The organism is Klebsiella planticola, from assembly GCF_000783935.2.
Taxonomy (GTDB): Bacteria; Pseudomonadota; Gammaproteobacteria; order Enterobacterales; family Enterobacteriaceae; genus Klebsiella; species Klebsiella planticola.
On sequence record NZ_CP026047.1, the window covers coordinates 1,494,787 to 1,552,457 of the forward strand.

A 57,671-nucleotide genomic window follows, 5' to 3' on the forward strand; every position below is an offset into this window, starting at 1 on the left:
CAGAGAAATTTATGCTAGCGGCGAGCGGGCAGCATAAATGTCTTAATACTTCGTAACAGCCAGTGATAAGCAATTCTGGTAAATGGTGAAAATTTATTACGATATGGCCAATATGTGAGCGATTAATAGCGCGAACGTTAAAACGCACAGCGGAAAATGCTGCAGTTATCCATAAGCTTCGCGAAAAAAGAGCCTTAGATATATAAAAAAATACAATGGAAGATGTCACAAAATAGTTAACAGGCAACATGAAACAAGGATTCGTGCTTTTTTTGTGACTTTGGTTGACTATCACACTCCGACATCGTGGCGCCCGGCCCGCAGCCCAACGCCATTGATGCAAAGGATTTCATTTTACGGTGGCCTGGACGAGGCCTGTTTTTGCTGTCAGCAGGGGGAGACAGGCCAATACACCAGGGCGGTGTTAAGCCGGCTAAAAATTGCTGAGGTACAAATGAGCGCTCTGGGCCGCCAGCATAGCCGAACCTCGCCCCCGGAGGTTCTTATCCTCATCGGCTTCGGATGCAAAAAAGCCTGCTCATTGAGCAGGCTTTTAAATTTGGTCGGTGATAGAGGATAACTCGCCACTGCGTGGCTCGCCCTGCGGGCCGTTGCTAAAGCAACGTTCCCTCGCTACGCTCGGGTCGAACCTCTGCCCCCGGAGGTTCTCATCCTCATCAGCTCCGGATGCAAAAAAGCCTGCTCATTGAGCAGGCTTTTAAATTTGGTCGGTGATAGAGGATTCGAACCTCCGACCCCTTCGTCCCGAACGAAGTGCGCTACCAGGCTGCGCCAATCACCGAATGCGGGCGCATCTTACTGCTGAGACTCACACCCGTCAATGCCTTATTTGGAAAAAATAGCTCAAGCGGCGAGAAACTCGCCACTCCCGCTATTTCGCCACGGTTTTCCCCGCATCGGCAACGCGGCACCAGTTGTTATTCTCATTAATCCCACCGTCCGGCGAGGTGTAGCCCAGACAACCCATGATGGTGTCATACAGCTCAACGTGACGACGCGGGACTTTCATCGCCGCCTGCTCTTTAAGGCGGGCAAACGAAGCAGCATGGTCCGGCGCTGCCAGATATTTATCCGACATCCACACCATCATCGGCACACGGAACTGTTCCGGCGGCGCCATCTTACGCGGCGTACCGTGCAGGTGCTCATGCTCGTTGATTGACTCCCCATGATCGGCGGCATAGAACACAATCGCCTTCTTATCACGCAGTTGATCCAGCACGCTCACGATAAAGTGATCGACATAGGTCACGCTATTATCGTAAGAGTTGATCAGCTCCGCTTTCGAGCATTTGCTGTCCACGCCCACGCACTCCGGCTGCCACTGCGCGAAGCTGCGCGGGTAACGCTGGGTATAGTTAAAGTGCGACCCTTTGGTATGCAGAATGATCAGGTGCTTACCCTGGTTATTCTTGGTCAGTGAACGCTTCACTTCATCCACCAGCAGCATATCGTCCACGCTCTTACCGCGGTTACGCGGCTCCGCGCCAATCTGCTCGCGATAGGCAATGCTGTTCGCCATAGTATTGCTGTAGAACCACATCTCGCTCTGCATCGCATACAGGTCGCCGGTAAAGCCGAGCTGGTGCAGGACCGCAAAGACGTTTTGCTCTTTCAGCGTTCGCTGCGGGTTGTCTTCCGCCCCGCCCTCGCGCACAAACATGCAGCGCAAGGAGAGCTTGGTCGCGGTGTCGCACGAATACCCGCGGAAGGCGACCAGGTTTTTCTCCTGGGCCAGCTTTGGCGTGGTATTGCGGCCATAACCCAGGATCCCCATATGATCCCAGCGGGTGGTTTCACCGATAATGAACACCACGTAGGTATCATCCAGGCCCTGCGGCTCCACATAGGTGAATTTTTTGGCAGGGTTTATCAACGACTTGTTATCTGAGGACTCATCCACCTGCGCCCAGGCGTACAGCCCCAGCGCAGAAAGCCAGTTTGACGGCAGATACGAGTTGGCAATTACCCCGCCATAGCTCGGCATATCGACTTCAGAGCTACGCTCCACGTCCTTCTGCCGCAGTTCGAGCAGGCGAATCGGTCCCCAGACCATTAATCCGGCAAGGGCAACGATGGCGATATTTTTTACCCGCTGGCCCGGCGTGCGAATTTGCCGCAGCAGAGTATGTTGACAGCGGTTGCTCCAGATAAGCAGCAGCGGCGGAGCGCTGACCAGCGCCAGCCACAGAATCAAATACCAGCCCACCACCTCCTGAGAGAGGTCGATATCCGTGGTCATAACCGACGCGATGATGCCGTAACCAATCACCACGTTCAGGAAGGTCATGTAATAGCTGGCGGCAGCGGAGAAAATCACCACCAGCGTAGCGAGTATTCGCCAGACGCGCCGACCCAGCAGCGACAGAACACGTAACAGGAAAAACGTCACCAGCACGGTGGCAACCAGTTCCACAATCCCGGAAAGCCCTTTCCAGAGGGTAAATTCCTGCGCATAACCATCAAGGCGACGGAAAAGCACAGCAACGTTCATAAACCAGCCGATGTACAGCGCCAGCCAAAGGCTGACTTTCTGCTGTGTCATCGTTCTAATATAATTCATGCATGAAACCTGGAAAAAGAAGAGATAAAACCACCTGACTTACGCGATATAAGCGGGCAGGTTAATAGGGTGCGTTCAGGTTGATTAACTACTCAAACCCATTCGAGATGCCTTGCGGCGACGGGCTCGTGAATCCTCTGGAGCTTACTCAAGTAAGTGACTGAGGCGAACGAGCGCAGTCAACAATAAGGCAGTTTGAAGGACGGAGAGTATAAGAAACCTCTACAAAGCGCGCTAAGTAGACCACAGAGAAAGGAAAAAGTACCAGGCGGGAGTGTGATCCAACCAAACATTTACAAAACATTTGGTTGGACAAGCACAAATAGCTCAGGAATATCGGTATGACGCCGCGAAGATGGCGTATCAGGCGTGGGCTTCGCTGTAAACTTCACCTTTCGGCTGGCGAATCGTCGTGGAAAGCGCCAGAGAGAGAATCAGCAGGGCAAAGATAACGCAGAAGGTCACGTAGAACCCACCGAACAGCGAGGCAATCAGCGAGCCGCAGATGCTGCCGATACCAAAGCCCAGATAGATGACGCCGTAGTTTTTTGCCAGGTTATTCAGACCGAAAAATTCACTGACCAGCGACGGGAACACGGTAATCGTTCCGCCGAAGTTAAAGGCGACGCAGGCAATCGCGGCAAAGAAGGTTATCGCGTTCAGCGGCGCGAACAGCAGCGCAGCCATGCCGACCAGTGAAACGACCTGGCCGATAGTAATGACGCGGATACGGGAAATTTTATCCGACAGAATCCCCAGCACCAGACGTCCGCTCAGGTTGGCGATAGAGATAACGGTGACCGCATTCGCCGCCGTCGCGACATCCAGATGCACCATCCCTTGAGCGATATCTTTCGCTACGCCAATAACATACAGGCCGCTCATGCAGGCCGTCAGGAACATCACGGCGAGCATCCAGTACTGCGGTTTACGCATCGACTCGGCCAGCGTGAAGTCATTCTCCACCACGCCATTATGCGAGGCGGCGGTATGATTCGGCGCATCTTTCATTAAGGTTGCGCCGAAGACAATCATCACCAGGACAATGGCGCCCCAGATAATAAAGGTTTTCTCCAGCCCGACGGTGGCCAGCAGATGGCTATCAATAAATTTGAACCCGAGGCTACCGAGGCCATAGGAACCAATGGAAAAGGCGGAAATCAGCCCTTTACGCTCCGGGAACCACTTCACGCAGTTGGAGAGCGTCAGCAGATAGCCCGCGCCATCCGCCAGCCCCACCAACAGGCCTGCGCTCAGCCAGAGCATCATCAGGCTGTTGGCGTGGGCGGTAAGGAAAAAGCCGAGCCCCAGCAGAACACCGGACGCCATCGTGACGCGCCTGACGCCAAAGCGTTCCTGCAGTTTACCGGCGACGGAAGAGGATAGCGCCAGACCGAGGCTTAACAGACCGAAGGAGAAAGCCACCTGGCTTACCGGTTCGTCCAGTTTTGCGGAAAGGGAACTGTTGAACAAACTCCATGTATAAACCGATCCCAGCGCGAATTGTGTAACGATCGTGCCGGCCAGCGTAAGCCAGCGGGTATATTGACTGTTTGCAGCGTTCATAGCAGATATCCTGAATAATTAACTGCCGCCACAATAGCGAAGCCGCCTGAACGCCAGGGTAAAAAAGGCATGAAATGCCATCAGCAAGGAATGAAATGCATGTGAGCCGGAATGAATGACATTGAAAAAGGCAGGCGCATGACAGCAGCAGAAATAAGTTAGTGACTACTATCTTACAACAATGCGCCATTACTGTGTTTTTTAAGTAACAAGAACGTTTCACGCATGCTAAATAAAGGCTAAAAGTTAGCGCTCACTCCCATCACATAGAGATAGTTGGCTCCCGTTGGCGTATTCTCCGCCTGCGATAATGCCGCCCAGGCGGCAAGGTGTGAATTGAGAGCCATATCCGCCCCGAAGGTGACATCGCGCCAGGCGCCATCCTGCCCGCGATTAGGGCCAATCAGATCCGAAGAGAGCGGCTGGTTGTAGCTCACCTGCGCCCACGGATGGACGCCCCATAGCGCCTGATAATCCATACGCCAGCCAAGCGTATTCACATAGGGGTTGTCTGACGCGCGGCGCGCGGGGGCGGTCGATATCACCTCGCTACGCAAACTCGCCACCGGGCCGGAAGTGACGCCGTTGGCCAGCGTAAAATTCCATCCCACGCTCATCCCGCGGCCGCCATCCGGCGGCGCCACCGCCTGATTCAGCGCAATACCGGGAAGATCGCCGGACGCATTCATACGCTCCGCCAGAATATCTTCATAGCGGGGTTGGTGATCGCTATCCCACGTATAGCGTTCAGGGGTGTTACTTTTGGTATCGATAGCGATATATTCCTGTTGCCAGGCATTCGCGCCACTGATAAACGAGACCCAGACGACGGCACACGCCGGGAGCATAATCCCCCGAAGGCCATTGCATTTCTTTATTATCATTAATGCGACTCCAGAAAAGAGCCAAACCGGCATTATTGCTGTGTTTTTATGGGACGGGCTTCCCTGAATACCTTGAATAATGTGATTGGGCGAACGAATGCAGCCAATGCACATGCAACCTGAATAATGGCGGGTATATTTGAGAGTGGTATCCCTGTATTAACTATTATCTTTATCTTTCAGCCGTCAAGGCGAACGCGTAAGTTTTATTGCTAAAGGGAGAGAGACATGCAGCGTTGCGGTTGGGTAAGCCAGGACCCGCTTTATATTCAGTACCATGATAACGAGTGGGGCGTTGCGCAAAGAGATGCCCGCAAACTGTTCGAAATGATCTGCCTTGAGGGCCAGCAGGCCGGTCTGTCGTGGATTACGGTGCTGAAAAAGCGGGAAAATTACCGCCAGGCCTTTCATCAGTTCGATCCGGTCCGCGTTGCCGCCATGAATGAGACCGATATTGAACGCCTGCTCCAGGACGCCGGAATTATTCGCCATCGTGGGAAAATTCAGGCCATTATTGGCAACGCCCGCGCCTTCCTGACCATGGAAGAGAGCGGCGAATCGTTTACCGACTTTGTCTGGTCTTTCGTCGACAATCAGCCACAGATTTCCCATGCCGCCACGCTGGCGGAGATCCCCACCACCACACCGGCTTCCGACGCCCTCTCCAGGGCGCTGAAAAAGCGCGGTTTTAAGTTTGTCGGCTCCACCATCTGCTACTCCTTTATGCAGGCCTGCGGACTGGTCAACGATCATGTGACGAGCTGTTTCTGTCACCCGGGAGGCGATGATGATCCGCAAGTGGGACGCTAAAGAGACCCGCCCGCTGCTCACGCTGTGGCTGGAAAGCACGATTCATGCCCATCCCTTTATCGACGAAACATACTGGCACGAGAGTGTCGCCGTCGTACGCGATGTCTACCTGCCTGCCGCCAGCACCTGGGTGTGGGAAGAGAGCGCGACGATCAAGGGTTTTGTCAGCGTGATGGAGTCCCGCTTTATCGGTGCGCTGTTTGTCGCGCCGGACGCTATCCGCCGCGGCATCGGCAGCGCGCTGCTGAACGAGGTCAAACAGCATTACCGCTGGCTCAGTCTCGAGGTTTACCAGAAAAACGTTCAGGCGGTGAATTTCTACCATGCGCAAGGCTTCCGGATAGAAGACTGCGCATGGCAGGACGATACGCTACAACCGACCTGGATTATGCATTGGCCGGCGGATCAAACGCCGTAAGCGTCAGCGCCGGGCCGTCATATTTTTCCAGCCACGCCAGCGCCGTATTCCCGGCGCAGCCGTTGCCCAGCCGCGAGGTCGGAATATCTTTGGTCAGAACATTCACCGCGCCGTTTTTGCAGATACCGGCCTGCGGGTCGATATCAGGCCAGGCCCCTTCGTGTAAACAGATAACCCCTGGACGAATACCTTCCGTCACCACGGCGCCGGCCAGCACCTGGCCGCGCGCGTTCCACACCCGCACGACATCGCCGTCGGCAATATTGCGCGCCTGCGCGTCCAGCGGATGAAGAGTTAATGGCTCACGACCGGCGACAGCGTACTTTTCGCGCAGCGACGTGTGGTTCAGCTGGCTGTGCAGACGATGCGCCGGATGAGCGGACAGCACCTGCAGCTGGCCAGGCCGGGCATTGCCGTGCCACTCGTCCGGTTCCAGCCACATTGGGTGCGGTGGACAGTCGGAGTAGGCAAAACCGGCAATCGTTGGAGAGTGAATTTCAATTTTGCCGCTCGCGGTTTTCAGCGGATTGGCCTGCGGATCGGCACGAAATGCCGCGAAGCGGGCAAAACGGGCATTTTCCGGGTTTTCCGGCATTTCTATCAGCTGGTTAGCCTGCCAGAACTGGTCAAATGGCGGCAGCGTCACCTGCTGGCTCGCCCCGCGTTGCGCGGCAATCTGATAGAAGGACTCCAGCCACTGTAGATCGGTTTTCCCTTCGGTAAAACGCGCGCGCCCTCCCTCTTCCCAGCGCTCGCTGAGATCGGCAAAGACGTCAAAATCATCCCGGGCTTCATCGCGCGGCGCAACCACGCGCTTCATCGGCACCAGGTGCTGGTTACTGTAATCGCCGGTCATGGTCATATCGTGACGTTCAAACGAAGTTGTCGCCGGCAGGACAATATCGGCATGGCGGGCGGCAGCGGTCCAGAAGCACTCCGAAATGACGATAAGCTCCGGCTTCTGCCAGGCCCGAATCAAGCGGTTGGTATCCTGATGATGGGTAAAGTTCGCGCCGCCACACCACCAGACGAAGCGAATATCCGGAAAATGCCGGTCCATTCCGTTGTGTTGATACGGCGCACCGGGATTTTCCAGCGCTTCCACAATGCGCGCCACCGGTATTTTTTCGACCGCCTCGGTACCGCCCGCCACACAGCCTTGCATCGAAGCCAGTACCGCCGCCCGACGGGTCGGGTTACCGCCGTTGGCAAAGTGGTAGGAAAGGCCAAAACCGCCGCCGGGAGTACCAATCTGCCCCAGCATCGCGGCAAGTGTCACCAGCATCCAGTGTTTTTGCTCGCCAAACTGCTGGCGCTGCATCCCCCAACCGGACATCAGCATGGTGGTATTGTCATGGAATAGCGCGGCCAGTTCGCGGATCTTCTCCGCGCTAACGCCGCATATCTCCGCCGCCCACTCTGCGGTTTTCGGCGTGCCATCGCTTTCACCGGTCAGATAGCGGGCAAAAACGTCATAGCCGCTGGTACAGCGGGCGAGAAACGCATCGTCCTGCCAGCCGTTCTCCACCAGCGTATGGGCAATGCCGAGCATCATCGCGACATCCGTACCCATATGCGGAGCGATCCATTCGCCCACCTCACCAAAGAATTCCGCCGTTTCCGATCGCATCGGATCGATACAGATCACCCGCTTCCCACTTTTGCGCAACCGATCGAACCACGGGATCCCCTGCTCATCGGAAGCGTTCCAGGCAATTTTTAGCGTATTCAGCGGGTTGGCGCTCCAGAGCACCACCACATCGCTATGTTCCAGTACCATCGGCCAACTGGTCTGCTGCTGATAAACCTCATTGCCGCCAACCACATAGGGCATGATCGCCTGCGCCGCGCCGGTGGAATAATCCCCCAGATGTCCGGTATATCCGCCTGCGAGGCTCATGTAGCGCTGCAGCAACGTCGCCGCCTTGTGGAGCACGCCGTTAGAGCGCCAGCCGTAGGAACCGGCAAAAATCGCTGCCGGGCCGTGGTTTTCCCGAATCCGCCGATGCTGTGCGTGGATAAGATCCAATGCCTCCTGCCAGCTCACCCGCACAAACTCGTCCTGGCCGCGTACGCCCTGCGGGCTCTCCGGCGAAGCAAGGAAACCTTTACGTACCATCGGATAGCGGACGCGGGTTTTGCTGTGGACCTGCTCACGCACGGCGGTTTGCAAGGAGTTGGCGAAAGAGGTCTCCAGCGCACCGCGGGAAGAGAGGACATTTTCACCATCCGTTTCAACCAGCATAGGCCCCCAGTGAGCCGCGGTTAAGATGGTTTTGGTTGCAGATGAGGTTGGCAAAGCGAGCTCCTGGTCAGCGAATGCAGGTGTTGTGACGGTCTGTGATACTGACCGTTCAATGTTATTTACAAAAAGAGAGCCGGTACGGGGAATTTTCTACGTAATTGGACGTCATAATCAACCGTCACGCGCGCTGTGACAACGAATAAAAAGGATTAAGGAAATAACATGAAAAAACGCGTACTCATGATTGCGGCTGTGGTGAGCGGCACCCTGGCGATTTCTGGCTGTACCACTAACCCGTATACCGGCGAACGCGAAGCGGGGAAATCCGGCATCGGCGCCGGGATCGGTTCGCTGGTCGGCGCGGGCGTCGGCGCACTCTCCTCGTCGAAAAAAGATCGCGGCAAAGGCGCGCTGATTGGCGCAGCGGCCGGGGCGGCGCTGGGCGGCGGCATCGGTTATTACATGGATGTGCAGGAAGCAAAACTGCGCGAGAAAATGCAGGGAACGGGCGTCACCGTGACGCGAAATGGCGATAACATCGTGCTGAATATGCCAAATAACGTCACCTTTGACAGCAGCAGTGCCAACCTGAAACCGGCCGGGGCAAACACCCTCACCGGCGTGGCCATGGTGCTGAAAGAGTATGAGAAAACCGCGGTTAACGTCGTAGGTTACACCGACAGCACCGGCGGTCAGGATCTGAATATGCGCCTGTCGCAGCAGCGCGCCGACAGCGTTGCCAGCGCCCTCATCACCCAGGGCGTGGCGGCAAACCGTATTCGTACCAGCGGCATGGGCCCGGCAAACCCCATCGCCAGCAACACCACGGCGGAAGGGAAAGCGCAAAACCGTCGCGTAGAAATCACCCTCAGCCCGCTCCAGTAAGTCCGGCGGTCGACCCCGACCACCGTATCCTTCGCCCGGTAAGCGCCACTTGCCGGGCAAAATGCTTGATATAGCGGATTTTCGCGCTAAGGTGTTCTCCAGATTTCAGCAAAGGAAGCCATCATGGCGAAAGCGGCGCGAGCAACCATTAGCGATGTGGCGAAAGCCGCAAAGACCGGAAAAACCAGCATTTCACGCTACCTCAATGGCGAAAAGCACCTGCTTTCCGATGACCTGCTGGCGCGCATTGAAAAAGCGATTGCCGAACTTAACTACCGTCCCAGCCTGATGGCCCGTGGCCTGAAACATGGTCGTACCCGGCTGATTGGCCTGATCATCGCCGATATCACCAACCCTTACTCGGTCAATGTCCTCAGCGGCATCGAAGCGGCCTGTCGCGAAAAGGGCTTTACTCTGCTGGTGTGTAATACCAATAACGAGCTCGACCAGGAGCTGCACTATCTCGACCTGCTGCGCAGCTACCAGGTAGAGGGGATCGTGGTCAACGCCGTTGGGATGCGCGAAGAGGGGCTGAATCGCCTGCAGCAGTCGGCGCTACCGATGGTACTCATTGACCGCAAGATTCCGGACTTCGCCTGCGATGTCGTCGGTCTGGACAACACTCAGGCCGCGACGACCGCCACAGAACATCTGGTGGAGAAAGGGTTTGAAGCCCTGCTGTTCCTGAGCGAGCCGCTCGGTTCGGTCAACACCCGTCGCGAACGCCTGAGCGCGTTTCGCGCCACCCTCCAGCGCTACGCCGGCATCGTCGCAGAAAACGCTGAAGTTCCGCTGAACGACGGCGCCATGCTCGATACGGTGCTGCGTCAGTTTCACTCCCGCCATCGCGGCATGCGCAAGGCGCTGATTTCCGCCAACGGCGCCCTGACGCTACAGGTTGCGCGCGCGCTCAAGCGAATCGACCTGGTTTGGGGCAGCGACATCGGCCTGCTCGGCTTCGACGAGCTGGAGTGGGCGGAGCTGGCGGGCGTGGGTATTACCACGCTCAAACAGCCCACGTGGCAGATTGGCTATGCCGCGGTTGAGCAGGTGGTGCGCCGGATTGAAGGCACTAACGACCCCATCTGCGAGCGGGTCTTCTCCGGTGAACTGATCGTGCGGGGATCGACCTCCCGATAGCCCTCCTTCGTGATGGTGATCATAAATTAGACATCCTCTCCTTTCCTTTGGAACCGGTACCATCTAGCGTAATAGAGTGATTTGCTACAGCGCTACCGGGAGTTTGTCAGATGGCCAGAAAAATTATTGTCGTGACCGCCGCCTATGGTCATGATTGCATTAAAGAACTTGGCGGGCAGTCCGCCGTACTGCCGTTTATCGCCGGATCCGGCGCCGACGGCGTGGAAATCCGCCGTGAGTTATTCAGCGCTGACGAGCTCAATCAGCTGCCGGCGCTGGCCGCCACCATTGAACGCCACAACCTGCTGGCCTGCTACTCTGCGCCGGAAGCGCTGTTTGAAGCGAATGGCGCCCTTAACCCGCGTCTGCCGGCGCTGTTACGCGAAGCGCAGACCCTCAACGCCCTGTGGTTAAAACTGTCGCTCGGCCATTTTACCCATAACAACGAACTGGAATCGCTGCGCCGCATCCTGCAGGAGAGCGGCATGGCGCTGGTGGTGGAAAACGACCAGACCGACTGCGGCCAGCTGGCGCCAATGCAGCGCTTTAAAGCCTCCTGTCGGGTGAACCAGCTGCCGGTTACGTTAACCTTCGATATGGGTAACTGGCTGTGGGTCGGCGATTCGCCGGAAGAGGCCGCACGTCATCTGGCCCCCGCCGTCAGCTATATCCATGTCAAAGCCGCAGAGCCGCATCATGCGCACTTTCGCGCCGTCCCGCCAGACGAAGCTCCGGCACGCTGGCTGGCGCTGCTCGACAACCTGCCTGCCGATGCCCCGCGCGGTATCGAATTTCCGCTGGTGGGCCACGATCTGACGGCCGTGACCCGTCGCTATGTGAATTTGTTACGCGAGGAGTAAGCCATGGAAAATGCATTAGATGTCATCACCATCGGAGAGGCGATGGCGATGTTTGTCGCGACGGAAACCGGCGACCTGGCCGAAGTAGAACACTTTATGAAACGGGTAGCCGGCGCAGAGCTGAATGTCGCCACCGGCCTGGCTCGCCTGGGGCTGAAAGTCGGCTGGGTTAGCCGCGTAGGCAAAGACAGCTTCGGCCGTTTTGTGCTTCATTCGCTGGCCAAAGAAGGGATTGATGCGCGCGGCGTCAGCGAAGACAGCCGCTATGCAACCGGCTTCCAGATGAAATCTAAAGTCGAAAATGGAACCGATCCCATTGTGGAGTACTTCCGCAAGGGTTCTGCCGCCAGCCATCTGTCGCCCGAGGACTTTCGCGCCGAATATTTCACCAGCGCTCGCCACCTGCACCTCAGCGGCGTGGCCGCTGCGCTGTCGGAGAGTTCATACGCCCTGCTGGAGCAGGCGGCCACTACGATGAAGGCCCAGGGGAAGACGATCTCGTTCGATCCGAATCTGCGCCCGGTGCTGTGGAAAAGCGAAGCCGAGATGGTGGAAAAACTCAATCAGCTGGCGTTTCAGGCCGACTGGGTTCTGCCGGGTCTCAAAGAAGGCATGATCCTTACCGGCCAACGGACCCCGGAGGGGATTGCCGATTTCTATCTCACGCGCGGCGTTCAGGCCGTGATCATTAAAACCGGCGGCGACGGCGCCTGGTTCAAAACCGCCGCGGGCGAACAGGGCGCAGTCGCCGCCATCAAAGTCGATAACGTCGTGGATACCGTGGGCGCCGGCGATGGTTTTGCAGTCGGCGTGATTAGCGCTCTGCTGGAGGGCAGAACGCTGCAGCAGGCGATAGGCCGCGGCAACAAAATTGGTGCGCTGGCCATTCAGGTCCAGGGCGACAGCGAAGGATTACCCACACGCGAGGCGCTGGGCGAATAGCCCGGACCGGCGTCATAATCACGGCCTCCTCTGTACCCTACATACGGCGGCGGCGTCATGAACCTCAACTTTAGAGGCAAGCCTATGAACAGCTCTACCAATGCAACGAAACGCTGGTGGTACATCATGCCTATCGTGTTTATCACGTATAGCCTGGCGTATCTCGACCGCGCAAACTTCAGCTTTGCTTCGGCAGCGGGCATTACGGAAGATTTAGGCATTACCAAAGGCATCTCGTCGCTTCTTGGCGCACTTTTCTTCCTCGGCTATTTCTTCTTCCAGATCCCGGGGGCGATTTACGCGGAACGCCGTAGCGTACGGAAGCTGATTTTCATCTGTCTGATCCTGTGGGGCGCCTGCGCCTCGCTGACCGGGATGGTGCACAATATTCCAGCGCTGGCGGCGATCCGTTTTATTCTCGGCGTCGTGGAAGCGGCGGTCATGCCGGCGATGCTGATTTACATCAGTAACTGGTTTACCAAATCAGAACGTTCACGCGCCAACACCTTCTTAATCCTCGGCAACCCGGTCACGGTACTGTGGATGTCGGTGGTCTCCGGCTACCTGATTCAGTCCTTCGGCTGGCGTGAAATGTTTATTATTGAAGGCGTCCCGGCCGTCCTCTGGGCCTTCTGCTGGTGGGTGCTGGTCAAAGATAAACCGTCGCAGGTGAACTGGTTGTCGGAAAACGAGAAAGCCGCGCTGCAGGCGCAGCTGGAGAGCGAGCAGCAGGGTATTAAAGCCGTGCGTAACTACGGTGAAGCCTTCCGCTCACGCAACGTCATTCTGCTGTGCATGCAGTATTTTGCCTGGAGTATCGGCGTGTACGGTTTTGTGCTGTGGTTGCCGTCAATTATTCGCAGCGGCGGCGTCAATATGGGGATGGTGGAAGTCGGCTGGCTCTCTTCGGTGCCTTATCTGGCCGCGACTATTGCGATGATCGTCGTCTCCTGGGCTTCCGATAAAATGCAGAACCGTAAACTGTTCGTCTGGCCGCTGCTGCTGATTGGCGGACTGGCTTTTATTGGCTCATGGGCCGTCGGCGCTAACCATTTCTGGGCCTCTTATACCCTGCTGGTGATTGCCGGTGCGGCAATGTACGCCCCTTACGGTCCGTTTTTCGCCATCATTCCGGAAATGCTGCCGCGTAACGTCGCCGGTGGCGCAATGGCGCTCATCAACAGCATGGGGGCCTTAGGTTCATTCTTTGGTTCGTGGTTCGTGGGCTACCTGAACGGCACCACCGGCAGTCCATCAGCCTCATACATTTTCATGGGAGTGGCGCTTTTCGCCTCGGTATGGCTTACTTTAATTGTTAAGCCTGCTAACAATCAAAAGCTCCCCATCGGCGCTCGTCACGCCTGACCTTTACTACTTACGGAGATCCGCATGAAGCCGTCCGTTATTCTCTATAAAACGCTTCCCGACGACCTGCAGCAACGTCTGGAAAAACACTTTACCGTCACTCAGGTGAAAAACCTGAGCCCTGACACCGTCCAGCAGCACGCGGAAGCCTTTGCCCAGGCGGAAGGTCTGCTGGGGTCGAGCGAAAAAGTTGATGCCGCGTTACTGGAGAAAATGCCCAGGCTTCGTGCGACCTCCACGATCTCCGTCGGCTATGACAACTTCGACGTTGAGGCGCTGAATGCGCGCAAGGTGCTGCTGATGCATACGCCGACCGTGCTGACTGAAACCGTTGCCGATACGGTGATGGCGCTGGTGCTCAGCACATCCCGTCGGGTGGTGGAAGTCGCCAACCGGGTGAAAGCCGGGGAGTGGACGAAAAGCATCGGCCCGGACTGGTTCGGCAGCGATGTGCACCATAAAACGCTGGGGATCGTGGGCATGGGCCGTATCGGGATGGCCCTGGCGCAGCGCGCGCACGCCGGTTTTGGCATGCCGATTCTGTATAACGCCCGCAGCCGTCACCCGCAGGCGGAAGAGCGCTTTAACGCGCGTTACTGCGATCTGGATACGCTGCTGCAGGAAGCCGACTTTGTCTGTCTGATCCTGCCGCTGACCGCCGAGACTCATCACCTGTTCAACGCGGAAAAATTCGCGAAAATGAAGCCTTCCGCCATCTTTATTAATGCAGGGCGCGGCCCGGTGGTCGATGAAAAGGCGCTGATCTCAGCCTTGCAGAAGGGCCAAATCCACGCGGCCGGTCTGGACGTTTTCGAGCAGGAGCCACTGGCGAAAGAGTCGCCGCTGCTCACTCTGCCGAACGTCGTCGCGCTGCCGCATATCGGTTCTGCCACTCATGAGACCCGCTACAATATGGCGGCTTGTGCGGTCGATAATTTGATTGATGCACTGAATGGTCAGGTCGAAAAGAACTGCGTCAATCCGCAGGTGAAGTGAAGGTAAGCTGAAGTAACCCGGGTCGAGGTCAACGCCTGACCCGGGTTGACGAACCGGTTAACGCGTTGCGTTAACTGCCGCCGTCCACGCCTGGTTGAAAGCCTGATGCTGGGCAGCCAGCGGGCCAATCAGCGCGTTGTACTGGCTGGCCTGCTGCGAGGTCGGGAACTGAATCCCGTTTGCCACGAAGCTCACCTGAGTATTTTGCTGAGCGATAAAATCACCCACCTGCACCAGTTGCTGAGTAAAGACCTGCGCGGCAGGAATCAGCGGCTGCAGGGCGTTTGCCGGTGCGGTCACGACTTTGTTGTAAACCTGGTCAAAGACCGGTTTCAGATCGTCACTCTGCTTCAGCGCGCTATGTGCGCCATCGGCCTGCATTTTCGCATTTTCCAGCTGCTGGCTCAGCACGCCCAGCGCGCCGTTTGCCTGGCGCAGCGGTTCACGCTGAGTCACATAATCCTGCGGGACGCGAATCGCATTCACGCTGTCTACGACCGGACGCAGACCTGCATCCATCGCCTGACTTACCTGCTGTGAATAGCCGTAAATCACCGCGTAATCGGAAACAAAAGGACCGAACTGTTTTTTCTGATCGGCAGTCAGCGTCGGCAGACGTTCGCCGCTACGCATTGCCGTATTTTGCAGGAAGTCGATAAACGCTTTGCGCTGATCGCCTTCTTTATCAAAACACCCACTCAGGCTAACCACCATTAATAAGGCCGCAATAGCCGCAAACCAGCGAGAGCAGGACTTTCCTGTCGCCATTTTTTTACTCCTTTCAGCCAAAAAAAGCGCACACAGACACACACGTGCCAGACGCTGACAAGGATAGTCCAGGTCGGCCTTGCAGGATACTCTTTCCTGACAATCTTACGCAGGAAAAACACCGTTGGCGGCGTTTGACGGGCGACCGCGAGCGTCTGTTAAGCCCATCACAATTAACGCCATAACCCGGCCGAGAAAAATGACCAATAACAATTTGATTTTATTATAAATAAAATCATTATTGTGGGGCAAACCCGTGAAAGCGAACGATAATCGCACGCTTCCTGGGCCGACTGCGTTGCCTGAAGCCAGGTTCAGTGATTTGATAAATGAGCGATTAACGGCGATACGTTCGATTATCGCACAAATCACATTAACGACAGCGAGGGAGGCGGTAATCGCCCGGCTCCGTCCCCCGCTCCGGCTGCCAGGAATGCTGTATGAATAAGACAACTATCGATATTCAGGCTTTTATCAACGAACATCCGTTTACGAAGTACCAGTGGATGATTCTGGCCCTGTGTTTTATCACCGTCGCGATGGACGGGTTTGATACCGCCATCATCGGTTTTATTGCCTCCGACCTGGTGCAGGAATGGGGCGTGGAAAAATCTGCGTTAGGCCCGGTGATGAGCGCTGCGCTCGTCGGTCTGGCGGTAGGTGCGCTGACCGCAGGCCCGTTGGCCGACCGCATTGGGCGAAAAAAAGTTCTGCTGATGTCGATTGTGGTTTTCGGTAGCTTTAGTCTGTTGACCGCCTTCGCCACCAGCCTGAATCAACTGACGCTGCTGCGTTTTCTGACCGGCCTCGGGCTGGGCGCCGCCATGCCAAACGCAGCCACGCTGATGAGCGAGTATGCGCCGGAACGCCGTCGCGCTTTGCTGGTCAATCTGATGTTCGTCGGGTTCCCGATGGGATCTTCGCTGGGTGGCTTCCTCTCGGCCTGGATGATTCCGCATTACGGCTGGCAAAGCGTGCTGATACTGGGCGGCGTGATGCCTCTGCTGCTTGCCGTCGCGCTGGTGTTCTTACTGCCGGAATCGGCGCGCTATCTGGTGGTCAAGCGCCAGCCATCGCAGCGTATTGCCACCATTCTGCGTCGTATTGCCCCGCTGCCTGAACAGGTTGAATTCGAGCTGCGCGAAGCCGGACAGGTGAAAGACAAATCGGCCCTTGCGGTTATTTTCTCCCCCCGTTATCTCGTCGGTACCGTGATGCTGTGCATGACCTACTTTCTGGGGCTGCTGATTTTCTATTTATTGACCAGTTGGCTTCCGCTGCTGATTCGCGAAACCGGCGCGTCAATGAGCCAGGCGTCGATTATCACCGCGCTGTTCCCGCTGGGCGGCGGCATCGGGGTGCTGATCCTCGGCGCCCTGATGGACAAAATTAACCCCAATAAAGTGGTCGCCGTAGGCTGGCTGTTGACCGGCGTGTTCGTCTTTCTGGTCGGCTTCTCAACCAACAACCTGGTGTTAATGGGCGTGATGGTCTTTATTGCCGGCAGCATTATGAACGGCGCGCAATCATCCATGCCGGCCCTGGCGGCCGGATTTTATCCCACCCAGGGCCGGGCGACCGGCGTTGCCTGGATGCTGGGTATCGGCCGGTTTGGCGGGATCCTTGGCGCCTTCAGCGGAGCCTTCCTGATGCAGGCGCAGCTCTCCTTCGTGACCATCTTTACCTTGTTGTCGATCCCGGCGTTTTTATCCGCCATCGCGCTGCTGGTGAAATATAAGACCAGCAAGAGCCAGCCGATATCTGCGCAGACGAAAGCCGACAATATGCAAAAAGCCTGACCCTCAGGCCAGCGGGCAACCGCTGGCCTGGCGGATTTATTCGCCGTTTACAAAAGTTTTCCATTGCGACACGTCTGATGATTAATCATCACCTTATCTGCCGTTTTCACCGCCGAATACCCGTTAAGACGATAGGCTGTCTGCACATAATCACTCCCGTGACTATTCTTTGCATTTTTTCTGACTATTCTTAATAGGCTTCACTAAATATCTCTTTTGCTGTGTGACAGAAGGAGTTCTCTATGGAATATAAAGATCCCGTGTTTGAACTGCTTAGCAGCCTGGAACAAATTGTTTTTAAAGATATTTCTCAAACGATCGCCCAGCCTCGTAAGCAGACCGCATTTAGCGAGTTTGAACAGCTTCGCAAAGGCACTGGCCTGAAAATTGATGATTTTGCCAATGCCATGGGCGTCAGCGTGGCGATGGTACAAGAGTGGGAGTCGAGACGGGTGAAGCCGTCATCCACGGAGCTCAAATTAATGCGCCTGATTCAGGCAAACCCACAGCTTTCAAGGCAGCTTATCGACTAAAGTTCTATAATAAGAATCAGGTCTGGTTACGGTCCTGTATCGGGACCGTTTTTATTTCTGTGAAAAAAGGTTTGCTATCGCACCGCAAAAATGAGTTAATGCTCGCAGGTTTGATGTACAGACCACAGAGCATTAGTATAGAGTAGTCCTTGAGCGGTTATCATAGATACCCCGGTAGTGAACTTTCCCTTTATAGCTTCAAATCTGTAGTCCAGACCGTATCGCCGAAAGGTTCATTTATTATTTAAAGGTATTTCGCTATGTCCGGTAAAATGACTGGTATCGTAAAATGGTTCAACGCTGACAAAGGCTTCGGCTTCATCACTCCTGATGACGGTTCTAAAGATGTATTCGTACACTTTTCCGCTATCATGAACGATGGCTACAAATCTCTGGATGAAGGTCAGAAAGTTTCCTTCACCATCGAAAGCGGCGCTAAAGGCCCGGCAGCTGGCAACGTAACCAGCCTGTAAGCTTAAATTAAGCTCAGAATTTAAGATCCCTGCCTCGCGGCGGGGATTTTTTTTATCTGATAATAAAGAACCGCCGCTCATCAGAGGGCGGTTTTTTGTCTTCAAAGCGCTGAGAAATGCCAGCCATTCTCCTGCCACGTCAGAGAGTGGGTCAGCCGCAGTCCGCGCAGAAAATCCTCATCATGAGAGACGACAATCATCGCGCCAGGAAAGGTGGCTAAAGCCGACTCAATGGCCCGAACGGAAGCCAAATCAAGATGATTTGTCGGCTCATCCAGCAGCAGAAGCTGCGCCGCTTCACGCCGCCACAGCACGCAGGCCAGCGCGGCTTTAAGCCGTTCGCCGCCGCTTAAAGCCGACAGCGGCAGATTAATTTTATCCGCGCCCAGCTGCAGCCGGGCAAGACGGCTGCGTAATACCCCCGCCTCCAGCGGGGTATCATCAAGATTCAGGTGCGCCATGACCGACAGCGACAGGTCCAGCTGCGTGAGATGCTGATCCAGCCAGGCCGCATGCACCGACATCCGACACTCGCCGGATAGCGGCGATTCCAGACCGATCAACGTTTTCAGCAGCGTGGTTTTCCCACAGCCGTTGGGGCCACGCAACGCCACGCGCAGCGGCCCGTCAAGACGCCAGTCGAGTGGCGGCATGGCAGAGAATGCCAGCTGCAAAGCCTCGAGGACCAACACCTGTTTGCCAGCGGCAACCTGGCTTCCCGGCAGAGTGAACATCACCGCAGCGTCCTCCTCCACCCGCTCACGGGCCTGAACCACCGCGGCATTTAGCGCACTATTTTGCTCCCGGTGCTGGCGATGCAGTGCGCCAGGCCGCTCCTTCGCCGCCCCTTTATATTTTACCCGTTCAAAAGAGGCGATATTCAGCGTATCCACCACGCGCAGCGTCTGAGCAGAACGTCTCTGGCTGGCATCGTGTTCTTTTTGCATCCGCGCACGCGTGCGACGACGCTCGGTAGCGGCATGGTCTAACGCCGCGCGCGCCGCCTGCTGCTCCGCATCGCGCTGCTGTTGGTAATCGGCATAGTTACCGCCGTAGCTTCGCAACGCACCGGGCGTCAGTTCGAGTATGCGCGACATGCGGGCCAACAGCGCGCGATCGTGGCTGGCTATCAACGCTCCGCCGGACCAGCATTCAAGCTGGTGATACAGCCAGTCGCGCCCCTGCCTGTCGAGGTGATTGGTTGGCTCATCCAGCAGCAGGTAATCGGCCGCGGAGAGAAAGGCGCCGCACAGCAGAGCCTTCACCCGCTCCCCGCCGCTCAATGATGATGCGGGTCGGTCAGGATCGAAATCCGCTAAACCGGCCTGGCGGAAACCTGCGCTCAGGCGATCCGGGAGATCCCAGAAACCTTCGAGGCAATCGACATCGTCAGCCAGAGCCTCACCGCGCCCGAGGCGCTGCAAGGCAGCAAAGTGTGGTCCGTAGCCCAGCAGTGCGTCCAGCGTGGTCTGCGGGGTTATCGTCTGCTGCTGAGCAACACAGGCCAGAGAAACAGGCCGTTCGATATGGCCACCAGAAGGCGCATCGATACCGGCCAGCAGGCGCAGAAGGCGGGTTTTCCCGACGCCATTCCGTCCGACCAGGCCACAGAGGGAATTTTCCAGCGAGATATTCAACGGGCCAAAAAGCGTTTCTCCCGTCGCAAACTGACAGGTGACCTGATGCAAAATAAAAGAGGGGGATTGGGCACAATGGGCCATAAGCACTCCTGAATGAAATTCATACTTCCCCTACAGACGCAGTGCGCCAGCAAGGACCGAATTCAGCAGGTGTGTTTATCCATTTTCAGTGTGCTCTCTGTGAGACGAGGGATTCGTCGGGGCACAGGATAGCCATACTCACCCCTTCATTTCAAGATTATTTTTTCAGCAAATGCGTTCGGGTTGCGCGGCTCTCCCGCAGCAGGAACGTCAAACGGCCTCGAAATCACCCCGTTTCCCACGCTTAATTTTCATTCTGTTTTTTTGAATGAGATGCGCAAATTGTTCCAATTTTAATCGATCGATAATCGTCCTATTATTTATCACATCAGAGCAACAACGCTCTATACCAAACAAAAACACTTAAGGAATACGACCATGAAATCCATCAAAACTTTCGTTGCAGTTTCTGCCCTTTCTCTGATGTCTTTCGGTGCATTCGCACAGAGCGTCAGCGCCACCGCCTCCACGCTGGATCGCGCTGAAGCAAAAATTGCCGCCCAGGCCGCAGAACAAGGTGCCTCTTATAAAATTACCAGCGCCCAGTTCAACAACCGCGTGCACATGACCGCCGAACTGACCAAATAACGTAATCTGCTCTTGCCGGGCCGCCGGTGGTTAACCAGACAGGCGACAACGACAACACGATGAAAAGGAAGATAAAATGAAAAATCTCAGCGTGATCGCTGCCCTGTTTCTGGCCGCTTCATTGTCATCCGGCGCCATCGCCGCAGAGCAGCGTCCCGCGCAACCAGAAGCCGGTTCCAGTATGGATACCTCAGTGCATCAGAACCGTATTAACGTCAGCCACGCTTTTGATAAAGAGAGTCTGACCGCGGGGAATTTGCAGTAAATCTGGCCGCCGAAAAGCGTCAGGGGGGCGAGAGAGTCGCCTACCGCCATAAAAAAACCTGCCCTGGGGCAGGTTTTTTGTTATGCAAAACAGGCGATTATTGCAGCAGGGAAATATCCGCCACCTGCAGGAACAGGTCACGCAGTTTCGACAGCAGCGTCAGACGGTTGATACGGACTTCTTTATCTTCCGCATTCACCATCACGTTTTCGAAGAACTCATCTACCGGTTCGCGCAGGGAAGCCAGTTCGATCAGCGCTTCCTGATAACGGCCTTCGGCGAAGAACGGCTGCAGTTTGTCGCGCAGCACGACCAGATGGGTCGCCAGCTTGATCTCTGCGGCTTCTTTTAGCACGGAGGCGTGAACGGCATCATTCAACGTCTCTTCGGATTTCGCCAGGATATTAGATACGCGCTTGTTGGCAGCTGCCAGCGCGGCCGCTTCTTCCAGAGTGCGGAAGTGAGACACCGCTTTCATGCGCGCGTCGAAATCCGCCGGACGAGTCGGACGACGTGCCAGTACCGCCTGGATGGTGTCGACCGTGTAGCCTTCATCCTGATACCAGGCGCGGAAGCGACCAAGCATGAAGTCAATGACGTCATCAACTACGTTGGCGTTAGTCAGCTTATCACCATACAGACGCGCCGCTTCTTCGGTCAGCGTTTGCAGGTCCAGGTTCAGGTTCTTCTCAACGATGATGCGCAGTACGCCGAGCGCGGCACGACGCAGCGCAAACGGGTCTTTATCGCCCTTCGGATGCTGACCGATGCCGAAGATGCCCGCGAGGGTATCCATCTTATCGGCAATCGCTACGGCACAGGCCACCGGGTTGGACGGCAGATCGTCACCGGCAAAGCGCGGCTGATACTGCTCGTTCAGCGCCACCGCAACATCTTCGGCTTCACCATCGTGACGCGCATAGTGCATGCCCATGATGCCCTGGGTGTCGGTAAACTCGAACACCATGTTGGTCATCAGGTCACACTTGGAAAGCAGGCCCGCACGCGTTGCGTGGTTAACGTCAGCGCCAATTTGACCAGCAATCCAGCCCGCCAGCGCCTGAATACGGTCAGTCTTGTCGCGCAGCGTACCCAGCTGCTGCTGGAACAGCACGGTTTGCAGACGCGGCAGATGATCTTCCAGACGCTTTTTACGGTCGGTGTTGAAGAAGAACTCGGCATCCGCCAGACGCGGGCGCACCACTTTTTCGTTCCCGGAGATAATCTGCAGCGGATCTTTCGACTCGATGTTGGTAACGAAAATAAAGTTCGGCAGCAGTTTGCCGTCGTTGCCGTAGACCGGGAAGTACTTCTGGTCACCCTTCATGGTGTAGACCAGCGCTTCTGCCGGCACCGCGAGGAATTTCTCTTCGAATTTCGCGGTCAGCACTACCGGCCATTCAACCAGAGAGGCCACTTCTTCCAGCAGGCTTTCGCTCAGATCGGCGTTGCCGCCAATTTTGCGCGCCGCTTCTTCGGCATCGGCTTTAATTTTGGCTTTACGCTGCTCGTAGTCAGCAATAACTTTGCCGCGCTCCAGCAGAATTTGCGGGTACTGGTCGGCGTTATCGATGGTGAATTCCGGCTCGCCCATAAAGCGATGGCCGCGAATCACGCGATCGGAGGCAATGCCCAGAATGGTTGCCGGGATGACTTTATCGCCAAGCAGCAGGGTCACGGTGTGAACCGGACGCACGAACTGCACGTCGGAGGCGCCCCAGCGCATCAGTTTCGGGATCGGCAGTTTTGCCAGGGACGTGGCCACCATGTTCGGCAACAGCGCTTCTGCGCTTTCGCCTTTGACATGGGCGCGATACAGCAGCCATTCGCCTTTGTCGGTGACCATGCGCTCGGCCTGGTCAACGGTGATGCCGCAGCCGCGCGCCCAGCCTTCGGCCGCTTTGCTCGGTTTGCCTTCCGCGTCGAACGCGGCAGAAACCGCCGGGCCGCGTTTTTCTACTTCGCGATCGGGCTGCGCCGCCGCCAGGTTAGCGACTTTCAGCGCCAGACGGCGCGGAGCAGCGAACCACTCGACGTTGCCGTGAGCGAGGCCAGCGTTATCCAGCTCCGCGGTAAAGTTCGCAGCAAAAGATTCCGCCAGGCTGCGCAGGGCTTTTGGTGGCAGCTCTTCGGTGCCGATTTCCACCAGGAAAGTTTTTTCAGACATGGCCGCCTCTTATTTATTCTTGTTGCACATCGGGAAGCCCAGGGCTTCACGGGAAGCGTAGTACGCTTCTGCCACGGCTTTGGTCAGGGTGCGAATGCGCAGAATGTAGCGCTGACGCTCGGTGACGGAGATGGCTTTACGCGCGTCCAGCAGGTTGAAGCTGTGGGCGGCTTTCAGAATGCGCTCGTAGGCAGGCAGCGGCAGCGGGTTTTCCAGCGCCAGCAGCTGCTGCGCTTCTTTCTCATACTGCTCGAAGCAGGAGAACAGGAAGTCGACGTCTGCGTATTCAAAGTTATAGGTAGACTGCTCCACTTCGTTCTGATGGAACACGTCGCCGTAGGTGGTTTTACCCAGCGGACCGTCGCTCCAGACCAGGTCGTAAACGCTGTCAACGCCCTGAATGTACATCGCCAGTCGTTCCAGACCGTAGGTGATCTCGCCGGTCACCGGCTTACACTCCAGACCGCCGACCTGCTGGAAGTAGGTGAACTGCGTCACTTCCATCCCGTTCAGCCACACTTCCCAGCCCAGACCCCAGGCACCCAGCGTCGGGTTTTCCCAGTTGTCTTCCACGAAGCGGATGTCGTGAATCGTCGGATCCATACCCAGCTCTTTCAAAGACCCGAGGTACAGCTCCTGAATGTTGTCCGGCGATGGCTTAATGACCACCTGGAACTGATAGTAGTGCTGTAAGCGGTTCGGGTTTTCGCCGTAGCGGCCGTCAGTCGGGCGACGGGAAGGCTGAACATAGGCAGTCGCCATCGGCTCAGGCCCCAGCGCACGCAGACAGGTCATTGGATGAGAGGTGCCGGCGCCAACTTCCATGTCCAGTGGTTGAACAATGGTGCAGCCCTGACGAGCCCAGTAATCCTGTAAGGTCAGGATCAGGCCCTGGAAGGTCCTGGTATCAAACTTTTGCATATTATTTCGTGCTGGATACGTGTGGATTTAAAGGAAGGGATCAGTATACCCGCTGGCTGCGAGATATACAGTACGAAACGGCGCTGTTTAAATAAAATTGCCGAAATTAACGCCATCACGCGGCATCAGGGGCCGATTTAGCGCATAGAAAGATGTAAAAACTGACCATCTGGATCGAAAGAACAGATAAAGCGCTCATTCTGCGATGTCAGACCCGACAGCTCGTAGCTCCCCTGGAACTGCTCGAAGTGGCTGACGTCCACCATACGGGGCCCCGTGCTGTAGCGTTTTGCCGCCTGATCCTTGCACAGTTGCTCCATGTTCAGGGTAATTTGCGGCGTAATCCGGGCACGTTGCGCTTTCTGTACCGGCTGAGGCGGCTGTTGGCTGCAGCCCGCCAGCAGGAGCAATAACAGTCCAGAAAAGAAATATTTCATCACTATTTTCCTCAACCGCCTTGTTAGCAAATTGTTATCGTGCAGGTTACGTGAAATTACCGGGGCATTGTGCGAATCTCTCCGCATCTCTACAAGAGCGTCGCGATAAACTCGGAATTTTCCATTGCGATATGGCCGGTCAGGAGGAGTCAGACCCTCTTTAAGAAGGAGCAACTGAGGTATCGATGCAGGAAAAAATAAACTGGATAACAAGTTTGCGCGGCATCGCATGCCTGATGGTGGTGATGATTCACAGCACAACCTGGTATATCACCCACCCTCACTCCATCAGCTTGCTGGACTGGGATATCGCCAACCTGCTTAATTCGGCTTCTCGCGTCAGCGTCCCGCTGTTTTTCATGATGTCCGGCTATCTGTTTTTCGGTGAGCGCAGCGCCCAACCGCGACATTTTCTGCGGATCGTACTGTGCGTGGCGTTTTACAGCGCCCTGTCCCTGCTCTACATCACGCTGTTCACCCATATCAATGTGGTGCTGTCGCTGAAACATTTGCTGCAAAAGCCGGTGTTCTACCATCTGTGGTTTTTCTTCGCGATTATCGTCATTTACCTGCTCTCGCCGTTGCTGCAGGTTAAGCAGGTCAGCGGCAAGATGCTGTTGATTCTGATGCTGGTAATTGGTCTTCTGGCCAACCCCAACATGGTGTCGGTCAAGGCTGGCGGCATCGAATGGCTACCGCTCAATCTCTATATCAACGGCGATACGTTTTACTATGTTCTGTATGGCGTGCTGGGGCGGGCGATCGGCATGATGGATACCGATAAAAAGTGGCTCACGCTGCTGTGCGCCGCGCTTTTCGCTACCGCAGTGTGGATTATTTCCCGCGGGACATTGCACGAGCTGAAGTGGCGCGGCGACTTCGGCGATACCTGGTACTTGTATTGCGGCCCGGCGGTGTTTGTCTGCGCGATAACCCTGCTCACGCTGGTGAAGAATACCCTTAACACACGCCCGGTCCCTGCCCTGACGCTGATTGCGCGCCATTCGCTGGGGATCTACGGATTTCATGCCCTGATTATTCATGCGTTACGGGCCAGCGGGCTGGAGCTGACGCGCTGGCCGCTGCTGGATATCTTCTGGATATTCGGCGCAGCGTTGGGGGGCAGCCTGCTGCTGTCGACGCTGGTGCAGCGCCTGGATAGCCGACGCCTGGTCAGCTAGCGCGGCGTAAAAGTTAACCCGCCCCATTCGGGGCGGATGTTTATGACGACATCAGAGGCAGAAGCTGCTGATAAATCTGGCGGAACGTTTCGCGGCGCGGCGCATAGTGAGCAACACGCCCGGCATCCGGTCGATGGGCCTGTTCCAGCGGCAGCTGCGGCAGCAGATCTGAAAAAGCCGCCTCTTTATGCTGCGCCAGCTGCGCTAACCGGGCGGCCCCAAGCGCAGGCCCAACGTCGCCACCGGTACGGTAATCCAGCTGCTGGCCACTGATATCAGCCAGCATCTGCCGCCACCAGGCGCTGCGCGCGCCGCCGCCAATCAGAGTGATGCTCTCCGGCGTCACGCCGCAGGCATGCACCACATCCATCCCATCGGCTAATGCGTAACCCACCCCTTCCAGTACCGCACGCGCCAGTTCTGCCGGGCCGTGCTGATGCGTCAGGCCAAAAAAGACGCCTTTAGCATGAGGGTTGTTATGCGGCGTGCGCTCGCCGGAAAGATAGGGCAAAAACCAGATGGGATCGGCATTTTCACGCGCCGATTCCGCCGCCGCCAGCAGCGCAGGAACCGTGCCGAGGCCGGTCAGTTTTGCCGCCCAGTCGAGGCAGGAAGCGGCGCTCAACATCACCGACATCAAATGCCAGCGTCCCGGCAGGGCGTGGCAAAAGCTGTGTACAGCGCTTTCCGGTTTGCTGAGAAACCCGTTGCTGACGGCAAAATAGACCCCGGAGGTTCCCAGGGACAGCATCGCCTGCCCGGCATCCGCCATGCCGACGCCTACCGCACCGGCAGCGTTATCGCCGCCGCCAGCGACCACCAGCGCCTGCGGCATATTCCACGCCTGGGCAATAGCGGGACGCAGCGTTCCCGTCACTTCACAGCCTTCAAATAACGCCGGCATGTTATCGCGGCTCAGGCCGCAAGCGGCGAGCAGCTCATCGCTCCAGTCGCGTTTGGCCACATCCAGCCACATCGTCCCGGCGGCGTCCGACATATCGCTGGCAAATTCACCGGTCATGCGCAGGCGGAGATAATCTTTCGGCAACAGCACCTTATCCACCTGGCGGAAGATATCAGGCTCATGGTGCTGGACCCAGAGCAATTTTGGCGCCGTAAACCCCGGCATCATCAGGTTACCGGCAATTTGCCGCGAGCGGCTTACCGCTTTTTCCAGCTGGACACACTCGTCGCCGCTGCGGCCGTCATTCCACAAAATAGCCGGGCGCAGCACGCGTTGTTGTTTATCCAGCAATGTTGCGCCGTGCATCTGCCCGGCGATCCCCACCGCTTTTACATCGCGCAGCGCGTGCTGTTCAGCCAACGCTTTCATTGCGCGGTCCGTCGCCTGCCACCAGTGCTCGGGGTCTTGCTCGGACCATAGCGGGTGTGGGCGCGATACGGTGAGGGGCGCAGTGTGCGAAGCCAGCACCTCACCTTGCTCATTGAGCAAAATGGCCTTGACGCCCGAGGTGCCCAAATCAATCCCGATGTACATACGGTCTCTCCTTAACAGTGCGCCACGGCTAACCGTGGCGCAAGAAAGCGTGCTCTCACTCATACCCGGCGGCGCCGGGTAGCCTTATTACTTATCAAAGAGATAATGGTTAACCAGGTTTTCCAGCTGCTCCTGATGACCGCTCTGATGCTGGGGAGCCAGATTATGCTGCGCCGCGTACTGTGCAATCTCCGTCAGCGTCATCTGCCCTTTCAGGATTTGCTGCCCCAGGTCGCCATTCCAGCCGGCATAGCGCTTCGCGACCCGCTTATCCAGCTCGCCCTCTTCGATCATACGGGCCGCCACTTTCAGCGACAGCGCCATCGTATCCATCGCCCCAATATGACCATAGAACAGATCGTATTTATCGGTGCTCTGACGACGAACTTTGGCATCAAAATTCAGGCCGCCGGTGGTAAAGCCACCTGCTTTAAGAATTTCATACATCACCAGGGCATTCTCTTCCACGCTGTTCGGGAACTGATCGGTATCCCAGCCCAACTGCGGGTCGCCGCGGTTGGCATCCACGGAGCCGAACAGACCCAGCGCAATGGCGGTCGCAATCTCATGGTGGAAAGAGTGTCCGGCCAGGGTCGCATGGTTCGCTTCGATATTCAGTTTGATCTCTTTTTCGAGACCAAACTGCTTGAGGAAACCATAGACGGTAGAGGCGTCATAATCGTACTGATGTTTGGTCGGCTCCTGCGGTTTTGGCTCAATCAGCAGCGTGCCCTGGAAGCCGATTTTATGTTTGTGCTCCACCACCAGCTGCATAAAGCGGCCAATTTGCTCACGCTCCTGGCGCAGATCGGTATTGAGCAGGGTTTCGTAGCCTTCGCGGCCGCCCCACAGGACATAGTTTTCCCCGCCCAGTTTGTGTGTGGCATTCATGGCGGTCACTACCTGAGTCGCCGCCCAGCTGAAAACCTCCGGATCCGGATTGGTCGCCGCCCCTGCGCCGTAACGCGGGTTGGTAAAGCAGTTTGCCGTCCCCCACAGCAGCTTCACGCCGCTCTGTTCTTGCTTCGCCGCCAGTACGTCAACCATCCGGGCAAAATTGTCCAGATACTCCTTCAACGATGCCCCTTCCGGAGAGACATCCACATCATGGAAGCAGTAGTACGGCACATTCAGCTTATGGAAAAACTCAAAGGCGACATCGGCTTTACGTTTCGCCATTTCCAGCGCGTCGCCCGGCTGCTGCCACGGACGATTGAAGGAGCCCACGCCAAACATATCTGCCCCGTTCCAGCAGAAGGTGTGCCAGTAGCAGGCGGCAAACCGCAGATGCTCTTCCATGCGCTTGCCCAGCACCATCTCGTCCGGGTTATAGTGACGGAACGCGAGCGGGTTGGTGGTTTTTGGGCCTTCATAACGTACGCGATCGAGTTGATCGAAATAGGTTTGCATAATGAACTCCATATTCAGGGATGCGGCGGATAACAAGTCATAAGCCAATATAGAATTCATGTTTTGCTTTCCTCAATTACGTTATTTCACACCGCGATTGAGAGAATCCACAAACGTGCGCCAGATCGCACAACTGAATATTATCAACGGCCTCCCCACCTTCGTTTCAATGACATATCAATGATATAGCTATTTTATTTATTTTTAAAAACCAGATCGCGGTCATAAATCAGAAAACAAACTAAATTTCGTAATCCCAAAATAAGCACAGATAATTGCCAGTCTTCCTTTAGCTGTTAAGAATCTACTACGTATCAGGCCGTTTCTTTACCCCGTTCGTCTTATCCTGCACTTTACAAAAAAGGCTGATTATTATGAAGATAAAGAACCTTTGCCTCACGCTCTGTGCTTCGCTCCTGCTGACCAGTATGGCGGGGATGGCGAAAGAAGTTAAGATTGGTATGGCCATTGACGATCTCCGCCTTGAGCGCTGGCAGAAAGACCGTGATATATTTGTCAACAAAGCCGAATCATTAGGTGCCAAAGTATTTGTTCAGTCCGCCAATGGTAATGAAGAAACACAAATGTCGCAAATTGAAAATATGATAAACCGCGGCGTTGATGTTCTGGTTATTATTCCCTACAACGGTCAGGTCTTAAGCAATGTGATTAAAGAAGCCAAACAGGAAGGCATTAAAGTTCTGGCCTATGATCGCATGATCAACAACGCAGATATTGATTTCTATATTTCCTTTGATAATGAAAAAGTGGGCGAAATGCAGGCCCAAAGTCTGGTGGCTAAAACTCCTCAGGGAAATTACTTTCTGATGGGGGGTTCTCCGGTGGATAATAACGCCAAGCTGTTCCGTGCCGGACAAATGAAAGTCCTCAAGCCTTATATCGACGAAGGTAAAATTAAGATCGTTGGCGACCAGTGGGTTGACGGCTGGCTGCCGGAAAATGCATTAAAAATTATGGAGAACGCCCTCACCGCTAACAATAACAAAATCGACGCGGTTGTCGCTTCTAACGATGCCACCGCCGGCGGCGCGATTCAGGCATTAAGCGCGCAGGGTCTGGCGGGGAAAGTCGCCATTTCCGGCCAGGATGCCGACCTTGCTGGCGTCAAGCGCATTATTTCCGGCACGCAGACCATGACCGTCTATAAACCGATTACCACCCTTGCCACTACCGCCGCTGAAATTGCCGTCGAGCTCGGCAATGATAAAGCGCCGCATGCTGATACCACGTTGAATAACGGACTTAAAGATGTCCCGTCCCGCCTGCTCACCCCGATCGAAGTGAATAAAGACAATATTGAACAGACGGTCATCAAAGACGGTTTCCACAAAAAGAGCGAATTATAACTCCTGACGCCCCTCGCCGGGGCGTCATTCTCGTCCAGCCGGATATCGCTTATGCGGAGCATGTATGTCCTGGTTACTAGAAATGAAAAATATCACCAAAACCTTCGGAACCGTGAAGGCGGTAGATAATATCAGCCTGCGACTTAACGCCGGGGAAGTGGTCTCACTTTGCGGCGAAAATGGTTCTGGTAAATCCACGCTCATGAAAGTCCTGTGCGGAATTTATCCGCACGGTAGCTATGACGGTGAGATTATTTTCGCCGGTGAAACGCTTAAGCCCAATCATATTCGCGACACCGAACGCAAGGGTATCGCTATTATTCACCAGGAGCTCGCGCTGGTTAAACACCTGAGCGTTCTGGAGAATATTTTTCTTGGTGCGGAAATCTCCCGCTATGGTCTCCTTGATTATGAAACCATGACTCTGCGCTGCCAGAAGCTGCTGGCGCAGGTGAATTTGACCATTTCACCCGATACCCGCGTCGGCGATCTCGGCCTTGGGCAGCAACAGCTGGTTGAAATTGCCAAAGCGCTCAATAAGCAGGTGCGTTTATTAATACTTGATGAACCCACCGCCTCATTAACCGAGCAAGAAACGGCCATTCTGCTGGATATCATTCGCGATCTGCAGGCCCACGGTATCGCCTGTATTTATATTTCCCACAAATTGAATGAGGTGAAAGCCATCTCTGACACCATTTGCGTCATTCGCGACGGCCAGCATATCGGCACCCGCGACGCCAGCGGCATGAATGAAGATGATGTGATAACCATGATGGTTGGCCGCGAACTCACCGCCCTTTACCCGAACGAGCCGCACGACTGCGGCGATGAAATTCTACGCGTCGAGCATTTAACCGCCTGGCATCCGGTCAACCGGCACATTAAGCGGGTCAACGATATCTCTTTTTCATTGCATCGCGGTGAAATCCTCGGCATTGCCGGGCTGGTCGGCGCCGGGCGTACCGAGGCCGTCCAGTGCCTGTTTGGTGTCTGGCCGGGGCGCTGGGAAGGGAAAGTGTTCATTGACGGTCAACCGGTGGCTATCCACCACTGCCAGCAGGCTATCGCCCACGGTATTGCCATGGTCCCTGAGGACCGCAAAAAAGACGGGATCGTGCCGGTAATGGCGGTGGGTAAGAACATCACTCTGGCGGCGTTAAGTCAGTTTACCGGCCGGCTAAGCAGCCTGGATGACGCCGGGGAGCAGCACTGCATCCAGCAATCCATCCAGCGGCTGAAAATCAAAACGTCATCGCCTGAGCTGGCCATTGGCCGCCTGAGCGGCGGCAATCAGCAGAAAGCGATTCTGGCCCGCTGTCTGTTGCTGAATCCGCGCATCCTGATTCTCGATGAACCCACTCGCGGCATCGATATCGGCGCGAAATACGAAATCTACAAATTGATTAATCAGCTGGTGCAGCAGGGGATCGCCGTCATCGTCATCTCATCAGAACTGCCGGAAGTTCTCGGGTTAAGCGATCGGGTGCTGGTGATGCATGAAGGCAAGCTGAAAGCCAATTTAGTCAATCATCATCTGACCCAGGAACAGGTGATGGAAGCCGCGTTGAGGAGCGAACACCATGTCGAAAAACACGTCGTCTGAGATAAAAATCATCCCGCCCGCCCCTGCCGGTGTGTCTGGATTCAAAGGGCTGAACCTACAGGTTTTCGTGATGATCGCCGCGATTGTGGTGATTATGCTGTTCTTCACCTGGGCTACCGAAGGAGCCTATTTAAGCGCGCGAAACATTTCTAACCTGCTGCGGCAGACGGCGATTACCGGCATCCTGGCGGTCGGGATGGTTTTCGTCATTATTTCCGCCGAGATCGATCTTTCCGTGGGCTCGATGATGGGGCTGCTCGGCGGCGCGGCGGCGATTTTTGACGTCTGGCTCGGCTGGCCGCTGCCGTTGACCATTGCGGTCACGCTGGTGATGGGGCTGGTACTCGGCGCCTGGAACGGCTGGTGGGTCGCCTACCGCAAAGTCCCGTCGTTTATCGTCACCCTCGCCGGGATGCTGGCGTTCCGCGGCATTCTGATCGGTATTACCAACGGCACCACCGTCTCTCCCACCAGCCCGGCCATGTCGCAAATTGGACAAAGCTATCTGCCTGACGGACTCGGTTTCGGCATCGGCGTCATCGGCATGGCGGCCTTTATTGTCTGGCAATGGCGCGGTCGCCTGCGTCGTCAATCCCTGGGATTAACCACACCCGCGCCAACCTCGACGGTGGCACGCCAGAGCATTACTGCGGTTATCGTGCTCGGCGCCATCTGGCTATTAAACGATTATCGCGGCGTCCCCACGCCGGTTCTCATCCTGGCAGCTCTGCTGCTGGCGGGAATGTTTATGGCCACCCGAACAGCCTTTGGCCGGCGAATTTATGCCATTGGCGGTAATCTGGAAGCGGCACGCCTGTCCGGGATTAGCGTTGAACGCACCAAGCTGGCCGTTTTCGCCATCAATGGTCTGATGGTGGCCATCGCCGGTCTGATCCTCAGCTCGCGTCTGGGCGCCGGTTCGCCTTCAGCCGGTAACATTGCCGAGCTGGATGCTATCGCCGCCTGCGTCATCGGCGGCACCAGCCTCGCCGGTGGGGTAGGTAGCGTCGCCGGAGCCGTCATGGGGGCATTTATCATGTCGGCGCTGGATAATGGTATGAGCATGATGGACGTCGCCACCTTCTGGCAGTACATCGTCAAAGGCGCCATTTTACTGCTGGCAGTATGGATGGATTCGGCGACGAAGCGCAGAACATAAGCCAGCTAAAGGGAAGAATGCCCGAATTCTATGCGCTACCACCAGATTTACGCATAAGACGCTTGTCATTATTCGGGCATTGGCCGGTATTGTATGGCCAGAAAGAGAGACCAGGAAAAGAGACTATGTTTGCAAAGCGCCACCGTATTACGCTGCTATTCAATGCCAACAAAGCCTACGACCGGCAGGTGGTCGAGGGGGTAGGAGAATATTTACAGGCATCGCAACAGGAATGGGATATCTTCATTGAAGAGGATTTTCGGGCGCGTATTGAGAATATCAGGGAGTGGCTGGGCGACGGCGTGATTGCTGATTATGACGACCCGGAAATCGAAAGACTGCTGGCCGACGTCGAGGTCCCGATTGTCGGCGTCGGCGGCTCCTACCATCGCCCCGAATGCTATCCCCCGGTGCACTATATTGCGACGGATAACGCCGCGCTGGTCGAAAGCGCCTTCCTGCATCTGAAAGAAAAAGGCGTCCAGCGCTTCGCCTTTTACGGGCTACCCACCTCCAGCGGAAAACGTTGGGCTGTCGAGCGCGAACACGCGTTTTGCCAGCTGGTCGCGAAGGAGAAATATCGCGGCGTGGTTTATCAGGGACTCGAGACCGCACCGGAAAACTGGCAACACGCGCAGAACCGCCTCGCGGACTGGCTGCAAACGCTCCCTCCGCAAACCGGAATTATCGCCGTGACCGATGCCCGCGCCCGTCACGTGCTTCAGGCCTGCGAGCTGCTGCATATCCCGGTGCCGGAAAAGCTGTGCGTCATCGGTATTGATAATGAAGAGCTGACCCGCTACCTGTCACGCGTCGCGCTCTCCTCCGTCGCGCAGGGGACCCGGCAGATGGGTTACCAGGCGGCCAAGCTGCTGCATCGACTGCTGGATAAAGAGCCTCTGCCGCTGCAGCGCCGGCTGGTGCCGCCGATGCGCGTCGTTGAACGGCGCTCCACGGACTATCGCTCGCTCACCGACCCGTCGGTGATTCAGGCGATGCACTATATCCGCAATAACGCCTGCAAGGGCATCAAGGTCGAACAGGTGCTGGATGCCGTCGGCATCTCCCGCTCTAACCTCGAGAAGCGCTTCAAGGAGGAGGTCGGCGACACCATTCACTCCATCATTCACCGCGAGAAACTCGAAAAGGCCCGCAGCCTGCTGGTCTCCACCACGCTGTCGATTAATGAAATTTCGCAAATGTGCGGCTATCCATCGCTGCAATATTTCTATTCGGTATTTAAGAAAGAGTACGACGTGACGCCGAAGGAGTACCGGGATCGGCACAGTGAAGTGATGATGTAGAGCCAGTGAGATCGAAAAGAAAAATGCCCGGGGCTTACGCGCCGGGCATTCGCTATTACATATGGGCAGCAATCAGCCGCTGGTTGTCCTGATACATCGCGAAGAGATAGTTGTTGTAGCTCGACCCTTTCGTCGAATAGCCCTTCAGCTTATGAATCATGGTGCTGGCCGTCACTTCCTGATCCGTTTTACGCAGCTGCGCGCGGGATTTACGGAAGGACTTGTATGCCGGATGGGTGTTCAGGTTCGTCACGTAAGCCTGTACAGACTCCTCCACGGAATCAAACTGGGAGTAGCCTTTCATCGCACCGCGGCAGTTTCCGCCGCCGCATTTCATACCAAACAGATTGTTGTTCATGCGCGCCAGTTTGGACGTACCCCAGCCGCTTTCCGCCGCCGCCATGGTCGCCACCATGCTGTTCGGAATGATGTCGACGCGCTCCATCAGCGTGTTCCATGGAATATGGCGGGTGTTGCCAGACCATTTCACTTTATAGCGTGCAGTAATATCCTTCAGGCGCGAGCGCTCTGTCGGTGACCAGCGCGAATCGTATTGCTTGGCAACAAGCCAGTTACGATCGGCGGTAATCACCTGATTTTGTTTAGTAATATAAGGCATTACTGTCCGGAGAAACGCTTTTTTCCTTGGGGTTCCGGAAGGGTATTTTCGCAAATCAGGAAGTGAACTACTCTTTACACTATTGCGAGAATACTCTTGTTTACTGCTTACCTTAACTTGACTACTTTTCTTTACTTGTGAGGCTTTATGACTCGTTGTTGCTGTGTGGGTTGTTGCCAACACACTACCTGAAAATATGCAGGTAAGTAACATGAGTATCGCAGCCCCATATCGTCGCATGGGAATCGATATCATTAGGTCTCCTGGTCGGATTTAATCATTCCAACACCTTGTTTTACGCAAAAAAACGTTAATTGAGTCGCGAATAGTATCAAAAATACCCAGTGAGAGCACTAACAGAAATAGTCCAATTCCTAAAAGCTGTCATCTGAAATCGGTTTCCGCGCCGTCATCAGGGGGCGAAAATGCTAGCGCCGTCTCATTTTTTGCCTGTTTTTTGACCTCTGTCACTCACCCCTTTTTGTCATCCCTGCAAAAGCGCAGGTGGGATGAGTTCATTATCCGGATTGCCGGGCAAACTGAACAAAAAACCGCTCACAGGACTCCAGAATGAAACTCGCTGCGCTCGCGTCGCTCTTGTTGCCAGGAATGGCCTTCGCCGCCTGGACCACCGCCGATTTCCCGGCCTTTACCGAAGAGGGCACCGGCAGGTTTATCAGTCAAAACGAGGTGGCGAAGGGTACACGTCCGCTACAAATTAATTTTGACCAACAGTGCTGGCAGCCCGTCGGAGCCATCAAACTCAACCAGATGCTGTCCATGGAACCCTGCCGCGGCACCCCGGCACAATGGCGGGTCTTCCGCGAAGGTCGCTACACGCTTGAAGTGGATACCCGCTCCGGTACGCCGACGCTGATGCTTTCTCTGGAGGAAAAAGAGGCGGCGACAGCTTCCGCGCCGCAGCTGCGTCAGTGTCCAAAATGGGATGGTAAGCCGCTAACGCTGGATGTCAGCAAGACCTTTGCCGAGGGTAGCAAAGTCCGTGATTTCTACAGCGGCAATGTCGCCACGGTCAGCGCCGGGAAAATTACGCTGCAGCCGGCCCCCAACAGCAACGGTTTACTGCTCCTTGAGCGGGCAGACACCACCGCCGACGCCCCCTTCAACTGGCATAACGCCACGGTCTATTTCGTGCTGACCGACCGTTTCGTCAACGGCAACCCGGCCAACGACAACAGTTATGGGCGGCACAAAGACGGTATGCAGGAAATCGGCACCTTCCACGGCGGCGACCTGCAAGGGCTGACCAGCAAACTCGACTACCTGAAAGAGTTAGGCGTTAACGCGCTGTGGATAAGCTCGCCGCTGGAACAAATTCACGGCTGGGTCGGCGGCGGAACCAAGGGCGATTTCCCGCATTACGCCTATCACGGCTACTACGCCCAGGACTGGACAAAGCTGGATGCCAATATGGGTACCGAGGAGGATTTGCGTCGCCTTGTCGATGAGGCGCACAAGCGCGGTATCCGCATCCTGTTCGATGTGGTGATGAACCACACTGGCTATGCCACCCTCGCCGATATGCAGGAGTTCAAATTCGGCTCGCTGTATCTGCAGGGCGACGAGTTGAAAAAAACGCTCGGGGAACACTGGACCAACTGGAAACCCGGCCCGGGCCAGACCTGGCACAGCTTCAACGACTACATCAACTTCAGCGATAAAGCCGGCTGGGAAAAATGGTGGGGGAAAAAGTGGATTCGTACCGATATCGGCGACTACGACAACCCAGGCTTTGACGATCTGACCATGTCCCTGGCCTTCCTGCCGGATCTGAAAACCGAATCGACCACCCCTTCCGGGCTGCCGAATTTCTATCAACAAAAGCCTGATACGGCGGCAAAAGTGATTCCAGGCTATACGCCGCGCGATTATCTGACCCACTGGTTGAGTCAGTGGGTACGTGATTACGGCATTGACGGTTTCCGCGTCGATACCGCCAAACACGTCGAGCAAGCCGCCTGGCAACAGTTGAAAACCCAGGCCACTGCGGCGCTGGCGGAATGGAAAAAGGCCAATCCGGATAAAGCGCTGGATAACGCGCCGTTCTGGATGACCGGTGAAGCCTGGGGCCATGGGGTGATGCAGAGCGATTACTACCGCCACGGTTTTGATGCGATGATTAACTTCGACTACCAGGATCAGGCGGCGAAAGCATCAGGCTGTCTCTCCAGTATTGACCTGACCTGGCAGCAGATGGCGGATAAACTGCAGACGTTTAACGTTCTGAGCTATCTCTCATCCCACGACACGCGTCTGTTCCGTGAAGGCGGCAGCACTGCGGCAGAACTGCTGCTGCTCGCGCCAGGCGCGGTACAGCTCTTCTATGGCGATGAGTCCGCGCGGCCGTTCGGGCCTACCGGCTCAGATCCGCTGCAGGGGACACGTTCGGATATGAACTGGCAGGACGTCGAGGGTAAAGCCGCGCTCAGCGTCACCCACTGGCAGAAGCTCGGCCAGTTCCGCGCCCGCCACCCGGCAATCGGGATGGGCAAACAAACCACGCTCTCTATGCCGCAAGGTTACGGTTTCGTCCGTGAAAACGCCGATGACAAAGTCATGGTGGTATGGGCAGGCCAACGATAACCCCTTTTCTGATGGCTCCCCGGTCTCCCCGGGGAGCCTTTACAGAATAAAAAACTAATATCTATCTATAATCCAGCATAAAAATGAAATCCTCGACATTCCTGCCGATTTGCACCGCATCGAGGCTGGCGTTATGGTTATCCACTTTCCAGGAAGACCGATAGATTATCCGCAATGACATTTTCACTTTTCGGCGACAAATTCACCCGTCATTCAGGCATCACCCGCTTGATGGAAGACCTCAATGACGGCCTGCGCACTCCGGGCGCTATTATGCTGGGCGGCGGTAATCCCGCGCAGATCCCGGAAATGAACGAATACTTCCAGACCCTGCTGGCTGACATGCTCGCCAACGGCAAAGCCCTTGATGCGCTTTGTAATTACGACGGTCCGCAGGGAAAAAGCGAGCTTCTGACCGTGCTGGCGCAGATGCTGCGCGAAGAACTGGGCTGGGAGATTGAACCACAGAATATTGCACTAACAAATGGCAGTCAGAGTGCATTTTTCTACTTGTTTAACCTCTTTGCCGGACGCCGTGCGGATGGCACCACCCGCAAAGTCCTGTTCCCGCTGACGCCGGAATATATCGGCTACGCCGACTCGGGTCTCGAAGAGGATCTGTTTGTCGCCACCCGCCCGAATATTGAGTTGCTGCCAGAAGGCCAGTTTAAATACCACGTCGATTTTGAACACCTGCAGGTCACGGAAGAGACGGGGATGATTTGCGTCTCTCGCCCGACCAACCCGACCGGTAACGTGATTACCGACGAAGAGCTGATCAAGCTGGATGCGCTGGCCCACCAACACGGCGTTCCGCTGGTGATTGATAACGCGTATGGCGTGCCTTTCCCGGGAATTATTTTCAGCGACGCCAGGCCGCTCTGGAACCCGAATATTGTACTGTGTATGAGCCTGTCCAAACTGGGCCTGCCGGGCAGTCGCTGCGGGATCATCGTGGCCAATGAGAAAATCATTACCGCCATCAGCAACATGAACGGGATTATCAGCCTTGCGCCCGGCGGAATGGGGCCGGCGATGATGTGCGAAATGATCAAACGCCATGACCTGCTGCGCCTGTCAGAAACGGTCATCAAGCCGTTCTACTACCAGCGCGTACAGGAAACTATCGCCATTATTCGCCGCTATCTGCCGGAAGATCGCTGCCTGATTCATAAACCTGAAGGGGCGATTTTCCTCTGGCTGTGGTTTAAAGATCTGCCGATCTCCACCGAACTGCTGTACCAGCGGCTGAAAAAACGCGGCGTATTGATGGTGCCGGGCGACTACTTCTTCCCGGGGCTGGATAAACCCTGGCCGCACACGCACCAGTGCATGCGCATGAACTACGTGCCGGATCCGCAAAAAATCGAAGCGGGGGTGCAAATCCTCGCCGAAGAGATTGAGCGGGCCTGGGGTGAACAGGGCGCGTAATCGCACGTTTTGTCGCCCGCCTAAATCGCCAGCGCCGTCCGCCGACGGCGCTCGCCGCTTAATCTCTCCAGCTCCGCCGACGTCATGCAGTACAGCGCCTGGGTCGGACAGGCCGCCACGCAGGCCGGGCCGTCTTCGCGATGGCCGCACAAATCGCATTTCAACGCCTGTACGCCATCGTCGGTCATCAGCACGGACATCGCGCCGTACGGACAGGCCAGCATACAGCTTTTGCAGCCAATACAAAGGGATTGTTCAACGTACACCGCGCCGCTGACCCGGCTAATCGCCCCCACCGGGCAGACGTTGGCGCAGGGCGCATCTTCGCAATGATGGCAGGTCACGGCGGTTGTAAAAGACCCGCTCTTCACCACCCAAATGCGGGCGCTGAAGGCTTTTGGAGAAAGTGCGGCGCAATCCTGATTTGCCTGGTGTGACACCACGCAGGCGACTTCGCAGGTACGACAGCCAATGCATTTAGCCGAATCCGCAATGATAAAACGGTTCATTTTCCACCCCGCCTGACGTTGATTAGCGTCAGAGTGCCAGAAAACGAACCGCCTTCGCTTTGATCCTGGCGGGGATTGTTGCCAGATCTGTCATCTGCCTAACCGCATCTGGCTTTTTGCCTACACGCGTAAGGTAAATCCCAGTTCGTTAGAGATGGCCTGTGCCGTGTCGCGCAGCGGCTTGAGCAGATTTTTCTCACCAATCTGTTTTAGACGTGACGTCGAGAGTGAGATGGAGATGGCATACGGCACACGGTGTTGAATATCAAACACCGGAACAGCAATGCAGGAAACGCCAAGCTCATTCTCTTCGCGGTCCATCGCCATCACGCTTTCACGAATTTGCGCCAGCTCATCGTACATCGCAGGTAGCCCCGTAATGGTGTTGCGCGTCAGAGGCTGAATCTGCTCCTGATGCGTCTCCCAGTACTCTTTCACATATTCCTGCTGACCAAACGCCATGTAAATCTTACCCATTGCCGAACAGTACAGCGGCATATGTTGGCCGATATAAGCGCGGGTACGCAGCATCCCGGTCGTCGGTTCCAGCTTATAAATCAGAATGGCGTGATCGTCCTCACGGCTGGAGAAGTTGATGGTTTCCCCGGTAGAGAGGTTTAGCGCTTCCAGATGCGGCGCCGCCACGTGGATAATATTCAGCGACGTCAGGGCTTTTTGACCGACGGCGATAAATTTCGTGGTTAAACGGTAACTCCCGGCGGCGGGCGCGGGAGTGACGTAGCCACAGGATTGCAGCCCTTGTAGTAATCGGTGCACGGTGCTTTTGTTCAGCCCGGCCAGTTCTGAAAGATGCGCCAGCGGGCAACCGTTGGGGTAATTGCTTAAGATTTCTATCAACATCAAACCGCGAAACAAGCTTTGGCTTCCAGCCGGCCGCTCTTTCTCCGGCGTGTTTTCACTCTCTTTTGTGTTCATCGCTTCCGCTCTCCATTCTGTGGCGACCTGATGGTAGCGCAAAGTGTGTTTCACTTCACGATCTGAACAGAAATTTTGTAATTAACTGATTTTATTGAATTTCAAAAACATCCTCCCCGATTGCTTTGTGAAATCATGATCGATATATTTGAAATCAGATTTCGCATAGTGAAATTTATAGATTGCAAAACGTTCTTATTCCCTCAGCGGGAGGTCACCTTAAATGGCAGAAGCAGCAGTGTTGTCTCCGTTGTTATCCATGCGCCACATCATCAAGCGCTTTGGTGGAAATGTGGCGGTCAATAACGTCAGTCTGGATATTTATCCGGGCCAGGTTGTGGCGCTGCTGGGAGAAAACGGTGCCGGCAAATCGACGTTGATTAAGGTGCTGGCTGGCGTCTATTCCCGTGATGGTGGCGAGATCCTGTTTCGCGGTCAGCCGGTGGATTCTGCCGCCGCGTTACGTCAGGGCAACGAACAGCCTATCGCCTTTATTCATCAGGATTTAGGCCTGGTAGAGTGGATGACCATCGCCGAAAACATGGCTCTGGTGATGGGGTTTCCCCGTCGCTTCGGCCTGATTGACTGGGCGGCCACCAAACGCCAGGCGCAAAAAGCGCTGGAAGATATCGGCATTCAGCTCGATCCGGATGACCGCGTGTTTGACCTTTCCCGCACCGAAAAATCCCTGCTGGCGATTGCCCGCGCGGTGGCAGTTGACGCCTCGGTGCTGGTGCTCGATGAACCGACAGCCTCGCTGCCTGCCGACGATGTACGCCACCTGTTCCGCGTCATGAACATCCTGCGCGAGAAGCAGGTAGGCATGATTTACATCACCCACCGCCTGGATGAGGTGATGGAGATGGCTGATACCGTTTGCGCCATGCGCGACGGCTGCTACGCCGGGGGCGGCGATATCGGCCGCTACAGCCTGCGTGGTCTGGTCGAACTGATTGTGGGCGAAAGCCTGCGCGATGACCAGCGTCAGGCCTTACCTGATGCCAGCGCCCCGGTGCTGTTGAAAATGGACCATGTCAAAGTGGGCGATACCGGGCCGGTCTCCTTCGAGCTGCGTGCCGGTGAGATGGTGGCACTCGCCGGTCTGCGTGGCGCCGGCCAGGAAGAGATTGGACGTTTACTGTTTGCCTGCCGGACGCAGGAAAGTGGACAAATCACTTTAAACGGCGTGCCGTTTACGGCGACAACACCAGGGGAGGCGATGTCCGCAGGCGTCTCTTTTGTCGCGGGCGACCGTCTTCATGAAAGTCTGATCCCGGGCATGATGGTGCGTGAAAACCTGTTTATGAACCCCTGTAAACACGGCCATGCGCTGCTTTCCCGCTATAACGAAAAAAGCGAAGCGCCGCTGAGCCGGGAGAAAATCCGCCAGTTCGACGTGCGCCCTTCGCAGATAAATATTGAAATCAGTGCACTGTCGGGCGGCAACCAGCAAAAAGTGGTAATGGCACGCTGGCTTTCGCTCAATGCCCCTCTGCTCATCCTGGAAGATCCTTCTGCTGGCGTTGACGTGGGCGCACGCGCAGAAATTTACGATTTACTCAATCAGGCGCTGCAAAACGGCGTTGCCATTCTGGTCATCTCCAACGACCTGGAAGAGGTGGCGCACATCTGTAACCGGGCGCTGGTGTTTAACCGCGGGCAGATCGTCGGCGAACTTCTCAACCAGGATGTCACCTTTGCCAGATTGCTTGAGCTGGCATCGGGCAGCGGCACCATACATTAAGTCGGAGTGCGTTATGGCTAAAACATCAATGAAATCGACGGCCCTGGAATCACGCGTATCACTTCATGAACACGGTGCGGCCACCTGGCTTGGACAATTGACCACCCGTTACGGTTTACCCGCGATCTGCGTGGTGCTGGTTATCGTTTTTTCACTGACAACGCCTTCGTTTGCCTCCCTGTTGACGTTGCAGGCGATTCTCGACAGCAAATCGAAAATCGCCCTGCTGGCGCTGGCAGCAACCATTCCGATGATTGTCGGCAAAATCGACCTGAACGTCGGCTTCGGGATCGTGCTCTGGCACATCCTCGCCATCACTTTGCAGGTTGAATATGGTTTCTCCTGGCCCGCCGCGGTGGCGATCGTGCTGCTGCTCTCCGCGCTCTACGGGTTGCTGAACGGTATTCTGGTGGCGCTGGCGGATATCGACAGCTTTGTTGCGACCCTGGGTTCCGGTACGGTGCTGTACGCCGTCGCGCTCTGGCACTCTGGCGGTCGGCAGATCGTCGGTGACCTACCGGACGCCTTTATCGCCCTGCATCACTCCGACCTGTTCGGCATTCCGGTGGTGGCCTTCTACGTCCTTTTTGCCGCCGTGGTGCTGTGGATTATCACCGAACATACCCCGATTGGTCGCTGCATGTATGCGGTGGGCGGTAACCCGGTCGCCGCAGCGCTCAACGGCATTTCCGTTAATCGGTACATCATCGGGGCATTTATTACTTCCAGCACCTTAACCGGCTTTACCGGGGTGATCATCGCCGCCGAGCAGGGCGTGGGCCAGGCCAGCGTCGGTATGGATTATCTGCTCCCGGCTCTGGTGGGCGCGTTCCTCGGCAGCACCACCATTCGTCCCGGCCGGGTGAACGTCTGGGGCACGGTGGTAGGTATTGCGGTGCTGGCGATTGGTATTGCGGGCATCCAGCAGTTCGGCGGCGCGTTTTGGGTCGAACCGCTGTTTAACGGCGCGACACTGCTGCTGTCGATTACCCTGGCAGGCTACGCCCAACGCCGTCGGGCATTAAATAAGAAACTGGTGCAGCGGGCACAATCGCCAGCATCAGGCTCCTCCGTTACCCAATGACTCTCGCGTAAGGAACTGAAAATGAATAACAAAATAGTTCAATACTGTCTGGCTGCCGGGTTGATGATGGCAAGTGGTTTCAGCCTCGCCGACGATACCTTTGTTCAGCAGGCGAAAACGGCGATTGCCAAAGCGACCGCGCCAGTCACCGCATGGGACGGCCCAACCCAGGGCCCGGTGCTGCAGCCTAATAAGAAGATCATTTTCATCGCCTCGGACATGAAAAACGGCGGCGTGCTGGGCGTTAAAGAGGGTCTGGAAGAAGCGGCGAAAACCGCAGGCTGGCAGCTGGATGTGCTGGATGGCGCAGGTTCGGTGAAAGATCAACTGGCGGCACTAAACCAGGCGATCGCCCGCAAACCGGACGGTATCGTCATTGGCGGCTGGAACCCGAACGTCGCCAAAATTCCGCTGAAAAAAGCGGTGAAAGAGGGCATCGTGCTGACCGCATGGCACGCGGTTCCCGCGCCTGGCCCGGTTCCGGCTTACAACATTTTCTACAACGTGACCTCCGACTCGAACGAAGTCTCGCGCATGGCGGCGCTGTATGCGGTGGCGAAATCCAACGGCACCGCCAAAGTGCTTATTTTCACCGACTCGCTGTACCAAATCGCGCTGGATAAAGCCAACGCGATGAAGAAGGTGATTGAGCAGTGCAGCGGCTGCCAGGTGGTGGAGTTTATCGATACCCCGCTTGCCGACACCTCCAACCGCATGCCGGGCATGACCTACAGCCTGATCCAAAAATATGGCGACAGGTTCGAATACTCGCTGGCGATTAACGACCTGTACTTCGACTTTATGGCCCCAGCCCTGCAAACCGCGGGCAAAGGCACCGGAGATAAACCGCCGTACAACATCTCCGCTGGCGATGGTTCCGTCACCGCCTACCAGCGCGTGCGTGAAGGCAAAGCGCAGATCGCAACCGTACCAGAGCCGTTGAAACTGCACGGCTGGCAGCTGCTGGATGAATTTAACCGCGCCTTCGCGGGCAAAGAGCCGTCTGGTTATGTCACCCCGGCACATCTGGTGACCAAAGAGAACATCGGCGCCGACGGCGGCCAGAACAACGAATTCGATCCGGACAACCATTATCGCGATCGCTACAAAGCTATCTGGGGCGTGAAGTGAGATGTTAGCCGTTACGGGAAGTTTTGAACGCCTGTGCTCACCGGCGATCTGGGCGGAAGGCCCGGTGTGGCTGGCAGACCAGCAGTGTCTGATTTTCAGCGATGTGAAGGGCAACAGGATGTTCCGTTGGGATGCGCAAAATGGAGTCAGCGTGTTTCGTGCCGAATCCCACTACGCCAACGGCAACGCGCTGGACAAGCAAGGGCGTTTGTTGACCTGCGAGCACGGTCGGCGCGGTATCAGCCGTACCGACGCCGCGGGCAATCACACCCTGCTGGTGGATAAAGTCGACGGGCTGCGTTTTAACTCCCCGAACGATATCGCGGTGCGCCAGGACGGGTCGATTTGGTTTACCGATCCGCCCTACGGCATCGTCGGTGACGAAGAGGGCTATCGCGCCGCAAGCCAGGTAATTGGCTGCTACGTCTACCGATTTGATGAAGCGCGTAACCAGGTCGCTATTGCCATCAGCGATACCCAGCGCCCCAACGGGCTGGCCTTTTCGCCGGATGATAACTGGCTATACGTGGCAGATATGTCAGTTATTGATTTCCCGAGCCAGGGCCGCCGGGAAATTCGCGCTTACCGTCTTGAAGGCGATAACGCGTTATTTTCCCACGTCGTAACCCAGGTCAAACCGGGTGTTCCGGACGGATTCTGCGTCGACCAGGACGGGAATATTTACTGCAGCTGCGAGACAGGGATTTTGATTTTCTCCGCCGCAGGCGAATTACTGGAAACCATTGCGGTCCCCGAGCGCGTCTCTAACTGCACCTTTGGCGGCCCCGACGGGAATACGCTTTTTATTACGGCGACGACATCGCTGTACCGGGTGAGCCTCGCCCCATCCCGCCTTCAGGGATAAACCGGAGTAACACCGAAACGCACCGGTCCTGCCGGCGCGTTTTTGCAACCCAATACTATTTAGTGGAATAACATTCCACTATGTGAAACAAAAAGATGTAATGGAGAAAGCGTATGTTATTGAGTTTTTCTGACCTTAAAAATGAGTTTAACCGTGTCCTGCTGGCACGCGGCGTGGCGGCTGAAACCGCCGATGCCTGCGCGGAAATGTTCGCCCGCACCACCGAGTCAGGGGTCTATTCACACGGCGTAAACCGTTTCCCGCGCTTTATTCAGCAGTTGGAAAACGGCGATATCATCCCGGAGGCCCTGCCAAAACGCACCGCTTCGCTGGGGGCGATTGAACAGTGGGATGCCCGGCGCTCTATCGGCAACCTGACCGCCAAAAAAATGATGGACCGGGCAATTGAACTGGCTTCTGACCACGGTATTGGCCTGGTTGCTGTGCGAAACGCCAACCACTGGATGCGCGGCGGCAGCTACGGCTGGCAGGCTGCGGAAAAAGGCTACATCGGCATCTGCTGGACCAACTCCATTGCCGTGATGCCGCCATGGGGCGCCAAAGAGTGCCGCATCGGGACTAATCCGCTGATCGTCGCCATTCCGTCTACGCCGATCACCATGGTGGACATGTCCATGTCGATGTTCTCCTACGGCATGCTGGAAGTGAACCGTCTGGCAGGCCGCCAGCTGCCGGTTGACGGCGGCTTCGATGACGAAGGCAACCTGACCAAAGACCCGGCCCCCATCGAGAAAAACCGCCGTATTCTGCCGATGGGCTACTGGAAAGGTTCGGGCCTCTCCATTGTGCTGGATATGATCGCCACCCTGCTCTCCGATGGCTCTTCCGTTGCTGCGGTAACTGAAGACAACAGCGACGAGTTCAACATTTCGCAAGTCTTTATTGCTATCGAAGTGGACAAGCTGATCGACGGTGCCACCCGCGACGCCAAGCTGCAACGCATCATGGATTACATCACCAGCGCCGAACGTGCCGACGAAAACGTGCCGGTCCGTCTGCCCGGTCATGAGTTTTCCCGTCTGCTGGAAGAGAACCGCCGCAACGGAATCACCGTTGATGACAGCGTGTGGGCAAAAATCAAAGCGCTGTAAGGAATATCATCATGATTTATGGACATATTTCTCAACCCAACGCCTGCCGGTATCCGGCAGCGATTGAAAAAGCACTGGAATTTTTGCGCACCACGGACTTCAGCAAGCTGGAGACCGGGGTGGTCGAAATTGAGGGGCGCACGATCTTCGCGCAGATCCTCGACCTGACCACCCGTCCGCACGATGAGCTGCGCCCGGAAGTGCACCGCCGCTACCTGGATATCCAGTTTTTATATTCCGGTGAAGAGCAGATCGGTGTCGCTATCGATACCGGCAATAATGCAGTAAGTGAAGAATTACTTGAGCAGCGGGATATTATTTTCTATCACGACAGCGAAAACGAATCGTTAATAGAAATGAGGCCGGGGAACTACGCCATATTTTTCCCGCAGGACGTTCACCGCCCCGCCTGTAATAAACACCGGGAAACGGCAATCAGGAAAATAGTGGTTAAAGTTGCTATTTCCGCTTTAGATTAATCCGTAATTTATTTGTCGAACACCGATAAATAAAAGGAGTGAAAAATGGAAAGAAATGACGCCGGTTATATCATCGGCGCATACCCTTGCGCGCCTTCATTTCACCAAAAGAGCGAACAGGAAGAGACGGAATTCTGGCGCTTACTCGCGGACACGCCCCACATCCGTGGCCTGGAGCAGCCATGCCATGAAAACTTTCACCCCTATGGCGATGAGTGGTTGCTCCAGCATACGCCGCAGGAGTGGAAGATGGTGGTGACTGCCATCCCGGAAACCATGCGTCGCCGTGGCGGCGGCAACACGGCTTTCGGCCTGGCCTCCAGCGATGAAGAACAGCGCCTGGCGTGCGTCGAATTTCATCGTCATTTACGCAATAAAATCAATGCACTAAACAAACGATTTGCCGGCAAGGTCATCTCCCTTGAACTGCAGGCGGCACCGCTTGCGGGCAATGCGAACGTAGAGCAGGCAGCCGATGCCTTCGCGCGCTCAATCAAAGAGATTGCGGGTTGGGACTGGTCATGCTCACTCGTACTGGAACATTGTGATGCCATGAACCAGCCCGCGCCACGCAAAGGCTTTCTGCCGCTGGAAAACGTGCTGGAGATCCTGGCAGGTTACAGCATTGATATCTGTATCAACTGGGCGCGTTCGGCGATTGAAGGGCGTAACGCCGCCCTGCCGCTGACGCACGCTCAGGCGGTACATGCCGCAGGCAAACTGGGGGCGCTGATGTTCTCTGGCACCGCGACCGAAGGGCCGTACGGCGAATGGACTGACCTGCACGCACCGTTCGCACCGTTCTGCCCGCAAAGCCTGTTAACGGCGGCTCACGCAAAAGAATTATTTAATGTGGCTGATTCAGCAAATTTACAGTTTGCCGGTATTAAGTTACTGGAAATTGATGAGAATGCTGATGCGAATCATCGCATAGCCATATTACGCGATGGCATTAACGCGTTAAACATAGCCCAACAATAAATATAAAGCGTCAATTTAATCGCAAGGTCAGTTAATTTAAACAAGAGATTAATATGAACACTTCCTCTTACTCTACAACCGCGGATATTCCGCGCCAACGCTGGTTAAGAATTATTCCTCCTATTCTTATCGCGTGTATTATTTCTTATATGGACCGCGTGAATATTGCCTTTGCCATGCCCGGCGGGATGGATCAGGATTTAGGCATCACCGCGACTATGGCAGGCCTGGCGGGCGGTATTTTCTTCCTCGGCTATCTATTCTTACAGGTGCCAGGCGGAAAAATCGCCGTTCACGGCAGCGGCAAAAAATTCATCGGCTGGTCGCTGGTCGCGTGGGCGGTGATTTCCGTGTTCACCGGGCTTGTTACCAATCACTACCAGCTGCTGGCACTGCGCTTCCTGCTGGGTGTGGCGGAAGGCGGCATGCTGCCTGTGGTACTCACCATGATCAGTAACTGGTTCCCGGATGCCGAGCGCGGTCGCGCTAACGCCATCGTCATCATGTTCGTGCCGATCGCCGGGATCATCACCGCCCCACTCTCTGGCTGGATCATCACCGCCCTCGACTGGCGCTGGCTGTTCATCATCGAAGGCCTGCTCTCCCTCGTCGTGCTGGTGATGTGGGCGCTGACTGTTTACGACCGCCCGCAGGAAGCCCGCTGGATTTCCGACGCAGAGAAAAAGTACCTGGTGGAAACCCTGGCCGCTGAACAGCGCGCCATTGCCGGTAAAACCACGGTAAATGCCTCTCTGGGCGCCGTGCTATCTGACCGCACTATGTGGCAGCTGATTGCCCTGAACTTCTTCTACCAGACCGGGATTTACGGCTACACCCTGTGGCTCCCGACCATCCTGAAAGAGCTGACCCACACCAGTATGGGCCAGGTCGGGATGCTCGCCATTCTGCCGTACGTGGGTGCGATTGCCGGGATGTTCCTGTTCTCTTCCCTGTCTGACCGCACCGGCAAACGCAAGCTGTTCGTCTCTCTACCGCTGATTGGTTTCGCCACCTGCATGTTCCTTTCCGTTGTGCTGAAAGAGAGCGTCTGGCTGTCGTACACCGCGCTGGTCGGCTGTGGCTTCTTCCTGCAATCCGCTGCCGGGGTGTTCTGGACCATTCCTGCGCGTCTGTTCAGCGCCGAAATGGCCGGCGGCGCACGCGGTGTGATCAACGCCCTCGGCAACCTCGGCGGCTTCTGCGGCCCGTATGCCGTGGGCGTGCTGATCACTCTTTACAGCAAAGATGCGGGCGTTTACTGCCTGGCGATTTCACTGGCGATTGCCGCGCTGATGGCGCTGCTGCTGCCGTCCAGGTGCGACGCCAACAGTTCGTCTATCGGTACGGTAAACGCACCGAAACGCGCGATCTGACGCCTTCACCCCAACCCTCTCCCACCGGGAGAGGGTGCAAACCAGGAAAAAAAGATGAGTGAAAAAGAGACCTTCTGGCTGGGTATCGATTGTGGCGGTACTTATCTGAAAGCAGGCCTGTACAACAGCCAGGGTAAAGAATTCGATATTGAACGCCAGTCCGTTCACACCCTCAGCCCGCAGCCCGGTTGGGCGGAGCGCGACATGGCGGCATTGTGGCAGCACTGCGCGGCAACCATTTCCCGTCTGCTGCAGCGCACCGGCATTCGCGGTGAACAAATCAAGGGCGTCGGTATTTCCGCTCAGGGCAAAGGACTGTTTTTACTGGATAAAAATGACCAGCCGCTGGGCACCGCGATCCTCTCTTCCGATCGCCGCGCGATGGAGATCGTCAAACGCTGGCAGCAGGACGGCATTCCACAAAAGCTCTATCCGTTAACGCGCCAGACCTTATGGACCGGGCACCCGGCTTCACTGCTGTGCTGGGTGAAAGAGCACGAGCCGCAGCGTTACGCGCAAATTGGCTGCGTGATGATGGGCCACGATTATCTGCGCTGGTGTCTCACCGGCGTGAAGGGATGCGAAGAGAGCAATATCTCTGAATCCAACCTCTACCATATGACCTCCGGGCAGTACGATCCCTGCCTGACGCAGTGGCTTGGCATCAGCGAAATCGACGCTGCGCTGCCGCCCATTGTCGGTTCATCCCAAATCAGCGGTGAAATCACCTCTCAGGCAGCCGCCATTACCGGTCTCGCGGCGGGAACTCCCGTCGTGGGCGGTCTGTTTGATGTGGTTTCTACCGCTCTCTGCGCCGGGCTGGATGACGAGTACACGCTGAACGCCGTAATGGGAACCTGGGCGGTCACCAGCGGTATCGCCGAAGGGCTGCGCGATAACGAAGCGCACCCCTTCGTCTACGGACGCTACGTCAACGATGGTCAGTACATCGTCCACGAAGCCAGTCCCACCTCCTCCGGCAACCTCGAATGGCTGACCGCACAATTTGGCGACATCAGCTTTGATGAAATTAACAAGCTCGTCGACAGCCTGCCGAAAGCCACCAGCGATGTCTTCTTCCTGCCCTTCCTGTACGGCAGTAACGCCGGGCTTGATATGACCAGCGGCTTTTATGGCATGCAGGCGCTGCACACCCGCGCGCACCTGTTACAGGCGGTCTATGAAGGGGTAGTGTTTAGCCACATGACACACCTCAACCGCATGCGCGAACGCTTTACCGAGGTACGTTCCCTGCGCGTCACCGGCGGCCCGGCGCACTCTCCCGTATGGATGCAGATGCTGGCGGACGTCAGCGGCCTGCCCGTTGAACTGCCGCAGGTGGAAGAGACCGGCTGCTTTGGTGCCGCCATTGCAGCCCTCGTCGGCACCGGCGTTTACACAAACTTCACCGACGCCCAGCAGACCCTCAGCTACGAAATGCGCACCCTGACGCCGGACATGAACGCCCACGCGGCCTACCAGCGCAAATACCGCCGTTACCAGATTTTAATTGAAGCACTTCAGGGCTTTCACGCCCGTATTAAGGAGCACTCTTTATGAGCCGACCATTACTGCAGCTGGCGCTCGATCACACCGACCTTGCCGCCGCCCAGCGCGATGTTGCGTTGTTAAAAGACCGCGTGGATATCGTAGAGGCAGGCACCATTCTCTGCCTGAGCGAGGGGCTAAATGCCATTCGCGCCCTGCGCGCCCAATGCCCGGAAAAACTGATCGTCGCCGACTGGAAAGTCGCTGACGCCGGGGAAACCCTGGCCCAGCAGGCGCTGGAAGCGGGGGCCAACTGGATGACCATCATCTGTGCCGCACCGCTGGCCACCATCGAGAAAGGTCACGCCGTTGCTGCTGCGCGCGGAGGCGAAATCCAAATCGAGCTGTTTGGTAACTGGACCTTCGACGATGCCCGCGACTGGTACAGCGCCGGCGTGCGTCAGGCGATTTATCACCGTGGGCGCGACGCCCAGGCGAGCGGTCAGCAGTGGGGCGAAGTGGATCTGGCGCGCATGAAAGCGCTGTCGGATATCGGCCTGGAGCTCTCCGTCACGGGGGGCATCACCCCTGCCGACCTGCCGCTGTTCAAAGAGATTAACGTGAAGTCCTTTATTGCCGGACGCGCCCTTTCCAGCGCCGCCGATCCGCAGCAGGTGGCTGAAGAGTTCCACGCCCGCATTCGCGACATCTGGAGAGCGTAATTATGCGTAACCATCCATTAGGTATTTATGAAAAAGCGTTATCGAAAGACTTATCCTGGCCGGAGCGTCTGGTTCTGGCTAAAAGCTGCGGATTCGACTTCGTGGAAATGTCCGTCGACGAAACCGATGAGCGCCTGTCGCGACTCGAATGGACCACCGCCCAGCGCGCCTCGTTAGTGGAAGCGATGCTGGAAACCAATGTGTCGATTCCCTCGATGTGCCTTTCCGCGCATCGCCGTTTTCCGTTCGGCAGCCGCGACGAAGCCGTGCGTGAGCGTGCCAGAGACATCATGACCAAAGCCATCAAGCTGGCGCGCGATTTGGGCATCCGCACCATCCAGCTCGCCGGTTACGACGTCTATTACGAAGAGCATGACGCGGGCACTCAGCAGCGCTTCGCCGAAGGGCTGGCGTGGGCCGTTGAGCAGGCCGCAGGGGCTCAGGTGATGTTGGCGGTGGAGATTATGGACACCGCGTTTATGAACTCCATCACCAAGTGGAAAAAATGGGACCAACTGCTCGCCTCGCCGTGGTTCACCGTCTACCCGGACGTGGGCAACCTCAGCGCCTGGGGTAATGACGTCCCGGCAGAGCTGGCTCTGGGCATCGACCGCATCGCCGCTATTCATCTGAAAGACACGCAGCCGGTCACCGACACCAGCCCAGGCCAGTTCCGTGATGTGCCGTTTGGTGAAGGATGCGTCGATTTCGTCAATGTCTTCAGCACATTACAGAACCTGAACTATCGCGGTGCATTTCTGATTGAGATGTGGACCGAAAAAGCCAAAGAGCCGGTACTGGAAATCATTCAGGCCCGTCGCTGGATTGAAGCCCGTATGGAGGAAGGAGGATTCGTATGTTAGAGCAACTGAAAGCCGAGGTGCTGGCGGCAAACCTGGCGCTGCCCGCTCACGGGCTTGTCACCTTCACCTGGGGTAACGTCAGCGCGGTGGATGCAACCGGCAAACTGATGGTGATTAAGCCTTCTGGCGTGGAGTACGCCGTGATGAAAGCCGAAGATATGGTGGTGGTGGATATCGCCAGCGGCAAAGTGGTGGACGGCAGCAAGAAACCCTCTTCCGATACGCCAACGCACCTGGCGCTATATCGTCGCTTCCCGGAGATCGGCGGCATTGTGCATACTCACTCCCGCCACGCCACCATCTGGTCACAGGCCGGACTGGACCTGCCCGCCTGGGGCACCACCCACGCGGACTATTTCTACGGGACGATCCCGTGCACTCGCCTGATGACCTCTGAAGAGATCGGCGGCGAGTACGAGTACGAAACCGGCGAAGTGATCATCAAAACGTTTGAGGAGCGCGCCCTGAACCCGATGCAGGTTCCGGCGGTACTGGTGCACTCCCACGGCCCGTTTGCCTGGGGTAAAAATGCCCATGACGCGGTGCACAATGCGGTAGTGCTGGAAGAGTGCGCCTATATGGGCCTGTTCTCGCGCCAGCTGGCCCCACAGCTGCCGGATATGCAGGATGAATTGCTGGATAAACACTACCTGCGTAAGCACGGAGCGAATGCCTATTACGGGCAGTGAGCGCGTCCTCTGCGGCCCCCTGGCGATCTTCCTGTAGGAGAGCGCCAGGGGTCAGGGCATCAGACCGCGCAATGCTAAAGCCTCATCCCGAATTAATATGCTCCTTACAATACCGCCGCTTCCATGCGGCGGGCGTTATGCCGGTATGCTTGCGGAAAATCTGCCGAAAATAGCCCACATCGTGAAAACCGCACTGCTCCGCCACCTCTTTTAGCGACAGCGAATCGCTGATCAGCAGCTTCTCCGCTGCCCGAACACGCTGGCGGTGAATGGCTTCGGTTAACGTCAGACGAAAGGCCCGTCGGTAAACCCGGCCTAAATAGTCCACATTGCAGTGCAACTCTTTCGCCAGCAGCGACGCCGAAATGGGCAGATGAAAGTGCGTACCGATCATCTGACGGGCTTTCCAGGCCAGCGCAATGCCCGGGTTATTCCCCGCCCTTTCGCTTAAAGCGGAGGCTGATATCTGCTGCAAAATCAGCAGCAAAATACATTCCAGCGCTACACTTCGGTGCACATTTTCCTGCTCATTTAAGAATTGTCGAAATAACCCGGTCATATATTGTGGGTCACTTAACGTTGTGTGCTGCGGTAACATCAACACCGATTGATGCGCTTTTTTTTCCACCATCGGAGTTAATTCAAAATGCAGCCAGTAGAACTTTAAATCTGCCGGAAATTCCCCCACACCGACATGATGGCGTTGCGGCCAGAGTAATAAACTTTCGCCTGAATTTACCGTGAAAACCTTATCCTCTTCACGGATCGTTAATATCCCCTTTTCAACAAAAATAACTTCCCAGGAATGCAGGGTACGCGACGGGTGGCTCCCCACGCCGCGAGAAATAAATAACCCTCCGTTTTGCACCCGGATCGGAAGTGCTATGGATAATTCGAGCATAACTATGTCAACTCTCGCTATTACGTGATGAAAATAACCACCTTATTATTGATTATTAACGAAAACAGAATAACTGAGCGGATCGAAATCACATTTTCTCAATCAGGTCGGAATCATCACCTTTTTGTACTTTTCCCTTCCCTTGTTGTGTGGTGAATTCAATGCAAAATAAAAAGGTACTTTGCAAACTACACAACAAGAGCCACAACCAGGCGGCTTATTTTCTGGAAACAAAATCTCCGAATACGTGAGGCGTTCTCCATGACTTCGACATTAATTTCCACTACCGATTCGGCGCCAAAAGCGCTGGACGAAAAATTATCCCTCCGTGAAAAAATAGGTTACGGACTGGGCGATGCCGGCGGGACGGTCATTACCTGCCTGATAATGAACTTTCTCACGTTTTTCTATACCGATGTTTTTGGGTTGACGCCCGCACTGGTCGGAACGCTGTTCCTCGCGCTGCGCGTTTTTGACGCCATTTCCGACCCGATCATGGGTGTTCTTGCCGACCGCACCCAAAGTCGCTGGGGACGTTTTCGTCCCTGGCAGCTGTGGATAGCCGTGCCTATCGGCATCGTTGGCGTACTCACCTTTACCGTACCGGACGCCAGTATGGGAGTAAAAATTGCCTGGGCATTCGGGACCTATCTGCTGCTATCGGTCAGCTATACCGCAATCAATGTGCCGTACTGCGCGCTTATCAACACCATGACCACTCGTCATAGTGAAGTGATCTCATGCCAGGCGTGGCGTTTTGTATTATGCGGCGTGGCAGGATTTTTGGTCTCCGTGGGGCTACCGTGGCTGGTGAAAGCGCTGGGCCAGGGAAATACCGCTCAGGGCTATCAGTATGGCGTTGGCGTACTCTGTGCCATTGCGGTGGTGATGTTCCTGTGCTGTTTCTTCTGGGTTCGCGAACGTGTCTCACTGGATGTGATGGGCAAATTTACCCTGCGCGAACATATTGCCGGGCTGCGCAGAAACGACCAGCTGCTGTTGATGCTGGTGATGTCATTCCTGCTGATCAACGTTTTTAATATCCGTGGCGGCGGCTACATGTACTTCATCACCTACGTCCTTGGCGGTTCAACTGGCTATACCTCCCTGTTTTTCACTATGGTGACCTTTGCCTCTATTTTCGGCGCCGTCATCATCAACCTGTTATCCCGCCGTTTTGATACCGTCACCCTCTACTACCACACCAACCTGGTGTTAGCGGCGCTTGCCGTCGTGATGTGGTTTTTACCCACCGGCCCGGCCTACCAGACCCTGTGGCTGGGAGTGATCCTCGGCAACGGTATTATTCTCGGCTTCACTTTGCCGCTGCACTTCTCGCTGATGGCCTTCTCCGATGACTACGGCGAATGGAAGACCGGCGTGCGCTCTTCCGGCATGAACTTTGCCTTTAACCTGTTCTTCATCAAGCTGGCATGGGCTTCCAGCGCCGGCATCATCAGCCTCGTGTTTATTTACGTGGCCTATCAGCCGGGCGCCGATAATCAGACGGCATCATCGCTGGCCGGTATCACCACAATGGAAACCCTGCTGCCCGCACTTTTCCATCTGCTGCTCGCCTTCGCGATCCGCGCCTGCAAACTCAATAATCCGATGATGGCGCGCATTGCCAGCGACCTGCGCACGCGCCACGTTCAGCCCTAAGGAGTCCGTCATGTCTGTTATGGAAGTCGATCTGCACAAACTGAAAATCACCGATCCATTCCTCGGTCAGTACCAGCAGCTGGTGCGCGATGTGGTGATCCCCTACCAGTGGGATGCGCTTAACGACCGCATCGACGAGGCCGATCCGAGCCATGCGATAGAAAACTTCCGTATCGCCGCCGGGCGTCAGCAAGGCGAATTTTACGGTATGGTTTTTCAGGACAGTGACGTGGCGAAATGGCTGGAAGCCGTCGCCTGGTCGCTGTGCCAGAAGCCAGATAGCGAGCTGGAAAAGACCGCTGATGAAGTGATTGAACTGGTGGCTGACGCCCAGTGCGAAGATGGCTACCTGAATACCTACTTCACGGTCAAAGCTCCAGCGCAACGCTGGACGAATCTCGCCGAGTGCCACGAGCTTTACTGTGCCGGGCACATGATTGAAGCTGGCGTCGCCTTCTTCCAGGCCACCGGCAAACGCCGCCTGCTGGAGGTGGTCTGTCGCCTGGCGGACCATATCGACAGCGTGTTTGGCCCCGGAGAACATCAGCTACACGGCTATCCCGGGCACCCGGAAATTGAGCTGGCATTGATGCGCCTGTATGACGTCACCCAGCAACCTCGCTACCTGGCGTTGACGAACTATTTCGTTGAGGAGCGCGGAACACAGCCGCATTTTTACGATATCGAATATGAAAAGCGCGGCAAAACCTCCTACTGGAATACCTACGGCCCGGCATGGATGGTGATGGATAAGCCCTATAGCCAGGCGCACCAACCGATCGCTGAACAGCCTGTCGCCATCGGTCATGCGGTGCGCTTTGTCTACCTGATGACCGGCGTTGCCCATCTCGCCCGTTTAAGCCAGGACGAGGGCAAGCGCCGGGACTGCCTGCGGCTGTGGCAGAACATGGCCCGGCGCCAGCTGTATATCACCGGCGGCATCGGTTCGCAGAGCAGCGGAGAGGCCTTCAGCAGCGACTACGACCTGCCAAACGATACGGTGTATGCCGAAAGCTGCGCCTCCATTGGCCTGATGATGTTTGCCCGCCGGATGCTGGAGATGGAAGCCGACAGTCAGTATGCCGACGTAATGGAGCGCGCGCTGTATAACACCGTGCTGGGCGGAATGGCGCTGGACGGTAAGCACTTTTTCTACGTCAATCCGCTGGAGGTCCACCCAAAATCATTGAAATTTAACCATATTTACGACCACGTGAAGCCCGTTCGTCAGCGCTGGTTCGGCTGCGCCTGCTGCCCGCCGAATATCGCCCGCGTACTCACGTCGCTGGGACACTACATCTACACGCCGCATGCAGAGGCGCTCTATATCAATCTGTATATCGGCAACCATGCAGAGATCCCGGTGGGCGATAAGACATTGCGGCTGTGCATCAGCGGCAACTATCCGTGGCAGGAGCAGGTAAAAATCACCATTGACTCCTCCATGCCGGTCAAGCATACCCTCGCGCTGCGCCTGCCAGACTGGTGCGATAACCCGCAGGTGACGCTGAACGGCGTGGCGGTTTCACGGGATGTCCGCAAAGGCTATCTGCACATCCACCATCGCTGGCAGGAAGGCGACACTCTGCTGCTAACGCTACCGATGCCGGTGCGCCGCGTCTACGGTAATCCGCTGGTGCGCCATCAGGCCGGCCAGGTCGCCGTACAGCGAGGTCCATTGGTCTATTGTCTGGAACAGGCGGACAACGGCGAACAGTTGCATAACCTGCAGCTGCCGCGTAACGCCCGGTTCAGCGCTTTTGCAGGAAAAGGTATGTTTGCGCATAAGGTGCTTCTTCAGGCGCCGGGTTATAAGCAAACGGCGGAGAATGCGCAAAGCCAGGCGCTGTGGAGTTATGACCACACGCCGGCCACGCGCCAGCCGCAGACCTTAACCTTTGTTCCGTGGTTTAGCTGGGCGAATCGCGGCGAAGGAGAAATGCGCATCTGGGTGAAAGAAACGGACGAATAAACGCGGGAGGTAGTGCCGCGCCCCGAGGGAGTTCAACCTAAACATCCGCGCCGGCGCTACGCTGACCGGGCAGCGCAGGCTGGCCCGGTCACCTGAAGAGACTTAAAGAAACAAGGCTTTATCGCGCAGAATATGGTCATTACCACGACGGCGGGTAAAGCCAATCCGGTCGAAATATTCAAGAATTTGAATCGCCAGTTTACGCCCGACGTTCAGCGTATCGCGGAAATCTGCCGCACAGGTTGAACCGCGTAGCTGATCCAACTCGCGGATCATTCTGGCAAAGGCCACGATCCGATCGTTGCGATAATAACGATCTTTGACGATCGCGGTAATCATGCCCTGCTGCGCCGCCTGACGCAGCACCGCGCGCATCAGCGCCTCTTCAACGCCCGCCTCTTTCGCCAGGTCGCGCACCCACCATGGCTCATCGGCAAACAGGTCGGCAACCCGTAGCCAGATGGCCTGCTGCTCCTCGGTAAAGCCCGCTTTGTGTTCCGGCAGATGCAACCATCCGTGATGGCTGTCGATAGTCCCACTGGCGCGCATCTGCTCAATCAGCAGCAGTACCAGCGCTTCGTCCTCCATCGGCAGCGCAATACGCCGCAGACGTT

Annotated in this window: 50 protein-coding genes, 1 tRNA gene and 1 other RNA gene (1 of these 52 running past the window's edge); 34 read left to right on the forward strand and 18 right to left on the reverse strand. The window is 56.1% G+C overall.

The features are described from left to right. Window positions 1–560 precede the first annotated feature (560 nt). From MC50_RS07250 to MC50_RS07270, 5 genes are all read right to left on the reverse strand, one after another. A non-coding RNA gene (locus tag MC50_RS07250) (RtT sRNA) lies at window positions 561–692 on the reverse strand. Window positions 693–725: 33 nt separating this feature from the next. After that, a tRNA-Pro gene (locus MC50_RS07255) sits at window positions 726–802 on the reverse strand. A 90-nt stretch (window positions 803–892) separates the two neighbouring features. Continuing rightward, complete coding sequence (gene eptB, locus MC50_RS07260; protein WP_032690322.1) at window positions 893–2,584, reverse strand: kdo(2)-lipid A phosphoethanolamine 7''-transferase; 1,692 nt, start codon at window positions 2,582–2,584, stop codon at window positions 893–895. Window positions 2,585–2,947: 363 nt separating this feature from the next. Next, on the reverse strand, window positions 2,948–4,150 hold the full coding sequence (locus MC50_RS07265) for an L-lactate MFS transporter (protein ID WP_032696974.1): 1,203 nt from the start codon (window positions 4,148–4,150) through the stop codon (window positions 2,948–2,950). Between the two features lie 239 nt (window positions 4,151–4,389). Then, window positions 4,390–4,998 (reverse strand): autotransporter outer membrane beta-barrel domain-containing protein, encoded by a 609-nt coding sequence (locus MC50_RS07270; protein WP_162180060.1) that lies wholly within the window; start codon window positions 4,996–4,998, stop codon window positions 4,390–4,392. A 264-nt stretch (window positions 4,999–5,262) separates the two neighbouring features. Here MC50_RS07270 and tag point away from each other — a divergent pair, with 264 nt between their 5' ends. Both tag and MC50_RS07280 read left to right on the forward strand, forming a co-directional pair. Continuing rightward, window positions 5,263–5,844: a DNA-3-methyladenine glycosylase I gene (tag, locus tag MC50_RS07275; RefSeq protein WP_032690319.1), complete on the forward strand. Its 582-nt coding sequence runs from the start codon at window positions 5,263–5,265 to the stop codon at window positions 5,842–5,844. Then, window positions 5,822–6,262, forward strand: a complete 441-nt coding sequence (locus MC50_RS07280) for an N-acetyltransferase (RefSeq protein ID WP_032698579.1) — start codon at window positions 5,822–5,824, stop codon at window positions 6,260–6,262. Before tag ends, MC50_RS07280 begins: the two co-directional genes overlap by 23 nt. On the opposite strand, the gene MC50_RS07285 is transcribed toward MC50_RS07280, so the two are convergent. Continuing rightward, a complete protein-coding gene (locus tag MC50_RS07285; RefSeq protein ID WP_047663569.1) occupies window positions 6,231–8,561 on the reverse strand; it encodes a molybdopterin guanine dinucleotide-containing S/N-oxide reductase in 2,331 nt (776 codons plus the stop codon). The two genes, MC50_RS07280 and MC50_RS07285, sit on opposite strands and share 32 nt — an antisense overlap. A gap of 168 nt (window positions 8,562–8,729) precedes the next feature. Between MC50_RS07285 and MC50_RS07290 the strand changes: the two genes are divergently transcribed. From MC50_RS07290 to ghrB, 6 genes are all read left to right on the forward strand, one after another. Then, window positions 8,730–9,392 carry an OmpA family lipoprotein gene (locus tag MC50_RS07290; protein WP_032696977.1) on the forward strand — a complete coding sequence of 221 codons (663 nt, stop codon included), beginning with the start codon at window positions 8,730–8,732 and terminating at the stop codon, window positions 9,390–9,392. A gap of 123 nt (window positions 9,393–9,515) precedes the next feature. Continuing rightward, on the forward strand, window positions 9,516–10,532 hold the full coding sequence (locus MC50_RS07295; RefSeq protein WP_004868782.1) for a LacI family DNA-binding transcriptional regulator: 1,017 nt from the start codon (window positions 9,516–9,518) through the stop codon (window positions 10,530–10,532). A gap of 110 nt (window positions 10,533–10,642) precedes the next feature. After that, on the forward strand, window positions 10,643–11,392 hold the full coding sequence (locus MC50_RS07300) for a sugar phosphate isomerase/epimerase family protein (RefSeq protein ID WP_032696978.1): 750 nt from the start codon (window positions 10,643–10,645) through the stop codon (window positions 11,390–11,392). A 3-nt stretch (window positions 11,393–11,395) separates the two neighbouring features. Beyond that, window positions 11,396–12,334, forward strand: coding sequence for a sugar kinase (locus tag MC50_RS07305; protein ID WP_032690315.1), 939 nt, complete (start codon window positions 11,396–11,398; stop codon window positions 12,332–12,334). An 84-nt stretch (window positions 12,335–12,418) separates the two neighbouring features. Further along, window positions 12,419–13,699: an MFS transporter gene (locus tag MC50_RS07310; RefSeq protein WP_004868788.1), complete on the forward strand. Its 1,281-nt coding sequence runs from the start codon at window positions 12,419–12,421 to the stop codon at window positions 13,697–13,699. Between the two features lie 24 nt (window positions 13,700–13,723). After that, window positions 13,724–14,695, forward strand: coding sequence for a glyoxylate/hydroxypyruvate reductase GhrB (ghrB, locus tag MC50_RS07315; RefSeq protein ID WP_004868790.1), 972 nt, complete (start codon window positions 13,724–13,726; stop codon window positions 14,693–14,695). 57 nt (window positions 14,696–14,752) lie between these two features. Here the strand turns inward: ghrB and MC50_RS07320 are convergent, their stop codons facing one another. Next, window positions 14,753–15,463 carry a DUF3053 domain-containing protein gene (locus tag MC50_RS07320; protein ID WP_004868792.1) on the reverse strand — a complete coding sequence of 237 codons (711 nt, stop codon included), beginning with the start codon at window positions 15,461–15,463 and terminating at the stop codon, window positions 14,753–14,755. A 440-nt stretch (window positions 15,464–15,903) separates the two neighbouring features. Between MC50_RS07320 and MC50_RS07330 the strand changes: the two genes are divergently transcribed. The 3 genes from MC50_RS07330 (at window position 15,904) to cspE (ending at window position 18,268) form a co-directional block, all read left to right on the forward strand. Beyond that, window positions 15,904–17,262 (forward strand): MFS transporter, encoded by a 1,359-nt coding sequence (locus MC50_RS07330; RefSeq protein WP_032696980.1) that lies wholly within the window; start codon window positions 15,904–15,906, stop codon window positions 17,260–17,262. A gap of 242 nt (window positions 17,263–17,504) precedes the next feature. Next, window positions 17,505–17,795, forward strand: a complete 291-nt coding sequence (locus tag MC50_RS07335) for an HTH-type transcriptional regulator (protein ID WP_032690313.1) — start codon at window positions 17,505–17,507, stop codon at window positions 17,793–17,795. A gap of 260 nt (window positions 17,796–18,055) precedes the next feature. After that, window positions 18,056–18,268, forward strand: a complete 213-nt coding sequence (gene cspE, locus MC50_RS07340) for a transcription antiterminator/RNA stability regulator CspE (protein WP_004868803.1) — start codon at window positions 18,056–18,058, stop codon at window positions 18,266–18,268. Window positions 18,269–18,369: 101 nt separating this feature from the next. On the opposite strand, the gene MC50_RS07345 is transcribed toward cspE, so the two are convergent. Further along, a complete protein-coding gene (locus MC50_RS07345) occupies window positions 18,370–19,989 on the reverse strand; it encodes an ABC-F family ATP-binding cassette domain-containing protein (RefSeq protein ID WP_047663571.1) in 1,620 nt (539 codons plus the stop codon). Window positions 19,990–20,367: 378 nt separating this feature from the next. On the opposite strand from MC50_RS07345, the gene MC50_RS07350 reads away from it, so the two are divergent. Then, window positions 20,368–20,577, forward strand: a complete 210-nt coding sequence (locus MC50_RS07350; protein WP_032690311.1) for a YdgH/BhsA/McbA-like domain containing protein — start codon at window positions 20,368–20,370, stop codon at window positions 20,575–20,577. A 76-nt stretch (window positions 20,578–20,653) separates the two neighbouring features. Beyond that, complete coding sequence (locus tag MC50_RS07355) at window positions 20,654–20,842, forward strand: hypothetical protein (RefSeq protein WP_046853345.1); 189 nt, start codon at window positions 20,654–20,656, stop codon at window positions 20,840–20,842. A 97-nt stretch (window positions 20,843–20,939) separates the two neighbouring features. Here MC50_RS07355 and glyS read toward each other — a convergent pair whose 3' ends face one another. The 3 genes from glyS to MC50_RS07370 all read right to left on the reverse strand — a co-directional run bounded on the left by glyS (window position 20,940) and on the right by MC50_RS07370 (window position 24,367). Beyond that, window positions 20,940–23,009 carry a glycine--tRNA ligase subunit beta gene (gene glyS, locus MC50_RS07360; RefSeq protein WP_047663572.1) on the reverse strand — a complete coding sequence of 690 codons (2,070 nt, stop codon included), beginning with the start codon at window positions 23,007–23,009 and terminating at the stop codon, window positions 20,940–20,942. Between the two features lie 9 nt (window positions 23,010–23,018). After that, entirely contained in the window at window positions 23,019–23,930 is a 912-nt protein-coding gene (gene glyQ, locus MC50_RS07365; protein WP_004126458.1) for a glycine--tRNA ligase subunit alpha, read from the reverse strand. 137 nt (window positions 23,931–24,067) lie between these two features. Next, entirely contained in the window at window positions 24,068–24,367 is a 300-nt protein-coding gene (locus MC50_RS07370; protein WP_032690308.1) for a YsaB family lipoprotein, read from the reverse strand. Between the two features lie 185 nt (window positions 24,368–24,552). Here MC50_RS07370 and MC50_RS07375 point away from each other — a divergent pair, with 185 nt between their 5' ends. Then, complete coding sequence (locus tag MC50_RS07375; RefSeq protein ID WP_064385309.1) at window positions 24,553–25,548, forward strand: acyltransferase; 996 nt, start codon at window positions 24,553–24,555, stop codon at window positions 25,546–25,548. Between the two features lie 40 nt (window positions 25,549–25,588). On the opposite strand, the gene xylB is transcribed toward MC50_RS07375, so the two are convergent. Together xylB and xylA are read right to left on the reverse strand one after the other, a co-directional pair. Further along, on the reverse strand, window positions 25,589–27,046 hold the full coding sequence (gene xylB, locus MC50_RS07380; RefSeq protein ID WP_032690306.1) for a xylulokinase: 1,458 nt from the start codon (window positions 27,044–27,046) through the stop codon (window positions 25,589–25,591). 87 nt (window positions 27,047–27,133) lie between these two features. Continuing rightward, the gene (gene xylA / locus MC50_RS07385; protein WP_032690496.1) at window positions 27,134–28,456 is read right to left on the reverse strand and encodes a xylose isomerase; all 1,323 of its coding nucleotides are present in this window, start codon (window positions 28,454–28,456) and stop codon (window positions 27,134–27,136) included. Window positions 28,457–28,830: 374 nt separating this feature from the next. Between xylA and xylF the strand changes: the two genes are divergently transcribed. The 4 genes from xylF to xylR all read left to right on the forward strand — a co-directional run bounded on the left by xylF (window position 28,831) and on the right by xylR (window position 33,892). Beyond that, window positions 28,831–29,823 (forward strand): D-xylose ABC transporter substrate-binding protein, encoded by a 993-nt coding sequence (gene xylF / locus MC50_RS07390; protein ID WP_032696987.1) that lies wholly within the window; start codon window positions 28,831–28,833, stop codon window positions 29,821–29,823. Between the two features lie 64 nt (window positions 29,824–29,887). Then, window positions 29,888–31,429, forward strand: coding sequence for a xylose ABC transporter ATP-binding protein (locus MC50_RS07395; protein ID WP_032690304.1), 1,542 nt, complete (start codon window positions 29,888–29,890; stop codon window positions 31,427–31,429). After that, window positions 31,407–32,588 carry a xylose ABC transporter permease XylH gene (gene xylH, locus MC50_RS07400; protein ID WP_032690303.1) on the forward strand — a complete coding sequence of 394 codons (1,182 nt, stop codon included), beginning with the start codon at window positions 31,407–31,409 and terminating at the stop codon, window positions 32,586–32,588. The genes MC50_RS07395 and xylH overlap by 23 nt, the downstream gene beginning before the upstream one ends. Window positions 32,589–32,713: 125 nt before the next feature. Further along, on the forward strand, window positions 32,714–33,892 hold the full coding sequence (gene xylR, locus MC50_RS07405) for a D-xylose utilization transcriptional activator XylR (protein ID WP_004868824.1): 1,179 nt from the start codon (window positions 32,714–32,716) through the stop codon (window positions 33,890–33,892). Window positions 33,893–33,947: 55 nt separating this feature from the next. Here the strand turns inward: xylR and MC50_RS07410 are convergent, their stop codons facing one another. Beyond that, window positions 33,948–34,766 (reverse strand): protein bax, encoded by an 819-nt coding sequence (locus MC50_RS07410; RefSeq protein ID WP_072000061.1) that lies wholly within the window; start codon window positions 34,764–34,766, stop codon window positions 33,948–33,950. 315 nt (window positions 34,767–35,081) lie between these two features. Between MC50_RS07410 and MC50_RS07420 the strand changes: the two genes are divergently transcribed. Then, window positions 35,082–37,115, forward strand: coding sequence for an alpha-amylase (locus MC50_RS07420; RefSeq protein ID WP_032690301.1), 2,034 nt, complete (start codon window positions 35,082–35,084; stop codon window positions 37,113–37,115). Between the two features lie 174 nt (window positions 37,116–37,289). Further along, entirely contained in the window at window positions 37,290–38,546 is a 1,257-nt protein-coding gene (gene avtA / locus MC50_RS07425) for a valine--pyruvate transaminase (protein WP_047663573.1), read from the forward strand. A 20-nt stretch (window positions 38,547–38,566) separates the two neighbouring features. On the opposite strand, the gene MC50_RS07430 is transcribed toward avtA, so the two are convergent. Continuing rightward, on the reverse strand, window positions 38,567–39,055 hold the full coding sequence (locus tag MC50_RS07430; protein WP_047663574.1) for a 4Fe-4S dicluster domain-containing protein: 489 nt from the start codon (window positions 39,053–39,055) through the stop codon (window positions 38,567–38,569). 120 nt (window positions 39,056–39,175) lie between these two features. Next, entirely contained in the window at window positions 39,176–39,991 is an 816-nt protein-coding gene (yiaJ, locus tag MC50_RS07435; protein ID WP_047663575.1) for an IclR family transcriptional regulator YiaJ, read from the reverse strand. Between the two features lie 223 nt (window positions 39,992–40,214). On the opposite strand from yiaJ, the gene MC50_RS07440 reads away from it, so the two are divergent. The 12 genes from MC50_RS07440 (at window position 40,215) to araD (ending at window position 52,522) form a co-directional block, all read left to right on the forward strand. Then, entirely contained in the window at window positions 40,215–41,735 is a 1,521-nt protein-coding gene (locus tag MC50_RS07440; RefSeq protein ID WP_047663576.1) for a sugar ABC transporter ATP-binding protein, read from the forward strand. 13 nt (window positions 41,736–41,748) lie between these two features. Beyond that, a complete protein-coding gene (locus MC50_RS07445) occupies window positions 41,749–42,819 on the forward strand; it encodes an ABC transporter permease (protein ID WP_047663577.1) in 1,071 nt (356 codons plus the stop codon). A gap of 63 nt (window positions 42,820–42,882) precedes the next feature. Then, window positions 42,883–43,950 (forward strand): ABC transporter substrate-binding protein, encoded by a 1,068-nt coding sequence (locus MC50_RS07450; protein WP_223261800.1) that lies wholly within the window; start codon window positions 42,883–42,885, stop codon window positions 43,948–43,950. A 1-nt stretch (window position 43,951) separates the two neighbouring features. After that, the gene (locus tag MC50_RS07455) at window positions 43,952–44,815 is read left to right on the forward strand and encodes an SMP-30/gluconolactonase/LRE family protein (protein ID WP_047663578.1); all 864 of its coding nucleotides are present in this window, start codon (window positions 43,952–43,954) and stop codon (window positions 44,813–44,815) included. A gap of 113 nt (window positions 44,816–44,928) precedes the next feature. Continuing rightward, complete coding sequence (gene yiaK, locus MC50_RS07460) at window positions 44,929–45,927, forward strand: 3-dehydro-L-gulonate 2-dehydrogenase (protein WP_047663579.1); 999 nt, start codon at window positions 44,929–44,931, stop codon at window positions 45,925–45,927. Between the two features lie 11 nt (window positions 45,928–45,938). Further along, complete coding sequence (locus MC50_RS07465) at window positions 45,939–46,406, forward strand: YhcH/YjgK/YiaL family protein (RefSeq protein ID WP_041143179.1); 468 nt, start codon at window positions 45,939–45,941, stop codon at window positions 46,404–46,406. Between the two features lie 45 nt (window positions 46,407–46,451). Next, the gene (locus MC50_RS07470; protein WP_047663580.1) at window positions 46,452–47,387 is read left to right on the forward strand and encodes a DUF4862 family protein; all 936 of its coding nucleotides are present in this window, start codon (window positions 46,452–46,454) and stop codon (window positions 47,385–47,387) included. Window positions 47,388–47,440: 53 nt separating this feature from the next. Continuing rightward, window positions 47,441–48,760, forward strand: a complete 1,320-nt coding sequence (locus MC50_RS07475; RefSeq protein ID WP_047663581.1) for an MFS transporter — start codon at window positions 47,441–47,443, stop codon at window positions 48,758–48,760. Between the two features lie 54 nt (window positions 48,761–48,814). Then, window positions 48,815–50,320, forward strand: coding sequence for an FGGY-family carbohydrate kinase (locus MC50_RS07480; protein ID WP_047663582.1), 1,506 nt, complete (start codon window positions 48,815–48,817; stop codon window positions 50,318–50,320). Then, window positions 50,317–50,970 carry a 3-keto-L-gulonate-6-phosphate decarboxylase UlaD gene (ulaD, locus tag MC50_RS07485; protein WP_047663583.1) on the forward strand — a complete coding sequence of 218 codons (654 nt, stop codon included), beginning with the start codon at window positions 50,317–50,319 and terminating at the stop codon, window positions 50,968–50,970. Before MC50_RS07480 ends, ulaD begins: the two co-directional genes overlap by 4 nt. A 2-nt stretch (window positions 50,971–50,972) precedes the next feature. Then, complete coding sequence (locus MC50_RS07490) at window positions 50,973–51,833, forward strand: L-ribulose-5-phosphate 3-epimerase (protein ID WP_047663584.1); 861 nt, start codon at window positions 50,973–50,975, stop codon at window positions 51,831–51,833. Continuing rightward, entirely contained in the window at window positions 51,827–52,522 is a 696-nt protein-coding gene (gene araD, locus MC50_RS07495; RefSeq protein WP_047663585.1) for an L-ribulose-5-phosphate 4-epimerase, read from the forward strand. The genes MC50_RS07490 and araD overlap by 7 nt, the downstream gene beginning before the upstream one ends. Before the next feature lie 82 nt (window positions 52,523–52,604). Here araD and MC50_RS07500 read toward each other — a convergent pair whose 3' ends face one another. Further along, window positions 52,605–53,423: an AraC family transcriptional regulator gene (locus MC50_RS07500; RefSeq protein ID WP_047663586.1), complete on the reverse strand. Its 819-nt coding sequence runs from the start codon at window positions 53,421–53,423 to the stop codon at window positions 52,605–52,607. Between the two features lie 261 nt (window positions 53,424–53,684). Between MC50_RS07500 and MC50_RS07505 the strand changes: the two genes are divergently transcribed. Beyond that, entirely contained in the window at window positions 53,685–55,085 is a 1,401-nt protein-coding gene (locus MC50_RS07505; RefSeq protein WP_047663587.1) for an MFS transporter, read from the forward strand. 10 nt (window positions 55,086–55,095) lie between these two features. Next, the gene (locus tag MC50_RS07510; RefSeq protein WP_032698565.1) at window positions 55,096–57,057 is read left to right on the forward strand and encodes a glycoside hydrolase family 127 protein; all 1,962 of its coding nucleotides are present in this window, start codon (window positions 55,096–55,098) and stop codon (window positions 57,055–57,057) included. Between the two features lie 102 nt (window positions 57,058–57,159). Here the strand turns inward: MC50_RS07510 and selB are convergent, their stop codons facing one another. Then, window positions 57,160–57,671 carry the end of a selenocysteine-specific translation elongation factor gene (gene selB, locus MC50_RS07515; protein WP_047663588.1) on the reverse strand. It continues 1,327 nt past the right edge of the window, so the window shows 512 of its 1,839 coding nt (coding positions 1,328–1,839); the start codon falls outside the window, past its right edge; the stop codon is at window positions 57,160–57,162.

Excerpts from the sequence above, each read along its gene's own strand:
- MC50_RS07280 (WP_032698579.1), top strand. The coding sequence starts at position 5,822 with ATGATCCGCAAGTGGGACGCTAAAGAGACCCGCCCGCTGCTCACGCTG.
- MC50_RS07445 (WP_047663577.1), top strand. The coding sequence starts at position 41,749 with ATGGCTAAAACATCAATGAAATCGACGGCCCTGGAATCACGCGTATCA.
- MC50_RS07350 (WP_032690311.1), top strand. The coding sequence starts at position 20,368 with ATGAAATCCATCAAAACTTTCGTTGCAGTTTCTGCCCTTTCTCTGATG.
- MC50_RS07455 (WP_047663578.1), top strand. The coding sequence starts at position 43,952 with ATGTTAGCCGTTACGGGAAGTTTTGAACGCCTGTGCTCACCGGCGATC.
- MC50_RS07500 (WP_047663586.1), bottom strand. The coding sequence starts at position 53,423 with ATGCTCGAATTATCCATAGCACTTCCGATCCGGGTGCAAAACGGAGGG.
- yiaK (WP_047663579.1), top strand. The coding sequence starts at position 44,929 with ATGTTATTGAGTTTTTCTGACCTTAAAAATGAGTTTAACCGTGTCCTG.
- MC50_RS07370 (WP_032690308.1), bottom strand. The coding sequence starts at position 24,367 with ATGAAATATTTCTTTTCTGGACTGTTATTGCTCCTGCTGGCGGGCTGC.
- avtA (WP_047663573.1), top strand. The coding sequence starts at position 37,290 with ATGACATTTTCACTTTTCGGCGACAAATTCACCCGTCATTCAGGCATC.
- MC50_RS07420 (WP_032690301.1), top strand. The coding sequence starts at position 35,082 with ATGAAACTCGCTGCGCTCGCGTCGCTCTTGTTGCCAGGAATGGCCTTC.
- MC50_RS07470 (WP_047663580.1), top strand. The coding sequence starts at position 46,452 with ATGGAAAGAAATGACGCCGGTTATATCATCGGCGCATACCCTTGCGCG.
- MC50_RS07430 (WP_047663574.1), bottom strand. The coding sequence starts at position 39,055 with ATGAACCGTTTTATCATTGCGGATTCGGCTAAATGCATTGGCTGTCGT.
- MC50_RS07290 (WP_032696977.1), top strand. The coding sequence starts at position 8,730 with ATGAAAAAACGCGTACTCATGATTGCGGCTGTGGTGAGCGGCACCCTG.
- glyS (WP_047663572.1), bottom strand. The coding sequence starts at position 23,009 with ATGTCTGAAAAAACTTTCCTGGTGGAAATCGGCACCGAAGAGCTGCCA.
- MC50_RS07310 (WP_004868788.1), top strand. The coding sequence starts at position 12,419 with ATGAACAGCTCTACCAATGCAACGAAACGCTGGTGGTACATCATGCCT.
- MC50_RS07355 (WP_046853345.1), top strand. The coding sequence starts at position 20,654 with ATGAAAAATCTCAGCGTGATCGCTGCCCTGTTTCTGGCCGCTTCATTG.
- eptB (WP_032690322.1), bottom strand. The coding sequence starts at position 2,584 with ATGAATTATATTAGAACGATGACACAGCAGAAAGTCAGCCTTTGGCTG.
- MC50_RS07395 (WP_032690304.1), top strand. The coding sequence starts at position 29,888 with ATGTCCTGGTTACTAGAAATGAAAAATATCACCAAAACCTTCGGAACC.
- MC50_RS07480 (WP_047663582.1), top strand. The coding sequence starts at position 48,815 with ATGAGTGAAAAAGAGACCTTCTGGCTGGGTATCGATTGTGGCGGTACT.
- xylR (WP_004868824.1), top strand. The coding sequence starts at position 32,714 with ATGTTTGCAAAGCGCCACCGTATTACGCTGCTATTCAATGCCAACAAA.
- MC50_RS07505 (WP_047663587.1), top strand. The coding sequence starts at position 53,685 with ATGACTTCGACATTAATTTCCACTACCGATTCGGCGCCAAAAGCGCTG.
- MC50_RS07270 (WP_162180060.1), bottom strand. The coding sequence starts at position 4,998 with ATGCTCCCGGCGTGTGCCGTCGTCTGGGTCTCGTTTATCAGTGGCGCG.
- xylA (WP_032690496.1), bottom strand. The coding sequence starts at position 28,456 with ATGCAAACCTATTTCGATCAACTCGATCGCGTACGTTATGAAGGCCCA.
- MC50_RS07375 (WP_064385309.1), top strand. The coding sequence starts at position 24,553 with ATGCAGGAAAAAATAAACTGGATAACAAGTTTGCGCGGCATCGCATGC.
- MC50_RS07475 (WP_047663581.1), top strand. The coding sequence starts at position 47,441 with ATGAACACTTCCTCTTACTCTACAACCGCGGATATTCCGCGCCAACGC.
- MC50_RS07300 (WP_032696978.1), top strand. The coding sequence starts at position 10,643 with ATGGCCAGAAAAATTATTGTCGTGACCGCCGCCTATGGTCATGATTGC.
- yiaJ (WP_047663575.1), bottom strand. The coding sequence starts at position 39,991 with ATGAACACAAAAGAGAGTGAAAACACGCCGGAGAAAGAGCGGCCGGCT.
- MC50_RS07330 (WP_032696980.1), top strand. The coding sequence starts at position 15,904 with ATGAATAAGACAACTATCGATATTCAGGCTTTTATCAACGAACATCCG.
- MC50_RS07320 (WP_004868792.1), bottom strand. The coding sequence starts at position 15,463 with ATGGCGACAGGAAAGTCCTGCTCTCGCTGGTTTGCGGCTATTGCGGCC.
- xylB (WP_032690306.1), bottom strand. The coding sequence starts at position 27,046 with ATGTACATCGGGATTGATTTGGGCACCTCGGGCGTCAAGGCCATTTTG.
- MC50_RS07510 (WP_032698565.1), top strand. The coding sequence starts at position 55,096 with ATGTCTGTTATGGAAGTCGATCTGCACAAACTGAAAATCACCGATCCA.
- araD (WP_047663585.1), top strand. The coding sequence starts at position 51,827 with ATGTTAGAGCAACTGAAAGCCGAGGTGCTGGCGGCAAACCTGGCGCTG.
- MC50_RS07450 (WP_223261800.1), top strand. The coding sequence starts at position 42,883 with ATGATGGCAAGTGGTTTCAGCCTCGCCGACGATACCTTTGTTCAGCAG.
- MC50_RS07345 (WP_047663571.1), bottom strand. The coding sequence starts at position 19,989 with ATGGCCCATTGTGCCCAATCCCCCTCTTTTATTTTGCATCAGGTCACC.
- MC50_RS07410 (WP_072000061.1), bottom strand. The coding sequence starts at position 34,766 with ATGATATCGATTCCCATGCGACGATATGGGGCTGCGATACTCATGTTA.
- MC50_RS07305 (WP_032690315.1), top strand. The coding sequence starts at position 11,396 with ATGGAAAATGCATTAGATGTCATCACCATCGGAGAGGCGATGGCGATG.
- MC50_RS07440 (WP_047663576.1), top strand. The coding sequence starts at position 40,215 with ATGGCAGAAGCAGCAGTGTTGTCTCCGTTGTTATCCATGCGCCACATC.
- glyQ (WP_004126458.1), bottom strand. The coding sequence starts at position 23,930 with ATGCAAAAGTTTGATACCAGGACCTTCCAGGGCCTGATCCTGACCTTA.
- MC50_RS07335 (WP_032690313.1), top strand. The coding sequence starts at position 17,505 with ATGGAATATAAAGATCCCGTGTTTGAACTGCTTAGCAGCCTGGAACAA.
- xylH (WP_032690303.1), top strand. The coding sequence starts at position 31,407 with ATGTCGAAAAACACGTCGTCTGAGATAAAAATCATCCCGCCCGCCCCT.
- xylF (WP_032696987.1), top strand. The coding sequence starts at position 28,831 with ATGAAGATAAAGAACCTTTGCCTCACGCTCTGTGCTTCGCTCCTGCTG.
- cspE (WP_004868803.1), top strand. The coding sequence starts at position 18,056 with ATGTCCGGTAAAATGACTGGTATCGTAAAATGGTTCAACGCTGACAAA.
- MC50_RS07265 (WP_032696974.1), bottom strand. The coding sequence starts at position 4,150 with ATGAACGCTGCAAACAGTCAATATACCCGCTGGCTTACGCTGGCCGGC.
- MC50_RS07465 (WP_041143179.1), top strand. The coding sequence starts at position 45,939 with ATGATTTATGGACATATTTCTCAACCCAACGCCTGCCGGTATCCGGCA.
- ghrB (WP_004868790.1), top strand. The coding sequence starts at position 13,724 with ATGAAGCCGTCCGTTATTCTCTATAAAACGCTTCCCGACGACCTGCAG.
- MC50_RS07295 (WP_004868782.1), top strand. The coding sequence starts at position 9,516 with ATGGCGAAAGCGGCGCGAGCAACCATTAGCGATGTGGCGAAAGCCGCA.
- tag (WP_032690319.1), top strand. The coding sequence starts at position 5,263 with ATGCAGCGTTGCGGTTGGGTAAGCCAGGACCCGCTTTATATTCAGTAC.
- MC50_RS07490 (WP_047663584.1), top strand. The coding sequence starts at position 50,973 with ATGCGTAACCATCCATTAGGTATTTATGAAAAAGCGTTATCGAAAGAC.
- ulaD (WP_047663583.1), top strand. The coding sequence starts at position 50,317 with ATGAGCCGACCATTACTGCAGCTGGCGCTCGATCACACCGACCTTGCC.